At 67.3% G+C, this 56,629-nt stretch carries 55 protein-coding genes and 1 tRNA gene (1 of these 56 cut by a window edge); 25 read left to right on the plus strand and 31 right to left on the minus strand.

Features of this window, described 5'->3' with window-relative positions; genetic code table 11:
* Nucleotides 1-242: 242 nt before the first annotated feature.
* The 7 genes from N536_RS0106775 to N536_RS0106805 all read left to right on the plus strand — a co-directional run bounded on the left by N536_RS0106775 (nt 243) and on the right by N536_RS0106805 (nt 6,195).
* Nucleotides 243-1,034, plus strand: a complete 792-nt coding sequence (locus N536_RS0106775; protein ID WP_029112923.1) for an SDR family oxidoreductase — start codon at nt 243-245, stop codon at nt 1,032-1,034.
* Between the two features lie 11 nt (nt 1,035-1,045).
* The gene (locus tag N536_RS0106780) at nt 1,046-2,122 is read left to right on the plus strand and encodes a diacylglycerol kinase (RefSeq protein ID WP_029112924.1); all 1,077 of its coding nucleotides are present in this window, start codon (nt 1,046-1,048) and stop codon (nt 2,120-2,122) included.
* Nucleotides 2,123-2,165: 43 nt separating this feature from the next.
* Nucleotides 2,166-2,492, plus strand: coding sequence for a hypothetical protein (locus tag N536_RS37610; protein ID WP_051574299.1), 327 nt, complete (start codon nt 2,166-2,168; stop codon nt 2,490-2,492).
* Between the two features lie 40 nt (nt 2,493-2,532).
* On the plus strand, nt 2,533-2,742 hold the full coding sequence (locus N536_RS0106790) for a hypothetical protein (RefSeq protein WP_231514444.1): 210 nt from the start codon (nt 2,533-2,535) through the stop codon (nt 2,740-2,742).
* 76 nt (nt 2,743-2,818) lie between these two features.
* Complete coding sequence (locus N536_RS0106795) at nt 2,819-4,045, plus strand: Nramp family divalent metal transporter (protein WP_029112926.1); 1,227 nt, start codon at nt 2,819-2,821, stop codon at nt 4,043-4,045.
* Nucleotides 4,046-5,107 (plus strand): poly-gamma-glutamate hydrolase family protein, encoded by a 1,062-nt coding sequence (locus tag N536_RS0106800; RefSeq protein WP_029112927.1) that lies wholly within the window; start codon nt 4,046-4,048, stop codon nt 5,105-5,107.
* Nucleotides 5,107-6,195: a serine hydrolase gene (locus tag N536_RS0106805; RefSeq protein WP_036435714.1), complete on the plus strand. Its 1,089-nt coding sequence runs from the start codon at nt 5,107-5,109 to the stop codon at nt 6,193-6,195. The genes N536_RS0106800 and N536_RS0106805 overlap by 1 nt, the downstream gene beginning before the upstream one ends.
* A gap of 3 nt (nt 6,196-6,198) precedes the next feature.
* On the opposite strand, the gene N536_RS0106810 is transcribed toward N536_RS0106805, so the two are convergent.
* Genes N536_RS0106810 through N536_RS0106820 form a run of 3 tightly spaced genes read right to left on the minus strand, consistent with a single transcriptional unit; the run spans nt 6,199 to nt 10,308 of the window.
* Nucleotides 6,199-7,563: an APC family permease gene (locus N536_RS0106810; RefSeq protein WP_036435800.1), complete on the minus strand. Its 1,365-nt coding sequence runs from the start codon at nt 7,561-7,563 to the stop codon at nt 6,199-6,201.
* 11 nt (nt 7,564-7,574) lie between these two features.
* Nucleotides 7,575-9,191 (minus strand): amidohydrolase, encoded by a 1,617-nt coding sequence (locus tag N536_RS0106815; RefSeq protein ID WP_029112930.1) that lies wholly within the window; start codon nt 9,189-9,191, stop codon nt 7,575-7,577.
* A 10-nt stretch (nt 9,192-9,201) separates the two neighbouring features.
* Complete coding sequence (locus N536_RS0106820) at nt 9,202-10,308, minus strand: glutamate--cysteine ligase (RefSeq protein ID WP_029112931.1); 1,107 nt, start codon at nt 10,306-10,308, stop codon at nt 9,202-9,204.
* 166 nt (nt 10,309-10,474) lie between these two features.
* Here N536_RS0106820 and N536_RS0106825 point away from each other — a divergent pair, with 166 nt between their 5' ends.
* A complete protein-coding gene (locus tag N536_RS0106825) occupies nt 10,475-11,296 on the plus strand; it encodes an LLM class F420-dependent oxidoreductase (RefSeq protein ID WP_029112932.1) in 822 nt (273 codons plus the stop codon).
* A 29-nt stretch (nt 11,297-11,325) separates the two neighbouring features.
* A tRNA-Arg gene (locus tag N536_RS0106830) sits at nt 11,326-11,398 on the plus strand.
* Nucleotides 11,399-11,451: 53 nt separating this feature from the next.
* Here N536_RS0106830 and N536_RS0106835 read toward each other — a convergent pair.
* From N536_RS0106835 to N536_RS0106860, 6 genes are all read right to left on the minus strand, one after another.
* Complete coding sequence (locus tag N536_RS0106835; protein ID WP_029112933.1) at nt 11,452-12,030, minus strand: TetR/AcrR family transcriptional regulator; 579 nt, start codon at nt 12,028-12,030, stop codon at nt 11,452-11,454.
* Nucleotides 12,031-12,094: 64 nt separating this feature from the next.
* Nucleotides 12,095-12,556, minus strand: coding sequence for a cupin domain-containing protein (locus N536_RS0106840; protein ID WP_231514459.1), 462 nt, complete (start codon nt 12,554-12,556; stop codon nt 12,095-12,097).
* Nucleotides 12,557-12,654: 98 nt separating this feature from the next.
* Nucleotides 12,655-13,548 carry a TIGR03619 family F420-dependent LLM class oxidoreductase gene (locus tag N536_RS0106845; protein ID WP_029112935.1) on the minus strand — a complete coding sequence of 298 codons (894 nt, stop codon included), beginning with the start codon at nt 13,546-13,548 and terminating at the stop codon, nt 12,655-12,657.
* 34 nt (nt 13,549-13,582) lie between these two features.
* A complete protein-coding gene (locus tag N536_RS0106850; RefSeq protein ID WP_029112936.1) occupies nt 13,583-14,203 on the minus strand; it encodes an NADPH-dependent F420 reductase in 621 nt (206 codons plus the stop codon).
* Between the two features lie 29 nt (nt 14,204-14,232).
* Nucleotides 14,233-14,655, minus strand: coding sequence for a nuclear transport factor 2 family protein (locus N536_RS0106855; protein WP_029112937.1), 423 nt, complete (start codon nt 14,653-14,655; stop codon nt 14,233-14,235).
* A 30-nt stretch (nt 14,656-14,685) separates the two neighbouring features.
* Entirely contained in the window at nt 14,686-15,420 is a 735-nt protein-coding gene (locus tag N536_RS0106860) for an SDR family NAD(P)-dependent oxidoreductase (protein WP_029112938.1), read from the minus strand.
* A 128-nt stretch (nt 15,421-15,548) separates the two neighbouring features.
* Between N536_RS0106860 and N536_RS0106865 the strand changes: the two genes are divergently transcribed.
* Nucleotides 15,549-16,136: a TetR/AcrR family transcriptional regulator gene (locus N536_RS0106865; protein ID WP_029112939.1), complete on the plus strand. Its 588-nt coding sequence runs from the start codon at nt 15,549-15,551 to the stop codon at nt 16,134-16,136.
* Here the strand turns inward: N536_RS0106865 and N536_RS37615 are convergent.
* Nucleotides 16,131-19,463, minus strand: a complete 3,333-nt coding sequence (locus N536_RS37615) for an AAA family ATPase (protein WP_051574300.1) — start codon at nt 19,461-19,463, stop codon at nt 16,131-16,133. The two genes, N536_RS0106865 and N536_RS37615, sit on opposite strands and share 6 nt — an antisense overlap.
* Before the next feature lie 256 nt (nt 19,464-19,719).
* Between N536_RS37615 and N536_RS0106875 the strand changes: the two genes are divergently transcribed.
* The gene (locus N536_RS0106875) at nt 19,720-19,953 is read left to right on the plus strand and encodes a hypothetical protein (RefSeq protein ID WP_029112940.1); all 234 of its coding nucleotides are present in this window, start codon (nt 19,720-19,722) and stop codon (nt 19,951-19,953) included.
* Between the two features lie 62 nt (nt 19,954-20,015).
* Here N536_RS0106875 and kasB read toward each other — a convergent pair whose 3' ends face one another.
* The 3 genes from kasB to N536_RS37620 form a co-directional block, all read right to left on the minus strand.
* Nucleotides 20,016-21,269 (minus strand): 3-oxoacyl-ACP synthase KasB, encoded by a 1,254-nt coding sequence (gene kasB / locus N536_RS0106880; RefSeq protein ID WP_029112941.1) that lies wholly within the window; start codon nt 21,267-21,269, stop codon nt 20,016-20,018.
* Nucleotides 21,270-21,476: 207 nt separating this feature from the next.
* Nucleotides 21,477-23,063 carry a gamma-glutamyltransferase gene (gene ggt / locus N536_RS0106885; RefSeq protein ID WP_029112942.1) on the minus strand — a complete coding sequence of 529 codons (1,587 nt, stop codon included), beginning with the start codon at nt 23,061-23,063 and terminating at the stop codon, nt 21,477-21,479.
* A gap of 46 nt (nt 23,064-23,109) precedes the next feature.
* Nucleotides 23,110-23,367: a hypothetical protein gene (locus N536_RS37620; RefSeq protein ID WP_029112943.1), complete on the minus strand. Its 258-nt coding sequence runs from the start codon at nt 23,365-23,367 to the stop codon at nt 23,110-23,112.
* 139 nt (nt 23,368-23,506) lie between these two features.
* Here N536_RS37620 and N536_RS0106895 point away from each other — a divergent pair, with 139 nt between their 5' ends.
* On the plus strand, nt 23,507-23,962 hold the full coding sequence (locus N536_RS0106895) for a cupin domain-containing protein (RefSeq protein WP_029112944.1): 456 nt from the start codon (nt 23,507-23,509) through the stop codon (nt 23,960-23,962).
* A 157-nt stretch (nt 23,963-24,119) separates the two neighbouring features.
* On the plus strand, nt 24,120-25,295 hold the full coding sequence (locus N536_RS0106900) for a hypothetical protein (protein ID WP_029112945.1): 1,176 nt from the start codon (nt 24,120-24,122) through the stop codon (nt 25,293-25,295).
* Between the two features lie 55 nt (nt 25,296-25,350).
* Here the strand turns inward: N536_RS0106900 and N536_RS0106905 are convergent, their stop codons facing one another.
* The 3 genes from N536_RS0106905 to N536_RS0106915 all read right to left on the minus strand — a co-directional run bounded on the left by N536_RS0106905 (nt 25,351) and on the right by N536_RS0106915 (nt 27,822).
* Nucleotides 25,351-25,503, minus strand: coding sequence for a hypothetical protein (locus tag N536_RS0106905; protein ID WP_155948470.1), 153 nt, complete (start codon nt 25,501-25,503; stop codon nt 25,351-25,353).
* 103 nt (nt 25,504-25,606) lie between these two features.
* Nucleotides 25,607-26,362 (minus strand): IclR family transcriptional regulator, encoded by a 756-nt coding sequence (locus N536_RS0106910; RefSeq protein ID WP_029112947.1) that lies wholly within the window; start codon nt 26,360-26,362, stop codon nt 25,607-25,609.
* Nucleotides 26,359-27,822, minus strand: coding sequence for an APC family permease (locus N536_RS0106915; RefSeq protein ID WP_029112948.1), 1,464 nt, complete (start codon nt 27,820-27,822; stop codon nt 26,359-26,361). Before N536_RS0106915 ends, N536_RS0106910 begins: the two co-directional genes overlap by 4 nt.
* A 439-nt stretch (nt 27,823-28,261) precedes the next feature.
* On the opposite strand from N536_RS0106915, the gene N536_RS0106925 reads away from it, so the two are divergent.
* From N536_RS0106925 to N536_RS0106935, 3 genes are read left to right on the plus strand one after another with little or no spacing between them, the layout of a single operon-like run.
* The gene (locus tag N536_RS0106925; RefSeq protein WP_369798404.1) at nt 28,262-29,695 is read left to right on the plus strand and encodes an aldehyde dehydrogenase family protein; all 1,434 of its coding nucleotides are present in this window, start codon (nt 28,262-28,264) and stop codon (nt 29,693-29,695) included.
* A 31-nt stretch (nt 29,696-29,726) separates the two neighbouring features.
* Nucleotides 29,727-31,205 (plus strand): APC family permease, encoded by a 1,479-nt coding sequence (locus tag N536_RS0106930; RefSeq protein WP_029112950.1) that lies wholly within the window; start codon nt 29,727-29,729, stop codon nt 31,203-31,205.
* Nucleotides 31,202-33,145 carry a primary-amine oxidase gene (locus tag N536_RS0106935; protein ID WP_036435717.1) on the plus strand — a complete coding sequence of 648 codons (1,944 nt, stop codon included), beginning with the start codon at nt 31,202-31,204 and terminating at the stop codon, nt 33,143-33,145. The genes N536_RS0106930 and N536_RS0106935 overlap by 4 nt, the downstream gene beginning before the upstream one ends.
* Nucleotides 33,146-33,154: 9 nt before the next feature.
* Here N536_RS0106935 and N536_RS0106940 read toward each other — a convergent pair whose 3' ends face one another.
* Nucleotides 33,155-33,835 carry an ANTAR domain-containing protein gene (locus N536_RS0106940; protein WP_029112952.1) on the minus strand — a complete coding sequence of 227 codons (681 nt, stop codon included), beginning with the start codon at nt 33,833-33,835 and terminating at the stop codon, nt 33,155-33,157.
* 123 nt (nt 33,836-33,958) lie between these two features.
* Nucleotides 33,959-34,180, minus strand: coding sequence for a hypothetical protein (locus N536_RS0106945; protein ID WP_231514445.1), 222 nt, complete (start codon nt 34,178-34,180; stop codon nt 33,959-33,961).
* Between the two features lie 116 nt (nt 34,181-34,296).
* Between N536_RS0106945 and N536_RS0106950 the strand changes: the two genes are divergently transcribed.
* From N536_RS0106950 to N536_RS0106965, 4 genes are all read left to right on the plus strand, one after another.
* Nucleotides 34,297-35,511, plus strand: a complete 1,215-nt coding sequence (locus N536_RS0106950) for an acetyl-CoA acetyltransferase (RefSeq protein WP_036435719.1) — start codon at nt 34,297-34,299, stop codon at nt 35,509-35,511.
* Nucleotides 35,512-37,029 carry a carotenoid oxygenase family protein gene (locus N536_RS0106955; protein ID WP_029112955.1) on the plus strand — a complete coding sequence of 506 codons (1,518 nt, stop codon included), beginning with the start codon at nt 35,512-35,514 and terminating at the stop codon, nt 37,027-37,029.
* A gap of 33 nt (nt 37,030-37,062) precedes the next feature.
* Nucleotides 37,063-37,908, plus strand: coding sequence for a helix-turn-helix domain-containing protein (locus N536_RS0106960; RefSeq protein ID WP_036435806.1), 846 nt, complete (start codon nt 37,063-37,065; stop codon nt 37,906-37,908).
* A gap of 107 nt (nt 37,909-38,015) precedes the next feature.
* Nucleotides 38,016-38,465: an Hsp20/alpha crystallin family protein gene (locus N536_RS0106965; RefSeq protein ID WP_029112957.1), complete on the plus strand. Its 450-nt coding sequence runs from the start codon at nt 38,016-38,018 to the stop codon at nt 38,463-38,465.
* Between the two features lie 60 nt (nt 38,466-38,525).
* Here N536_RS0106965 and N536_RS0106970 read toward each other — a convergent pair whose 3' ends face one another.
* Nucleotides 38,526-39,116 (minus strand): GNAT family N-acetyltransferase, encoded by a 591-nt coding sequence (locus N536_RS0106970; protein WP_029112958.1) that lies wholly within the window; start codon nt 39,114-39,116, stop codon nt 38,526-38,528.
* A complete protein-coding gene (locus N536_RS0106975) occupies nt 39,113-39,547 on the minus strand; it encodes a hypothetical protein (protein ID WP_029112959.1) in 435 nt (144 codons plus the stop codon). Before N536_RS0106975 ends, N536_RS0106970 begins: the two co-directional genes overlap by 4 nt.
* Nucleotides 39,548-39,595: 48 nt before the next feature.
* Between N536_RS0106975 and N536_RS0106980 the strand changes: the two genes are divergently transcribed.
* Nucleotides 39,596-40,042 (plus strand): cupin domain-containing protein, encoded by a 447-nt coding sequence (locus N536_RS0106980; protein WP_029112960.1) that lies wholly within the window; start codon nt 39,596-39,598, stop codon nt 40,040-40,042.
* On the opposite strand, the gene N536_RS0106985 is transcribed toward N536_RS0106980, so the two are convergent.
* Nucleotides 40,032-40,760, minus strand: coding sequence for a 3-keto-5-aminohexanoate cleavage protein (locus N536_RS0106985; RefSeq protein ID WP_029112961.1), 729 nt, complete (start codon nt 40,758-40,760; stop codon nt 40,032-40,034). The two genes, N536_RS0106980 and N536_RS0106985, sit on opposite strands and share 11 nt — an antisense overlap.
* 51 nt (nt 40,761-40,811) lie before the next feature.
* Between N536_RS0106985 and N536_RS0106990 the strand changes: the two genes are divergently transcribed.
* Complete coding sequence (locus tag N536_RS0106990) at nt 40,812-42,503, plus strand: NAD-binding protein (protein ID WP_029112962.1); 1,692 nt, start codon at nt 40,812-40,814, stop codon at nt 42,501-42,503.
* Here the strand turns inward: N536_RS0106990 and N536_RS37625 are convergent.
* Nucleotides 42,500-43,213 carry a FadR/GntR family transcriptional regulator gene (locus tag N536_RS37625; RefSeq protein WP_051574301.1) on the minus strand — a complete coding sequence of 238 codons (714 nt, stop codon included), beginning with the start codon at nt 43,211-43,213 and terminating at the stop codon, nt 42,500-42,502. The two genes, N536_RS0106990 and N536_RS37625, sit on opposite strands and share 4 nt — an antisense overlap.
* Nucleotides 43,214-43,299: 86 nt before the next feature.
* Between N536_RS37625 and N536_RS0107000 the strand changes: the two genes are divergently transcribed.
* The 3 genes from N536_RS0107000 to N536_RS0107010 are packed head-to-tail and all read left to right on the plus strand — an operon-like array spanning nt 43,300 to nt 46,129.
* Nucleotides 43,300-44,055: a (Fe-S)-binding protein gene (locus tag N536_RS0107000; RefSeq protein ID WP_029112963.1), complete on the plus strand. Its 756-nt coding sequence runs from the start codon at nt 43,300-43,302 to the stop codon at nt 44,053-44,055.
* Nucleotides 44,052-45,515: a LutB/LldF family L-lactate oxidation iron-sulfur protein gene (locus N536_RS0107005; RefSeq protein ID WP_029112964.1), complete on the plus strand. Its 1,464-nt coding sequence runs from the start codon at nt 44,052-44,054 to the stop codon at nt 45,513-45,515. Before N536_RS0107000 ends, N536_RS0107005 begins: the two co-directional genes overlap by 4 nt.
* Complete coding sequence (locus tag N536_RS0107010) at nt 45,512-46,129, plus strand: lactate utilization protein C (RefSeq protein ID WP_029112965.1); 618 nt, start codon at nt 45,512-45,514, stop codon at nt 46,127-46,129. Before N536_RS0107005 ends, N536_RS0107010 begins: the two co-directional genes overlap by 4 nt.
* A gap of 63 nt (nt 46,130-46,192) precedes the next feature.
* On the opposite strand, the gene N536_RS0107015 is transcribed toward N536_RS0107010, so the two are convergent.
* The 9 genes from N536_RS0107015 to N536_RS0107055 form a co-directional block, all read right to left on the minus strand.
* Entirely contained in the window at nt 46,193-47,200 is a 1,008-nt protein-coding gene (locus N536_RS0107015; protein WP_029112966.1) for a LacI family DNA-binding transcriptional regulator, read from the minus strand.
* Nucleotides 47,201-47,202: 2 nt separating this feature from the next.
* Complete coding sequence (locus N536_RS0107020; RefSeq protein ID WP_029112967.1) at nt 47,203-48,636, minus strand: rhamnulokinase family protein; 1,434 nt, start codon at nt 48,634-48,636, stop codon at nt 47,203-47,205.
* Nucleotides 48,633-50,669, minus strand: a complete 2,037-nt coding sequence (locus N536_RS0107025; protein WP_029112968.1) for a bifunctional rhamnulose-1-phosphate aldolase/short-chain dehydrogenase — start codon at nt 50,667-50,669, stop codon at nt 48,633-48,635. Before N536_RS0107025 ends, N536_RS0107020 begins: the two co-directional genes overlap by 4 nt.
* 1 nt (nt 50,670) lies before the next feature.
* The gene (gene rhaI / locus N536_RS0107030; protein ID WP_029112969.1) at nt 50,671-51,834 is read right to left on the minus strand and encodes an L-rhamnose isomerase; all 1,164 of its coding nucleotides are present in this window, start codon (nt 51,832-51,834) and stop codon (nt 50,671-50,673) included.
* A complete protein-coding gene (locus N536_RS0107035; RefSeq protein WP_029112970.1) occupies nt 51,831-53,150 on the minus strand; it encodes an MFS transporter in 1,320 nt (439 codons plus the stop codon). Before N536_RS0107035 ends, rhaI begins: the two co-directional genes overlap by 4 nt.
* 19 nt (nt 53,151-53,169) lie before the next feature.
* The gene (locus tag N536_RS0107040; RefSeq protein ID WP_029112971.1) at nt 53,170-53,508 is read right to left on the minus strand and encodes an L-rhamnose mutarotase; all 339 of its coding nucleotides are present in this window, start codon (nt 53,506-53,508) and stop codon (nt 53,170-53,172) included.
* A 174-nt stretch (nt 53,509-53,682) separates the two neighbouring features.
* Nucleotides 53,683-54,123 carry an SRPBCC family protein gene (locus N536_RS0107045; protein WP_029112972.1) on the minus strand — a complete coding sequence of 147 codons (441 nt, stop codon included), beginning with the start codon at nt 54,121-54,123 and terminating at the stop codon, nt 53,683-53,685.
* Nucleotides 54,124-54,357, minus strand: a complete 234-nt coding sequence (locus N536_RS0107050) for an antitoxin (protein WP_029112973.1) — start codon at nt 54,355-54,357, stop codon at nt 54,124-54,126. It lies immediately after the preceding gene.
* 36 nt (nt 54,358-54,393) lie between these two features.
* A protein-coding gene (locus N536_RS0107055) for a cation-translocating P-type ATPase (protein WP_029112974.1) crosses the window boundary here: on the minus strand, nt 54,394-56,629 show its 3' portion. Its footprint extends 152 nt past the window's final position; 2,236 of the gene's 2,388 nt are visible here — the last part of the coding sequence; its start codon lies off the right edge, out of view; its stop codon occupies nt 54,394-54,396.

Here is a 56,629-nt window from a genome sequence, read left to right on the forward strand (position 1 = left end):
CGGGCATACAACCTGCCCACCGCCAACAACCGCTGCGCGGTCGCCGTCGACTCATCACGCGTCGCCTCACCCATCACCTCGATGAGCTCAAACTCCGGACCATCGAACACATGTGCGAGTCTACAGCGGCCCTCTGACAAGCAGAGGCGCAATTCGAAGGAAACTAGAACGTGTTCCAGAAATCGCTCACGGGAACCGCGCCTCCTTGTTACGGTGACGCCCGACGAGAGAAGAGGAACGACGTGATTCTGGACAGATTTCGGCTCGACGACCAAGTCGCGGTAGTGACGGGAGCGGGCCGCGGACTCGGCGCCGCGATGGCGCTGGCCTTCGCGGAAGCTGGTGCGGACGTGGTGATCGCGTCGCGCACGCAGTCCCAACTCGAGGACGTCGCCAGGCAGATCGAAGGCGTCGGCCGCAAAGCCCACATCGTGGTCGCCGACCTCGCCCACCCCGACGAGACCGAGAAGCTGGCGAGTGCCGCCATCGAGGCGTTCGGCAAACTAGACATCGTCGTGAACAACGTCGGCGGCACCATGCCGGCACCGTTGGTGAACACGTCGACCAAGGACCTGCGTGACGCGTTCACCTTCAACGTGTCCACCGCCCACGCGCTGACGGCCGCGGCGGTTCCGCTGATGCTGGAGCACTCGGGCGGCGGCAGCATCATCAACATCACGTCGACCATGGGCCGGGTCGCCGGCCGCGGATTCGTCGCCTACGGCACGGCGAAGGCGGCGCTGGCCCACTACACCCGGCTCGCCGCGCTCGACCTGTGCCCACGTATCCGCGTCAACGCGATCGCGCCCGGCTCGATCCTGACCTCGGCGCTCGAGATCGTCGCGTCCAACGACGATCTGCGCGATCCGATGGAGAAGGCCACCCCCATGCGCCGGCTCGGCGATCCGCTCGACATCGCCGCGGCCGCGGTGTATCTCGCGTCACCGGCGGGCAGCTACCTGACCGGCAAGACCCTCGAGGTCGACGGCGGCATCACCTTCCCCAACCTCGACCTACCCATCCCCGACCTGTGAGGAACTGAGTCATGCCAATCCGCGTCGCGCAAGTGGGCACCGGCAACGTCGGCGGCCACGCGCTGACCGAGCTGATCACCAACCCAGCCTTCGAGCTGACCGGTGTGTGGGTGTCGTCGGAGGCGAAGGCCGGCAAGGACGCCGCCGAACTCGTCGGGCTCGACACCCCGACCGGCATCATCGCCACCAACGACCTCGACGCCGTGCTGGCGACCGAGCCCGAGTGCGCGGTCTACACCGCGATGGCCGACAACCGGCTGATGGAGGCGCTCGAGGACTACCAACGCATCCTGGCCGCGGGCGTGAACGTCGTCGGCAGCGGCCCGGTGTTCCTGCAGTACCCGTGGCAGGTGATCCCCGAGGAGCTCATCGCGCCACTGCAGGACGCCGCGAAGGCCGGCCAGGCCAGCCTGTACGTCAACGGCATCGACCCCGGCTTCGCCAACGACCTGCTGCCGCTTGCGCTGGCGGGCACGTGTCAGAGCATCGAGCAGGTCCGTTGCATGGAGATCATCAACTACGACACCTACGACAGCGCCACCGTCATGTTCGACGTGATGGGCTTCGGCAAGTCGATGGACGACGTGCCGATGCTGCTGCAACCCGGCGTGCTCAGCATGGCCTGGGGTTCGGTGGTTCGTCAGCTCGCGGCCGGGTTGGGCCTCGAGCTGGACAAGGTCGCCGAGGAGTACGTCCGGGTGCCCGCGCCCGAGGACTTCGACATCGCGTCCGGCCACATCGCCAAGGGCACGACGGCGGCCATCCGCTTCGAAGTGCAGGGCATCGTCGACGGCAAGCCGGTCGTCGTGCTCGAACACGTGACGCGGCTGCGCGACGACATGTGCCCGGACTGGCCGCAGCCGGCGCAGGAGGGCGGCTCCTACCGGATCGAGGTCACCGGCGAACCCAACTACGCCATGGACCTCTGCCTGAGTAGCAGCAAGGGCGACCACAATCACGCGGGTCTCGTCGCGACGGCCGCACGGATCGTCAACGCCATCCCCGCCGTCGTCGCGGCAGAACCCGGAATCCGGACGACGCTCGACTTGCCCCTCATCACCGGCAATGGGCTGTACTCTGCGAGTTGACTGTGAATTTCGCAGCCAGACCAACACATAGAGGACGCTGCCGATGCGGACGACGACACGGTATTTCCTTCCCTTGATCGCATCGGCCGGAGCGGCGGGGGCACTCTTCCTCGCCCCGTTGGCATCCGCAGATCCCGGTGACTCCAATCTGCCCGCGTGCACGACGACGGGCGACGGCAGCACCTACACCGGAACCACCACCACCGAGTGCGCCACCCCGGGCAACGTTCAGATCAATGCCACCGCGCCCTCGGACCCCGACTACCTCTACCCGTGGGACGACGAGTTCTACGGCCCCGCCTTGATCATCGGCGGAGGCGACTACGGCCCCCACGGTGGTGGCGGCGGCGGCGGAGGCGGTCACCGCTAGCAGTTCCAGGCCCTAGGAGGCCGAAATGAAGGTTCTACCAATGGTTTTCGCTGTGGCCGGCGTCAGCGCGGCCGTCGCGATGGCGCCCGTCGCCGTAGCAGCTCCCGACTGCGTCAACACTGGCCCGATGACGACCCAGTGCCAGACTCCCGGACATTCCCAGATCGTCACGTCACCGCCCCAGATGAACAACGGCCCGTGGTACGGCTGGCCCTACGGCGGCGGCTTCGTCCTCGACCTCGGCTGGTAGCGCCGCCGTTGCTCCACTGACCAGGTTTCGGCTAACCTAACTTTTCTATTCGTAATGCCGGATAGAGAGTGGGTCGTTGATATCTGAAACCAAGGCGCCGACGAGCGCACCCTGGCTGCTGCTCGGGCCCGCCTTCGTCGCTGCCATCGCCTACGTCGACCCCGGCAACGTCGCGGCCAACGTCAGCGCCGGAGCCCAATACGGCTTCCTGCTCGTCTGGGTGATCCTGGTGGCCAACGTGATGGCCGGCCTGGTTCAGTACCTGTCGGCCAAGCTTGGCCTCGTCACCGGACGCACCCTGCCGGAATCGGTCGCCGACCACACCCGCACGCCCACCCGCATCGCCTTCTGGCTGCAGGCCGAATTGGTCGCGATGGCAACGGATCTCGCCGAAGTCGTCGGCGGAGCCATCGCGCTGTACCTGCTGTTCGACCTCCCCCTGCTGCTGGGTGGCGCGATCACCGGCGCCGTGTCACTGCTGCTGTTGGCCGTCCAGAACCGGCGCGGTCAACGCGTCTTCGAACGCGTCATCACCGGGCTGCTGCTCGTCATCGCGATCGGATTCCTGACGAGCCTGTTCGTGGCGCCGCCTGCGGCAGCCGACGTCGCGAAGGGTCTGATCCCCCACTTCGAGGGCGCCGAGAGCATCCTGCTCGCGACGGCGATGCTCGGCGCGACGGTCATGCCGCACGCCGTCTACCTGCACTCCGGGCTGGCCCGCGACCGGCACGGCCAGCCCGAGCCGGGGCATCACCGGCGCCGGATCCTGCGGATCACCCGCTACGACGTCGGCATCGCGATGCTCGTCGCCGGCGCGGTGAACCTGGCCATGCTGCTGGTCGCCGCGACCAACCTGCAGGGCATCGACGACACCGACTCCATCGAGGGCGCCTACAAGGCAGTGCAGGGTGCGCTCGGGCCGACGATCGCGTTGTTCTTCGCCGTCGGCCTGCTGGCATCGGGCCTGGCATCGACGTCGGTCGGCGCCTACGCCGGGGCCATGATCATGCAGGGCCTGCTGCGCCGCTCGTATCCGCTGCTACTGCGCCGCCTCGTCACGCTGATCCCGGCATTGGTCGTGCTCGCGATCGGTGTCGACCCCAGCCGCGCGCTGGTGTTGTCGCAGGTAGTGCTGTCCTTCGGCATACCGTTCGCGCTCATCCCGCTGGTGCGGCTGACCGCCAACCGGGAACTGATGGGCGTCGACGTCAACCACCGGGTCACCACCGTGCTCGGCTGGACGGTCGCGGGAATCATTAGTGTGCTCAACGTGGTGTTGATCTACCTGACCGTGACGGGCTGAATGCCCGCCTACTTCGCCTACGGCTCCAACCTGTGCACGACGCAGATGGCGCGGCGCTGCCCGGACGCGGCCGATCCCCGGCCCGCGACGCTCGCCGACCACGACTGGCTGATCAACGAACGCGGGGTGGCGACCGTCGAGCCGTTCGACGGATCCCAGGTGCACGGCGTGGTGTGGCAGGTCAGCGACCGCGACCTGGCCACGCTGGACAGCGCCGAAGGCGTCCCCGTGCGCTATCGCCGCGACCGGATGGTCGTACACACCGAGGACGGCCCGGCACCGGCATGGGTGTACATCGACCATCGCGTCGAGCCCGGCGCGCCACGGCCCGGCTATCTGGAGCGGATCATCGACGGCGCCGCGCACCATGGCTTACCGCACCGCTGGCTGGAATTCCTGAAGCGCTGGGACCCGGCGAACTGGCCACACCACCGGGATTCCACCAGTGCCGCTGCGCCGCAATCACTTTCGGAACTGCTCGCCCACCCCGGCGTGCTCGAGACCAGCACGCTGCGGTCGCGCTTCGGCTTCCTCGCGATCCACGGCGGCGGACTGGAGCAGATGACCGACGTGATCGCCGAGCGCGCCGCGCAGGCCGCCGACGCCTCGGTTTACGTGGTGCGCCATCCCGACCAGTACCCGCACCACCTGCCCTCGGCGGCGTACCGCGCAGAGGAGTCGGAGCGTCTCGCCGAATTCCTCGACCACGTCGACGTCGTGGTGTCGCTGCACGGCTACGGCCGCGTCGGTCGCAGCACCCAACTGCTCGCCGGTGGAGGCAACCGCGCGCTGGCCGCCCATCTGGCGCAACACGTCTCGGTGCGCGGCTACGAAGTGATCACCGACCTGGACGCCATCCCCCGCGAGTTGCGGGGCCTTCACCCGCAGAACCCGGTGAACCGGCCACGCGACGGCGGAACGCAGCTGGAGCTGACACCGCGGGTACGCGGAATCAGCCCGCGTAGCGGCATGGCCGGCGACGACGGCCTGTCCCCGGCCACCTCGGCGCTTGTCACGGGCCTCGTCGCGGCCGCGAATTCCTGGGAACTACGCTCGGCCTAGTGCGCGGGCTGGCTGTTCTCACGTTTCTGGTCCTACTCGGCTTCACGGCGGTGCCGGCGCAGGCCGCCCCAGCTGTCCTCGACGACGCTCTGACCCGTGCCGTCGCCGACGACCAGTTGCCCGGCGGGCTGGTCGTCGTCCGCGGCGCCGACGGGCTTAGCCGTCACACCGCAGGCTTCTCCGACGTCGACACCCGCGCCGGGTTCGCCCCGAACACGCACGTCCGCGTCGCGAGCATCACCAAGACCTTCGTTGCGGCCACCGTCCTGCAGCTCGTCGCCGAGGGCAAGGTCGACCTCGACGCGACGATCGACACCTACCTGCCGGGCCGCGTGCACGGTGAGGGCTTCGACGGCAGTGCCATCACGGTGCGCCAACTGCTGCGCCATCAGAGCGGCCTTCCGGAGTACTTCGATCCCGGCACCGAGATACCCACCGGACCCGTTGCGGCCGAACAACTTCTGGACGCGGCACTGGCGAGGCCCGCCCAGTTCCCGCCCGGCACCTCGTGGGAGTACACCAACACCAACTACGTCGTCGCCGGCCTGATCATCGAGGCGGTCACCGGTAGGCCCACGGTCGACGAGATCACCCGTCGCATCATCGCGCCACTGGGACTGACCGACACCTACTTCCCCGCGCCGGGCGACACCGCCCTGCGGACGCCGTTCGCGCACGGCTACGAACTGGAGGACGGCCGGCGCAAGGACGTCACCGCCTTCAACGCGTCGGCGGCCGGCATGAGCGGCTCACTGGTGTCGACCAACGAGGACACCACCGCGTTCATCACCGCACTGCTCGACGGCAGGGTCGTGCCGCCGGCGCAGCTGCGCCAAATGATGGACACCGTCGAACAACCCGACGCGCCCGGCTTCCGCTACGGACTGGGCTTGGCCAGCATCGAACTGCCCTGCGGCGTCACCGTGTGGGGACATGGCGGCGACATCGAGGGCTATCACAGCCTCATGGCGAAACCACTTGAGGGAGACGCCGTTTCAGTGACGTTCACCCAGAACCCGGCCGCGCAATCGCTCCTCGACGACCCGCGCGCCGCGGTACTCGACGCGCTCTACTGCCAGGCCTCCTGAGCGCTACCCCTCCAGCTCGAGCACGGGCGTGGGCCGCTGGAACCCGCGGGTCATGAAGAGCAGCCATGCGAATCCGATTGCCAGCCAGATCAATCCGACCCACAGCGTCAGCCAGGACAGGTTGAACCACAACCACACGGTCAGCGCGAAGCCGATCACCGGCAGGACGACGTTGTTCAGGACGTTCTTCTCGCCCTTGTCGATGTAGTAGTGCTTGACGACGGTGAGGTTGACGGCCGAGAAGGCCACCAGCGCACCGAAACTCACGATCGAGGCGAGGAAGCCCAGTTCGATCCAGAGCGCCGCGAGCGAGATCACCGACACCACCAGGATGGCGAACGTCGGCGTGGCGAAGCGTAGCGAGACGTGGCCGAACACCTTCCTGGGCAGGATGCCGTCGCGGCCCATCGCGTACAGGATCCGCGCCACCGAAGCCTGTGAGGTCAGCGCGGATCCGATACAGCCCGCGATGTACGCCGCGGTGAAGAACACGTTGAGGAACTGCCCACCCGCCGCCAGCATGACGTCCGTGGAACCCGCGTCGACGTCGGCGAACTGGTTCGACGGGAACACCAACTGGGAGACGTAGGACAGCCCGATGAACATCAGACCGCACGCCACGGTGGCGATCATGATCGCCTTGGGCACGCTGCGAGTGGGATCCTTCGCCTCCTCCGACAGCGTGGATACCGCGTCGAATCCGAGGAAGGACAGGCAGAGGATCGCGGCGCCCGCGAAGATCGGGCTCGCGCCGCTAACCGAACCGTCGCCGGTAAACGGCGCGACGAGGTTGACGCTGCCCGCCTTGGTGATCGTCACGAACGCCATCACCACGAGCACGACGATGAAGATCAGCTGCAGGGCCAGCAGCAGGAAGTTGGCTCGCGCCACCGACACGATGCCGACGATGTTGAGGATCGTCACCACGACCACTGCGATCAGGATCCACACCCACGGAGGTACGGCGGGGATGGCCGCGCTCATGTAGATGCCGATGACGAGGTAGTTGAGCATCGGCAGGAACAGATAGTCCAACAGCAGCGACCAGCCGGCCAGGAAGCCGATCGGCGCCCCGAACGACCTCTGGGTGTACGCATAGGTGGAGCCGGCCACCGGAAAGGCCGCCGACATCCTGGCGTAGGACCTCGCGGTGAACACCATCGCCGCCAGCGTCACCAAATACGCCACCGACAACCGGCCACCGGTCAGCTGGGTGACGATGCCGTAGGTGGTGAACACGGTCAGCGGAACCATGTAGACCATGCCGAACAACACCAACGACGGAACGCCGAGGACGCGTTTGAGGTGACCCTCGCCGTCGGCCGCGGCCGTGACCGGCACGGATGACTCAGCGGGCGTAGTGGACATCGCCACTCCTCTCAGTCGGCGGAATGAACTCGCCTGCCCCGCAGGAAGGTTCCGCGTACCACGATCCTGGGAACATCGAGCGCGGGCGTGGCTCGAGGATCGCGATCGAGCCACACCAGATCGGCACTTGCGCCGACGCCGATCGTGCCCCACGGCGCATCGGCTTGTCCGGCGAATGCCTGTTGCGACACCGCCGAGGTGTAAGCCGTCAGCGCCTGCTCCATGGTGATGATCTCCTCGGGCGTCCAGCCGCCCTCGGGGTCCCCTTCCGACGTGCGGCGGGACACCGCGACGGCGATGCCGTCCAACGGCGCACCGGAGGACACCGGCCAGTCCGACCCGAACGCCAGGCGTGCGCCGTCGTCGTGGAGGCTTCGCATCCGGTACTGCTTGTCGGACCGCTCGGCGCCGAGGCGCGGGACGGTGAGCACTGTCATCAGCGCATCCATCTGAGCCCACAACGGCTGCATGTTCGGGATCACGCCGAGTTCGGAGAACCGGTTCAGGTCGGCGTCGTCGACGAGCTGGACGTGCGCGATCACCGGGCGCCGGTCCCGAGGACCGTTGCGCTCGACGGCATAGGCGATGGCGTCGAGCGCCTGCCGCACCGCCGCGTCACCGATGGCGTGGATGTGGATCTGCAGCCCGAGCTCGTCGACGCGACGCGCGGCCTCGGCCAGACTGTCCCCCTCCCAGACCTGCATGCCGTGGTCGTGGAGGCCCGAGCAGTACGGCGCCAGCAGCGCGCCGGTCTCGTTCTCGACGACCCCGTCGGCGAAGAACTTGACGGTATTCGCGGTGAGAAACGGCGAACCCATCTCGTCGACCCGGCGGCGGGCCTGCACGAAATCGTCCAGCTGCGTGTCGAAGTGGCGCGGATCGGCGTACAACGCGAGGTTGAAGCGGACGCGCAACGCGTCGCGTTGGGCCGCCGTGAGGTAGGTGTCGACGTCGGCAGGCTCCACCCACGCGTCCTGCACCCACGTGACTCCCCGAGCCAGGTAGTAATCGGCCGCGGTGCCGAGCGCGGCGATCCGGACGTCTTCGTCGCGCGGGGGCATGACGGCAGTGACGAGGTCGACCGCGCCCCACTCACGCAGGGTGCCGAGCACGGAGCCGTCGTCGCGGTGCGGGATCTCGCCGAGCACCGGATCTGGCGTCTCGGGTGTGATGCCCGCCCGTTGCAGCGCAACGGAATTGCACCAGACCGTGTGGTAATCCCAGGCCCGCAACACCACCGGCCGGTCGGGTACGGCCTCGTCCAACCAGCGGGCGTCGAACAGGCCGCCTTCGGCCAGGCTTCCGTCGTAGGAGGCGCCGACGATCCACTCCTCGTCGGGGTTGTCCTTCGCGAAGCGCCGGACGGCCTCGACGATCTCCTCGACCGACGTGCACGGGCGCACCGCGGGTCCGACGGCCTCAAGTCCGCCCAGCAGCGGGTGGGCGTGCCCGTCGCCGAACGACGGCATCAGAAACCCGCCGTCGAGGTCGACTTCGGTAGCCTCGTCGTGCCCAAGGGCGTCGGCACCAAGGCCCGCGATGACGCCGTCGACGACCAGCACCGCATCGGTCGTCTGCTCCGATGTTCCCGTCCAAATGGTTCCGTTTCGGAAGACCGTCGCCGTCACCACGGGGAGGTTACGCGGATACCCCGTCCAAGGTGGCCTTCGCCGCTTCCTCGACGACGTCGGCGACATTCTCGCGCCGCTGCCAGGCCCGCCGTTGTCGCATGGCGCCGTTGCCCTCCGCCGCGATGCGCGCCAGTTCCTCGCGGACCATCTCGTCGTCGCCGACGGCCTTGAGCGCGGGCTGCACCCGGTCCACGAGGTTGCCGAGAAGCCGTCCCGCGGGCAGCGGCGCGTGGGTGTCGGCCAGGTCGATCGCGCGCCCCGCCAAACCGTCCCTGGCCGCCTTCCAGTACGCCGCCCGCAGCGCATGCGCCGTCAGGGGCAGCACCGGAGAACGGCTTTGCTCGTCCTCGAGTGCGGTCATCACGGCCGCACGCACCAGAGTGGCCAGCAGTACCGTCTCGGCGACGGTGGCCGGGACGTCGGCGACGCGCACCTCGATGGTCGGGTAGTTGGCCGAGGGGCGGACGTCCCAATAGACCATGCCGTCGTCGAGCATGGCGCCGGCGTCGCGCATCATCCGCACCACCGCGTCGTACTCGTCGACCGAATCGAAGTGCGGCGGTGGACCGGCGCTGGGCCACCGCGCCCACAACACGCTGCGCCAGCTCGCGTAGCCGGTGTCGGCGTTCCGGTACACCGCGGAGTTGGCCGTCAGCGCGAGCAGCGACGGAAGCCATGGCCGCAGCCGGTTGCTCACCCGGACCGCCAACTCGCGCGTCGGCACGGCGACGTGCACGTGACAACCACAGATGCCCTGCTCGTGGGCGATCATTCCGAACTTGTCGGCGATCTCGCGGTAGCGCGGCGTATCGGTGATCGGGAAGCTGTGCGGAACGGTCGGGGGAAGCGCCACGGCGAGCAGGCGGGCGCCGGCCTCGTCGGCCGCCTCCGAGGCGATGCGGCGCAGTCGGCTCACCTCGGCCCGAAGGTCGTCGCTCGAGGACATCACGCTCGACGTCGTCTCGATCTGACAGCTGGTCAGCTCGAGCTGCAAGTCGACGCCCTGCGCCTTGGCGCGCTCGGCGACGGCACGGTTCAACGGGACGGGCTCACCGCTGTCGGGATCGACGAGCAGGAACTCTTCCTCGACACCGATCGTGGGATGAGTGGCCATGGTCTGAAAAGTCGACCCGGCCCGCCGGAGTTGATCACGACGGGCCGGATCGGGGGTGAAAGCTCCTTTGCTGGCCGCGGGCGCGCTGCGCGACCCGGGGATGTCCATTCCCGGGCGGGAGTGGGTTCAAACATCACGGTTTGGCTGCCGCCCTAAGCTCGGGGCCATGGCCAAGGATTTTCGGTTCGGGTTCGGTCTGCACTCCGCCAGCCGGCGGTCGTCGGTTCAGGATTGGGCCCGCCGCGCGGAGGACATGGGCTATGACGTGCTGCACGTGCCCGATCACCTGGGCGCGCCCGCGCCGTTCCCGACGTTGATGACGGCGGCCGCGGCGACCGAGACGCTGCACGTCGGCACGTTCGTGCTCAACGCCGGGTTCTACAAGCCGGCGCTGCTGGCCCGCGACGTCGCCGCGATGCGCGACCTCACCGGCGGCCGGCTCGAGCTCGGCCTCGGCGCCGGGTACGTCGAGGAGGAGTTCGCGGCCGCCGAACTGCCCTTCCCCACGGCCAGACAGCGGGTGGACTATCTGCGGCACGTCACCGAGTACCTGCGCGAGCACGTGCCCGAGGTGCCGATCCTGATCGCGGGCAACGGCAACCGGCTGCTGACCATCGCCGCGGAGAAGGCGCAGATCATCGGGCTCACCGGCGGGGACCCGCAGGCCGACGGTGGCGACCCCCTCGCCGAGCGAATCTCGTTCGTGCGCAACGCCGCACCGGAACGCTTCGACGAACTCGAGCTCAACATCGCGATCACCGCGCTGCCCACCGACGACTCGGGCGTGCCCGACCTGTCCATCACGCGCCGGTTCCTGCCGGAGCTGACCGACGAGCAGCTGCTGCGGACGGCGGGCGTGCTGTCCGGGTCGACGAAGGACATCGCCGACGAGATCAGGCGCTACCGCGACACCTACGGGGTCACGTACATCATCGTGCAGCAGCCGCACGCGGAGGCGTTCGCGAAGGTCATCGCGGAGCTGCGTTGACCTGGTTCGGTAAGCTGCCACTCGTCCCCGCCCCCGTAGCTCAGGGGATAGAGCACGGCTCTCCTAAAGCCGGTGTCGCATGTTCGAATCATGCCGGGGGCACTTGGTCCGTTGCGTGATCAGCGACGGTTTGTCGATATCGCAGGTCGCAATGGTCACCTCGCCGTCCGGATGCCGCGCACGAAGATGCGCAACTGCCTACGCGCCGCCGTGGCCCAGTCCGGACCGTGCGGCAGCGGACTCCCGAGCAGCGTGCTGAACACGATCACGTCGATCGCGCGGACCGCGCCGTCAAGCGTCCCATCGGATTTGCCCTCACGGACGAAACCTTCCACGGCACGGGTAATACGGCGTTTGGCATCGACGGCGTCGTCGTCGGTGAGCGGCTTGACGCCGCGCAACGGCATGGCCACCAGCTCGTCGGACATCGCTAGGCATTCCTTCAGATAGGCCTCGATCGCATCGACACCCCTCATTCCCTCGGCCTTGATCCGCGCGAGTGTGTCCAGCAGCAGGTCGCAGCCACGCCGTTGGAGCGCGTCCAGCAGAGCGTCGCGGTCGGGGAAGTGACGGTAGAAGGTGCCGACGCCAACCCCGGCTGCGTCGGCGATCTCCTTCAGCGGCACTGACTGCCCGCGACGTGCGATCACCTCCGCCGCGGTGCGCAGGATCTTCTCTCTGTTCTCGACGGCGTCACGGCGTTCCACGCGGCGGCCGGTACTCTCGACGCGCATGGCTTCCAGTGTCACACAGGAATCGTCGTGTCCTCGTGACTGGGCCGTTGGCTTGGTCGGCCGACTATCGGGGCGGACCGAGAATCACTTGACCGTGTTCCTTTGCGCCTTCGGCCATCCGCTGTGGCGAGATGGTAAAGCCAGCGGGCCTGGGGGTTGCGCGGTCCCTGCCTGAGTAACGGAACATGCCTTCGATGCCTGCCGGAGTGTTGATCATCAGGAGGTCCGCTTTCGCGGACGTGATGCGGTATGCATGCGGAATGTTCTTGGGCAAGAACACTATTCCACCTTCAGCCATTTCCATTTCCTGATCGTCGTACCACACCAGCGCTGTCCCCTTGATGAGCATGAACACCTCGTCCTCCCGGGTGTGCATGTGATACGGCGGTGCCTCACCCCTGCTGAGGTCGAAGCGGCCGACCATCAGCTGGCCGTCGGTCGCCTTCCCGTCGAGCAACATGGCCAGCGTGCCACCGTCTAACCATTCGAGTTTTTGTTGCTGGTCGGGTTGCGCCAGGTACGCCATGCTCACGATCGATGCTCCCTCTGATCCGGAATAATACGTCCGTTTCAGCTTACGACGATGTGGCTAGGCGGGTGCCTGTGTTGTTGCTTGAAAGTGATTCAAGCCGCCCGACGATTACTCCATGTGGTGATCACCTGACCGGCGAACTCGAGCAGTTCCTCAAGGGTGGGGAACAGTGCGAAGGCATCCACGACCGCCTCGTCGACACCGTCGGCTGAGAAACGCTCGAGCCTGTCGACCACCGAGTCGACGGAGGTGCCGGGTTCGAGGTTGATCCGCATGGCCGTCTTCAGTGCGTCGGGATCGCGGCCGGCGTCCCGCGCCGCACCGCGCGCAATCGACCACAAGTGATCGAAATCCTGAAGACCCTCTACCCCAAGCCAGCCGGTGCCGATGCGGCCGACCCGGCGCATCGCGGCCTCACTCGCCCCGCCGATCCAGATGGGCGGACCTCCCACCTGGACCGGACGCAGGTCGGCATGGACCGCCGGCAGGGAGAAGAACTCGCTGTCCCAGGACACCGGGTTGGTCGTCCACCACTCGTGCAAGAACGCCAGCACGTCGTCGAGCATCTTCCCGCGCCGGCGCCAGTCCGCGCTGCGGGCGATGTCGTGTTCGTCCTTCATCCATCCCACTCCGACGCCGACGTCGAGGCGGCCGTCACTGAGCACGTCGAGGGTCGTCAGCAGCCGGGCCAGGTGAACCGGCTCGTAGTAGAACGTGCTGAGCGTGCTGGCGTTCAGCCGCACCCGCCTGGTCGCCGCCGCGGCGACCGTCCACAACAGCACCGGATCGAGGTAGCGGGTCATCTGCGGCGGGTACGGCTGCTCCTTGCCCGGGTAGGTGCTGTGCATGTCCACGGGCGTGACGAGGCGGTCGCCAACCCACAGCGTGTCGTAACCAAGGTCCTCGAGTCCTCGGCAGAACGCGCTCAGGCCAACGGCGCTGCTGATCGCAGGCCCGACGATGGGTATGACGAAACCAAGCCTCATCACGCGAATCCTCCTGTTTTGTCGCGCCTTTCGGTCACGCGGCCTTGACGGCGAGAGAGAAGCTCAAGTCCCCCACGCCATGTTGAGCCAGGCCCACCGACAACAGACCCGCACCCTCCAGCCAATGCGCCATGTTCAGGTCGCCGGTGTCCTGCGGGCGCAGTCCGAGGCTCTCGATGAACGCCGACAGGCTCGCCTTGGCCTGCGCGTCGTCACCTGCGATGAACACGTCCAGCGGACCACCCGCGGCCAGGACGTCGCGGAACAGGGTGTTGAACGCCTTCACGACGTGGGCGCTTGCTGGGGCGGCCTTGGCGACCAACTGCGCGTTGGAGGTGTCGTGAGGAACGGCGAGCCCGTCGACGCTGGGGGTGAAGGGGTTGGTGATGTCGACGATGATCTTGCCGGCCAGCGCGTCCCCGAACTCGCTGACGGCCGGCACGGCGCCATCGAAAAGCACTGCGAGGATGACGATGTCGCCGGCCGGGGTGGCGCCCCACGTTCCGACCGTGGCGCCGTTGCCGAGCGAGCTGGCAATGGCTGCGGCCTTCGCCGCGTCGCGACCGATGATCTCGACGGCGTTGCCGCCCTTGACGGCAAGGCCGCCGATGGCGCTGGCCATGTTGCCCGAACCGATGATGCTGATGCTGCTCATGATGTGTTCTCTTTCGCTTGTTGTGTCGACTACTGCGTGGGCGTGAGGAGTTCCCAGGGCTTCATGCCGAGGAGATCCGCGAGGCGCCTTTGCATTTGGACGCCGGACGGCAGCGTGCGCCACCAGATGGTTACCTCGGCGATCTTGCCGTCCGCGTCGAGCCTGATGTAGTCCATGCCGTTGACCACGGTGTCGTCGATCTGCAGCCGGAAGTGCGCGGCGTGGTGCGTCTCGCCGCTGAGAACCTCCTTGTAGGTGAGTTCGGTCGCCACCGTGCCGACCCCTCGCATGGCTTCCAGCACCGCCTCGCGGCCGGTGATTGGGTCGTCGCCGAGCGGGCCGTACATCACCACGTCCTCGGCGAGGATTCCGGAAAGGGCGTCTTTGTCGCCGCCGTGCATGTAATCGACGAACGCCTGCACCGTGTCGCGGTGCGGGGCGAAGGTGCTCATGGTTGCTCCTAATGTGTTGTCGTCGCTCACTTAGATCACCGTGGTGCCGCCGTCGACAACCAGTTCCTGGCCGTTGACGTAGCTCGAGTCATCGGATGCGAGAAACAGTGCGGCCGAAGCGATCTCATCGGGTTGGCCCATCGTCCGCCGCGGAATGACGGACTCGAACATCGCCTTCATCTCGTCGTCCATCACCGCTTCCAACATCGGCGAGGAAACCTGGCCGGGGGTCAGCACGTTCACGCGGATCTTGCGGTCCCGCAACTCGGACACCCACACGCGTGCGTAGGCGGGCAGCACGGCCTTGCTTCCGGCGTACACGCTCCAATTCGGGTAGCCCCGCAGTGATGCGTTCGATCCGGTCATGAAGATCGAGCCGCCATCGTTGAACAGCGGCAGCGCCTTCTGAACGGTGAAGAGGGTGCCGCGCGCGTTCAGCCAGAAGGCGTCGTGGAAGTCCTCCTCGGTGATCTCACCGAGCTTGTTCTGCGCTCCGATCCCCGCGCTGGCCCACAACACGTCGATCGCACCCTTTTCCTGCTTGACCGTGTCGAACAACCTGTCCAGATCGTCGAGGTCGGCCGAATCACCTTGCACGCCAGTCACATTCCGACCGATCTGTTCGACGGCCTCGTCCAGCGCGTCCTTTCGTCGTCCCGAGATGAAGACGTGAGCTCCCTCGTCGACGAACAACTTGGCACCGGCCAGCGCCATCCCACTCGTCGCGCCGGTGATCACCGCGACCTTGCCATCGAGCTTTCCCATGATCTCTCCATTCATTCGTTGGCGCCGGTGTTATGTACACCGATCCGCGTACTTAACGTATCGGGTGCCCACACAGGGCGCAAGTTTTATGCACACCGATCCGTACCAAACTGCGCTAAGCTGGGTCTATGACGGAGTTGGAGAAGGGCCCGCGAGGCCTGCGCCGCGGCAGGGGCGCACGGGAGCGCATCATCGCCGCGTCACGACAACTGTTTCGCGATCAAGGCATCAACAGCACCGGCCTGGATCAGCTCTGCGCGGTGGCCCAGGTGTCCAAGCGCACCTTCTACCAGCACTTCACCGGCAAGGATGAACTGATCGCCGAACACCTACGCCGATTCGACCCCGACGTCCTGCCCGAGGTGTTCGACCGCACCGACCTCACCCCCCGCGAGCGGCTCCTCGCCGCCTTCGACATCCAATCGCCCTTGTGCCCGTTCATCGCAGCGTCCGTCGAACTCCACGACCCGGACCATCCGGCACGCGTACAGGCACGCGACTACAAGACGGCGTTTGCCGCGCGGTTCACCGAAACCGCCCGCGAGGCCGGCGCCACCGACCCCGAACAGCTCGGCGAACAACTGGCGCTGCTCTTGGATGGCGCCTCGGCCCGCAGCCGAGTCCTCAACTCCGACACGTTCGCCACCGCGGCCGCCATTGCCGCCGTCCTCGTCGACAACGCGGTCCCCGCGGAAGCGGTGACGAGCTCCTCATGACAACTGCTTGAGAACCGCCTGCGCATCAAGAAGGTCGGCGGTGTCGTGCCCCTCGGTGAACCAGTCGTAGATGGGCGAAAGTAACTGGCGGACGTCATCAATCCGGTTGTCCTCCAGCCATATTCGTGCCATGCTCGTCGCCGCGCGCAGCTCCCACGACTTCGCCTGCTGGTCGCGGGCCACCGCGAGGGCCTGCTCGAAGCAACGCTGCGCTCCGGCCCGGTCCGGGCCGTCCTGCCGAAGCAACAGCTCACCGCGGATGCGGTGTACCTCGGCCAGGTAGAGCCGTTCGTCGTTGCGCTGCACCCATTCCAGCGCCTCGTCGAGCGCACTGAAGCCCTCCTGAAACTGTCCGCTGATCCCGTAGGCGTCCGCGACGACCGCAAGAAACCACGGCCACACGGCACCCATCCGAAATGCCCGACGACGGTCCATCGCCTCAACGATGTCGGCGATGCCGGCTGTCACGTCACCGAGCTGGACGCGGGCCCACCCCCGGGGCAGCAGACACCACAGCGCCAGGGGAAGCGCCCCGCTTGCAGTGGAGATCTCTAGCGCCACCTCGGCTTTGGCCTTCGCGGGTTCGGGCTCCCGTCGAAGTTGAGCAAGTTGTGCGGAGAAGAGAAGCACGATGCTGACGCTGTAGGGATGCTGAAGTTCTTCTGCGTGTGCCAGCGTCGCATCCATCGCCTCGCACGCTTGCGAGGGATAGCCGAGAACCCAATTGGCGAGGGCATGCAGGTATCCGCAGACGATTCCCGGATTCTGGTTATAGGCGGCGATACCCGTGCGGTGCTGCTCGGGGTCGTAGAAATCCAGGCCTTTGCGACTGTGTTCGCGCACTTCGACGACGTCGCCCTGCCACCAAGCGACGTAGGCCAGCATCCAATGCGCCGCGGCCAACGCGAGCGCATCTTGGTGGGGTTCGGCGAGTTCCAGAAACTCCTCAGCCAAGGCTCGAGCCTCGCGCATCTGCCCGCGCAGGATCTTGCCGTAGGCCATTCCGCACAGTGCGGGGAATTGCGCCGCTGCGTCGCCCAGGTTCCGTGCCAGCTCAAGGGCGCGGGCGTGGATGTGCTCCACCGCGTGCGGACCGACCACAACGTTCATTGCGGGGGCCAACACCTGCAGAAGTGACAACTCGCGCGCGTCACGCTGGGTTGTATCCGGCAGCTCGCCAAGGAGGTCGAGTCCACGGTTCGCATGGTTGGCGGCCTCTTGGCTGGCATGGCGCTGAATCGCTCGTCTGGCGGCGGCGAGCCAGTAGGGCACGGCCTGGTCTATCAGCCCCGCCTCGGTGTAGTGGCGCGCCAGCACCTCGGGTTGGGTTTCGACGAGGTCGTTGAAGTCCGATTCCAAGGTGGCAGCTATCCGCTGGTGGTGTTGCTGTCGTGTGCTCTTGAGCAGTGACTGGTACGCCGCATCTTGAATGAGTGCGTGCTTGAAGCGGTACGTCGCGCCGGGTGGCGCTCCAGTCTGATGCAGAAACTCGGCGGCGACGAGCTGCGCAAGGCCATCCTGCACGAGGTGCTCGCCCCACGGCGAGACGGCTTGCAGCAGGGAGTACGAGAACTCGCGACCGATCGCCGCCGCGAGTTGCGCCAATCCCTTGATCGTCGAAAGGCGGTCGAGTCGGGCCATCAGCGAGTCGTGCAGGGTGTTCGGAATGGCCAGCGGCGGTAGCGGCCCGGCCAATTCGTATCGGCCGCGCTTCTCCTCGAGCAGCCCCGACTCGAGGAGTGTCTTGGTGAGTTCCTCGATGAACAGTGGCACGCCGTCGGTCCGCGTCACCATGTCGGCCACGATCTCGTCGGGCAGGGTCTTCCCTCCGGCCACCCGACGAATCAGTTCCGTCGCGTCGGTCTTCGTCAGCCGCGCGAGGTCGACCTCGGTGACGTTGGGATTGCCGGTCCACGGGCTGCGGAATTCCGGCCGGCAGGTGAGCACCGCGAGGATGCGCGCCTCGTGGATCTGCTCGATCAGCTGTGTCAGAAACTCCACCGTGGTCGGGTCCATCCAGTGCAGGTCCTCGACGACGAACAGCACCGGTTGGATTACGGCTCTGCGATGAAGAATCGAGGAAAGCGCCAGCATCGTCTGCTGCTTCTGCTGGTCTGGCGGCAGGTCCGGGAAGTCCTGCCCGTCAGGCGGAATGGACAGCAGGGAACACAGGTGAGGCAGGTCATCCCCCAGGGGAAGGCCGCTTTCGGCAAAGAACGTCTCCAGTTTGCGCAGCTTGTCGGCGGACGACTCCTGGCGCTCGAAGTGCAGGACCACCCTCTCGAACAGATCGATGAACGGGTAGAACGCAGTGTCCTGGTGATACGGCGACGCTTGGCACGGTGTGAGCCACGCCTGATCGTCGACGGCATGTTCGGTCAGCGCATGCACCAGCCTCGATTTGCCGATGCCCGCCTCGCCGGTGACGAGGACGACGTGCCCACGACCGTTCGAGGCCGCTGCCCAGCATTCTTCGAGCAGGCGGACTTCGGCGTCGCGACCCACGAGCGGGGTGAGCCCGGTAGCGCCGACTGCCTCCAGTCGCGTGCGGGCGCTGCTCTCGCGAAGAACCTGGTAGAGCTCCAGCGGTGTTGCGACGCCTTTGAGGGGCGGCGTGCCGAGCGACCGACAGGTGAAGTAGCCGCCGACGAGCTGATGGGTCAACGGCCCGATCACCAGGCTGTTGGGTGCCGCGACGCCCTCCAGCCGGGCTGCGATGTTGGGCGTGTCACCCAGTGCCATCAATTCGTGCCTGCCCTCACCGACCACCTCGCCGACGACCACGAGTCCGGTGTGGCAGCCCAGTCGAACGGCCAGCTCCACGCCGTGCTTTTCACGTAGGTCGGCGTTGAGTGCCTCGATGGCACCGACGATGCCCAGCCCGGCCCGGACCGCCCGCTGGGCGTCGTCCTCGTGGGCGCGGGGATAGCCGAAGAAGACGAGCAGGCCATCGCCGAGGTATTGGGCGATGTGGCCGTCGAAGTGCTCGATCACCTTGCCGCAGGTGTCGTAGTAGGCGCGCATCACCTCGCGCAGATCCTCGGGATCGAGCTGTCGGGACAGCGGCGTCGAGTCCACCAAGTCGCAGAACAGCACCGTCAGCTGGCGTCGCTCTGCGTCGTCCGGATCCGGATCGGCTCGAATCGTCCACACCAGACCCCGCCCGTCGTCGCTGACGTGGTCGGCGTGGGCGTACTGCAACTCGGCGCGCAATGCGTCCAATCGGTCGTCGTCGAGACCGAAGTGCTCCTTGAGGGCGCGGTGCGATACCCGGCCGCGCGCCTGGAGCAGCGCGACCACTTCATCGAGCACTGCATAGAAGTCCATGACCGTCCCCCGCCAGACATGTCAATGGTGCAGCAGTAACCGGCGATATCTAGCGGAATGGGCAAACGTTGTAGCCCGGTGTGAGCCCCGCCACAAACGGGTAAACTCTTTGCTAGAGGGGTCTCGAGGGGGTCGTGAGATGGAACGACGTCCAGCACAGGGCGCCAATCCACCTTCCTAACATCGCACAGCGCTGCGTTGCCAAACCTGCACGATGCGGTTCGGTAAACGCAGTCGGGACGCACAGGAGGTCACGATGAAACTGAAGAAGATCGCCGCAACCGCATTGGCGGCCGGGGCACTGGGATTCGGGGCGCTCGCCGGGGCCAGTCCCGCCAGCGCCGATGACTGGAACCCGTTCATCCCGTTCCCCTGGCCATCACCCGGGCAAATAAGCCAGCTGCCATTCGTGCCCCCGCCGGGGCAGATCAGCCAGCTGCCGTTCGTTCCGCCGCCCGGGCACTGGAACAAACCATGGAAGTGGTTCTGATCGGGCGAACGTAACGACGCCGCGGCGGTTGCCTTGCGCTGCAAGGCAACCGCCTTGCGGGGTCAGTATCTGCCGAAGGCCAATGCGACGTTGTGCCCGCCGAATCCGAACGAATTGCTCACGGCGTACCGGTAATTGCCGGGCGCGCAGTCGCCGGCCACGACATCGAGGTCGATCTCGGGGTCGAGGTCGGCGAGATTCAACGTCGGCGGGATGACGCCGTCGCGCAACGCCATCACGGTCAGGATGGCCTCGACTGCGCCGACCGCCCCGACCGAATGGCCCAGCGCCGCCTTGGGTGCGTAGACCGCCGGCCGGTGGCTGCCCATCGCGTTGTTGATGGCCTTCCCTTCGGCCACGTCGCCAACGGTGGTACCCGTCGCATGGGCGTTGACGTGATCGATGTCGGTGGGCACCAACCCGGCGAGCTCCATCGCCTGTGTCATCGCGTGTCCGGCCTCTTCGCCGCTGGGGTCCGGCGCCACGATGTGGTAGCCGTCCGAGGTGATGCCCGCACCCATCACTCGGCCGACGATGTTCGCGCCACGGGCCTTGGCGTGCTCCTCGGTCTCGATCACCATGAGCGCGCCCGCCTCGCCGAACACGAAGCCATTGCGGTTCTTGTCGAACGGACGGCACGCGCCGGCCGGGTCGTCGTTGGTGGTGGACAACACGATGCGCATCGCGGCGAAGGCCGCGATGGGCACGGCCTCGATCTTCGTCTCCACGCCGCCGCAGATCGCCATGTCGGCGCGGCCGAGCACGATGCTCTGCCACGCGTGGGCGATGGCCTCGGCGCCGGATGCGCACGCCGACACCGGGGTAAAGACACCGGCCTTGGCGTGGCGTTCCAGCCCGACGGCGGCTGACGCGGCGTTGGGCATGTACTTCTGCACACCCAGCGGGTACACCGCCCTGGTGCCGCGTGCCCGGATGTCGTCGTAGCCGTAAACCAGTTCCTCGGTGGAGCCCATCCCGGTGCCGATGGACACCATCAGCCGCCTCGGATCGACATCGGGAGATCCGGCGTCCGCCCACACCCGTCGGCCCAGAATCGTGGACATCTTCCCCAGATACGACAGCCGACGCAGCTCTATCCGCGTGAGCTCGTGATCGAAGTCCTCGAGGAGGTGGCCGCCGATGCGGACGGGAAGGTCGAACTGCTCGACGAACGGATCCTCCAGCTGATGGATGCCACTTTGCCCGTCTAACAGCTTCTTCCACGTATTCTCGGCGTCGGTGGCCAGGGCGGTCGTCATCGCCATTCCCGTGACGACCACGTCTGGAAATCCGTTGCCCGTCGACAGGTTCGTCATGGCGAAGCCCCCTGTTCCGCGCGCTCCCCGCCGCATCTCAGGCCGTCAAGTTTAGGCGCAGCAGCCGAGCCGGGCTGAGAAACGGCCGTTGAGCTTTCGTCGCGACGAGCCGCTACCGGCCGCGAAACGCACCGCACTCGGAGTATCAGCCGCGAAACGAAGTATTGGCACAGGTGACGGTTGAAAGTCATTGCGCCACAGGCGGCACTAGAAGCCGACGGCCTGCCCGTCGCGGCGCGGGTCGCTGGCCCCGAGATAGCCGTCGGGCAGCCGCCAGATCGCCTGGCAACTGCCGAATTGGTTGTAATCGTCGACCACGACGAGATCGTGTCCGCGCCGGCGGAGCTCGTCGACCGTCGCCTGCGGGAAGCCGTCCTCGACGCTCACCTTCATGCCGTGAATCCAGCGGAACCGCGGTCCGTCGCACGCCGCCTGCGGGTTCTGGCCGTAGTCGGCGATGCGCACCACCAGCTGCATGTGCCCTTGGGGTTGCATGGTGCCGCCCATCACCCCGAAGCTCATCACCGGTGCGCCGTCCTTGGTCAGGAAGCCAGGAACGATGGTGTGGTACGGGCGTTTTCGTGGCCCGACCACGTTGGGGTGACCCGGCGTGGCACTGAACTCGGTGCCGCGATTCTGCAACGAGATCCCGGTGCCCGGCACCACGACGCCGGATCCGAAGCCGTAGTAATTGGACTGGATCATCGACACCATCATTCCGGCGGCATCGGCGGCCGTGAGATACACCGTGCCGCCCGTCGGCGGCCTGCCCGCCACGACCGGGGTGGCGCGCTGCGGGTCGATCAGCGTCGACCGTTGTCTCAGGTAGTCGGCGTCCAGCAGGTGTTCCGGCGGCACAGGCATGTGGTCGATGTCGGCGACGTAGGCCAGTGCATCGGCGAAGGCCAGCTTGATCGCCTCGAGCTGTAGGTGCACGCTGTCCGCCGAATCCACTGGGAGCGACGACATGTCGAAGTGCTGGAGGATCCCGAGTGCGATCAACGCGACGATTCCCTGACCGTTGGGTGGGATCTCGTGCAGCGTGTAGCCGCGGTAGTCGATGCTGATCGGGTCGACCCAGTCGACGCGGTGCGCGGCCAAGTCGGACGCCAGCATGGCACCGCCGTTCGCCGTCGAGTGCGCCTCCATGGCGACTGCGAGCTCGCCGCGATAGAAGGCCTCGCCGCCCGTCGCCGCGATCGACTCCAGCGTCGCCGCATGCGCGGGAAGGCGGAACCGCTCGCCCGCGGCCGGCGCCCGACCATCGGGAAGGAAGGCTTCCGCGAAGCCGGGTTGCGACCGCAACTCCGGCACCTGCGCGGCCCACTGCCCAGCAACCGTCGGGGAGACGAGAAACCCGTCGCGGCCGTAGCCGATCGCCGGCTCGAAGAGCCGGGCGAACGGCAGCCTGCCGAACCGGGCGTGCAGTTCGGTCCACGCCGACACCGCCCCCGGCACGGTGACGGAGTTCCAGCCGCGTACGGGAATCCGCTCGCCCCGGAAGTACTCCGGCGTCCACGCTGCAGGCGACCGCCCCGAGGCGTTCAACCCGTGCAGCTTCTCGCCGTCCCAGACGATGGCGAAGGCATCCGAGCCGATGCCGTTCGACACCGGCTCGACGAGGGTGAGCGTGATCGCGGCGGCGAGGGCCGCGTCGACCGCGCTCCCCCCGTCGGCCAGCATCGCCAGACCGGCCTGGGCGGCGAGCGGCTGCGACGTGCAAACCACGTTGCGTGCCAGCACGGGCTTGCGGGGCCAGGCGTAGGGCAGCTCCCAGGAGAACGGAACGGTCACCGGCGCCATCCTAGAAGCCGGGCCTCCCGCTCACCGGCGGCAGCGATTAGCGGTACCACCCCCATGGCCAGCCGTGCCAGCCGCGATAGCCATGCCAACCGCGGTCTCCGTAGTAGTAGCCGCCACTGTGATACCCGCCGTAGTACCCGCCGCCGTAACGGGCCTGCACGACGTGCCCGTCCATGGCGGCCACTGCAGGCTGCGCCGGAGCGGGATCGGCCATGGCCGACGGTGCAACGGCGATGGCGACCGCAGCAGCGCCCGCCGCCAACGCCGGCGTGATGTACTTCAAACCAATTCGCATGGTGCTACTCCTCTTTCGGGGACGGTCTGTCCTCACCTCTCCAGGGTTGCGCCGCACCGCGATCATGGCCTCACCGCTGGGACCCATTCGCACCCCCCACTAGCTGCAATGGCACCACCGATCGGCGTACCGTCGAACCATGGCCAACCGGGACGAATTCCACCCAGACTTGACGTCCACAGCTGCCGATCGGATCCACACCCGCGTGCACCACGTGAAGAGTTCGGAGCTCAGCACCGGCACCGCCCAGACCGAGGGCATGCAACGATTCGCCGCGATCAGCGGCGCCACGGTCGGTTCGGAGAAGCTCTGGATGGGCGAAACCCACGTTTCGCCGAACACGATGTCGGACAACCATCACCATGGCGAGTCGGAAACCGCGATCTTCGTCCGAGATGGTCACCCGCAGTTCGTGTTTCACGACGGCGTCGAGGAAGTCCGCATCGCCGCCGCGCCGGGCGACTACGTCTTCGTCCCGCCCTACGTGCCGCACCGGGAAGAGAACCCGGATCCCGACCATCCGGCCGTGGTCGTGATTGCGCGCAGTACCCAGGAGGCAATCGTGGTCAATCTGCCAGAGTTGTACGCACTCTGATTCTGACGTGGGCTCTTTCGCCGTAGCCAAACAGCGGACCTCGTAGGGCAAATGGGCACTTACGGCTAGGTTAATTGTTGCCGCTGCACCTTCTGCCTGGACTGACGCACGCGTACATTTCGCCTTCGTCCCCACTTTCTGACTTTGAGGCGGCTCCATGCATTTCTCCGTTGGCAAACCAATCCTGGCCATGGTGTCGGTGGCCTGTATCGCCGTGCCCGCCGGCACACTGGACGCCACCGCGGCAGCGTCGACGGGCTCGACCGTTCAGATTGCGGCGGCGGCGCCGCTTGCCGTCGGTGCGGAACCGTCGCTCCTGGACATCCTGTCCTTCCCGTACCACAACGCCTACGGCATCGCCGTCGGCGTCGGCACCGCAGCCAATGCGGGGCTGCAGCTGGCCCTGCTGCCGGTCTCGATCGTCAGCTTCGTGGCGGTGAACAAGACCGACCTGATCCCGGCGTACATCCAGACGGTGCAGAAGAACCTCGCCAACGCGATTCCCGGCATCATCAAGGCCATCCAGACCGAGGTCGCCTATGACCAGAATCTGTTCGGGCAGTTGGGTGGCGGCAGCGCAACGCAACTCGCGTTGAAGTCCGACCCCACCGTGACCGCTGCTGCCGACGTGACGAGCAGTCAGCTGCTGAACCTGTTGACGTTCCCGGTGCACAACGCCTATGGACTCGCGGTCGGGTTCGGCACGGCCGCCAACGCGGTGCTTCAGCTGGCCCTGCTGCCGGTCTCGATCGCCAGCTTCGTCGCGGTCAACAAGACCGACCAGATTCCGGCCTACATCCAGACGGTGCAGAAGAATCTCGCCAACGCGATACCGACCATCATCAAGGCCGTGCAGACCGAGGTCGACTACGACCGAAACCTGTTCGGCCAGTTGGGGTCCGTCGCCACCGCCACCACCAGCAGTACGCAACTGAGCTTGACGTCCGCCGCCGAACCGCGTTCGTCGGCAACCGAGATCGAGGCGAAGGCAACGAGTACCGAGCCGGCGGCGGCCGAACCCGTCGGCGACAAGGACGTCGAGAAGACGGGCACTACGCCAAAGTCGAAGGCCAGCACGCTGGAGAAGCTGCCTACCGAAACCCCCGAGAAGTCCGGTAGCACGCCCAAGCCCGTCGAGGAACCCAGCACCGAGGGCACCAAGGCCGCCGACGACGAAGCGACCAAGGGGACCGTCGAGGCCAAGCCCACGACTCCGCACACCACGGCCAACACCACGGCCAACACCACCAAGGTGGAACCGGCCACACCGAAGGCGGCCGAATCGGACAAGGGCGAGTCCGAAGGCTCTGACAGCAGTGACTCGGCCAAGTAGCCACTGACGTACGGCAGGTGTTCGGCCCCCTCCCACCGGGAGGGGGCCGAACTCGTCACGGCACGGTCGACTGCACCAGCGATGGGCTGGAAGTGCCTGGTCCGGGCTCGGCGGGCGCCGCCCAGCAGAGGGCGCCGATGCCGATCAGGCTGGCGACCAGGACGCCAAGGATCAGTCCGGGGCGGGTCACGTCGTCTGGGTAGTTCATCGGTTCTCCTGGCGTGCGGCCGCCCGAACGGGCGGCGTTCACTAGCTAGGAGTCGCGAGGCGCCTCGATTCGCACACTTTTTCGCGCACGAGTTTCCGGCCGCCTACGCCAGTAGCGGCGAGAGCGTCGACGCCAGAGCCTGCAAATGCTCCACCTGCTTGGCGATCAGGTGTTGGTGGTCGACGTGACCGGTCAGGGCGACCGCGGCCACCAGGGTCCCATGCGGAGCCCGCACCGGGACCGCCAGACAGACCGAATCCTCGCTCAGCTCGCCGACCTGTGTCGCATAACCCTGTCCGGCAACCAGATCGAGGTGGCTGCGCAGGTCGCTCTTCGTGACGATGGTGCGCGACGTGATCGCACGCATCGTCGCCACCGCGACGGTGGCATCGGGGTCCGCCTTCTCCGCCAGGAGCAGCTTCCCGACCGCACTGGCGTACAGGTGGGCGTTCACGACCGTGACGTCGACGGGTGGCGGATACTCCGGATCGGTGTCGGCGGCTCGAACCTGGGTGTTGGTGTAGTAGAAGAGTTGGACCCCGAACCGGACGGAGAGCCGCATCTCGGCGATCGCGTTTCGCGCAGCGGTGCAGACGACCGGCTGGACCGCTGCATCGACCAGTGCCGAAACCTTTTGCCCCAGAGCAAATCCGGACAGGTCAGGCAGCCGGACCAGATAGCCTTCCCCGACCAGGATCGTCAGCAGTCGATACACCGTCGCGGACGGCATCGCAAGACTGGCGGCGATGTCCTTGGCCGTGACGCCCTGGCCATTGCGGGCTACGGCATCGAGCACGCGCAACGCGCTTTCTACGGCCTTGGGCTGGCGTCCGGACAGTGCGTTCTCGCCAGGGTTCACCGGCGCACCTCCCACGGCCGGTATGCACCGAGAAGGTCGTCCGCGACGGGCTCGTCGTAAACGCCCATCCGGCCGAGCAGACCGCGATCGCGTCGAGCTCGAATCGCGAAGGTGACCATGCCAATGGCAAGCCATCCCACGTAGATGCACGTCGCTGCCCCGGCAAGGTAGGTGTGCGACAGCGCCGCCCACCCGACCAGGACCACGAGGGCGCCGGACACCGATACGCCCACGATCACCGGCATCCGGGAGAGTTCACCGATGCGGCGAAGGAATGCAGGGGCAGCGACGGCGACCAGAATGTAGGCGATGACGTATCCGTGCGCTGACACCGCCAGCAGCCCAAGCATCGCGTCTCTGCTCGACCCCGTGGCGACGAGAGCCGCAACGGGTGCCGCCACGATCACCGGCATCGCGAGGCACAAGGCGAAGTGCGGGGTGTGAAAGCGTTCGTGCGTTCGACCGAGGACACGCGGCAGCACGCCCTCGCGTCCCATCGCAAACAACGTTCGGGACAGCGCCGTCGTCGACCCGATGACGCAGGCAAACCAGGACGCCGTGATGCCCAATTCCATGAGGATCGACAGCACCGATGCCCCGGTGCCCGCCGAATCAGACAGTGACAGAACGAGAACGAACGAGTTGCCCGTGCCACCAACGGTGCCGGGAAGTTGAAGCGCCGCGGCAAGGACGTACAGCGCACCGACCGCTATCGGCGTCCACCTGATCGCCCGCGTGACCGCGACGAGCGGGTTGCGGGCCTCCCGCGCAACGGTGCCCGCGCTTTCGAACCCGACGAACGACGTGATCGCGATCAGTAGACCGAACCCGATCGCGGAGCCGGTGGCTGGTCCGTCCGGCTCGGGCGTCACCCCGCCACCGGTCACCGAGGCCTGCACGAACGCGACGATCAACACCGCGGTAGCGGCGACGATCGCGAACAGCTCGATCGCCAGCGACACCCTGGCGGACAACTGGATGCCACGCACCATGAACGCCAAGGCGAGCAGCCCGACGGCAGCGGCAAGGAGCGACGTCGACGGAGTCCCACCGGTCAGACCGAGCCTGCCGGCCAAGGCGCCCAGGTAGCTTGCCGCACCGAGCACGCTGGCCATTGCCGCGGCGGCGTATCCGATGACCAACGACCAGCCCGCACCGAACCCGGGGGCGGCACCGAGGCCCTTGACCACGTAGCTGTACAACCCGCTCACCGCGACCATCCGCGAGGTGAACTGTCCGATGCAGTAACCCACCGCCGTCATGAGCAGCGCGGCGGCGAAGAAGACGGCGATGGTCGCGCGGCCTGCCTCCGGCATGACGAGCGCGGGCAACGTCACCATGACCGCCGACGGCGCGACGGCCGATACGGATTGACCGAGCACCTGAACGAACGTCAACTGCGCCCGCCGCAGGCCGGCCACCGGTGAGGTGGTCCTGATCTCGTGCTTCTGGCCGGCCAACCGATCACCTCACATCCCGCGGGTCGCTAGCGTAATCCCACGACGGCTGACGGTATCGAAGTTCGAACCGTTCGAGTGACGTTCGGACGTTAAGTTCCGAGGGTTTTCAAATGAGAATTCACGTCCCCCTCCGACTGTCACTCCACCGGTTACGCCGCGCGCGACGGCGTGGGCAGCGGTGATGCCGCCATCCAAATGAGAATGCCGGCTTCGATCTCGAATGAGAATGCGAGGCAAGGAAATTCCCAATCGAATTTCGCGGTGACGCAGGCCACGCGCAGCGTTATCGTCAGATCCGAGCATACCGGAGCGACCCGATATCCACTTCGAACACATTCTGCCAGAACCATTTTCATACGAAGGTGAGACCGTCGTGACTGCAACACTGCCGTGGACCCTTGAGAAGAAGGTCGTCGACTTCATCTCCCGGCCGAAGAAGATGCTGATCGGCGGCAACTGGGTCGATGCCGCCTCGGGCAAGGCGTTCGACACCGTCGACCCCGCGACCGGCCAGGTGATCACCACGGTCCCGCACGGAGCACCAGAAGACGTCGACCGCGCCGTCGCCGCGGCCCGTACCGCTTTCGAAGACGGGCCGTGGCGCACGATCACACCCGCTGCGCGCCAACGCATCCTGTGGGCCATCGGTCAGGGAATCCTCGACCATGCCGACGAGTTCGCGCAGCTCGAATCCATCGACAACGGCAAGTCGGTTGCGGTCGCCCGCGCGGTCGACGTCGTGTGGTCCGCCGAGATCTTCTTCTACTACGCCGGTTGGGCCACGAAGATCGAAGGCCGCACCATCCCGGTATCCGTCCCGTGGGCACCCGGTGGCCAGTTCCACGCCTACACCCTGCGGGAGCCCGTCGGCGTATGCGCGCAGATCATCCCGTGGAACTTCCCACTCGTGATGGCCGCCTTCAAGCTCGCACCAGCCCTGACCTGCGGCAACACCATGATCTTGAAGCCAGCAGAGCAGACGCCGCTGTCGGCGCTGCTGCTCGCCGAGATCATCGCCGACGCCGGGGTCCCGGATGGAGTCGTCAACGTCGTGACCGGGTTCGCCGACGTGGGCGCCGCGCTGTCGACGCACGACGACGTGGACAAGGTCGCGTTCACCGGGTCGACCGAGGTCGGCAAGAAGATCGTGCACGCGGCTGCCGGCAATCTGAAGAAGGTCTCGCTCGAGCTCGGCGGCAAGAGTCCCCAGGTCGTATTCGCCGACGCGGACCTGGAAGCCGCCATCCCCGGCGTCGCCGGCGGCTTCCTCTTCAACCACGGTCAGGCTTGCACGGCAGGCACGCGTCTCCTCGTCGAAGACAGCGTCTTCGACGAATTCACCCAAGGAGTCGCGGATTTCGCGAAGAGCCGCAAGATCGGACCCGGCCTCGACCCGTCCAACGACATCGGCCCGTTGATCTCCGAGGAACAACTCAACAAGGTCACCGGGTATCTCGACGCCGGCATCGCCGACGGTGCCCGCGCACTGTCCGGTGGCGGCCGCCACGGTGACACCGGCTTCTACGTCGAGCCCACCCTCCTCGTCGACGTCGAGTCCGACTTCAGCGTGTACCAGGAGGAGATCTTCGGACCCGTCGCCGTCGCGGTGCCGTTCAACCGCGAGAAGGGCGTTCGCGCCGCGGCCAACGACACCCCGTTCGGCCTCGCCGCCAGCGTGTGGACGCGGGACATTTCCCGTGCCCATCAGATCGCCGCGCAGATCAAGGCGGGCACGGTGTGGATCAACTGCCACAACGCATTCGACTCCGCGTTGCCGTTCGGCGGATACAAGCAGTCCGGCTGGGGACGCGAGCTCGGAGAGGGCGCCATCAGCGAGTACACCCAGTCCAAGTCCATCAACATCGCGCTCTAGACCTCCCCATCCCCTTCCCGAAGGAACGCACATGACTACGCAGACCACCCCCGGCGCCCCGGATGTCGGCGCCGAACCGTCGCACCGCCTGGCAGGCAAGCTCGGCCCCGCCGCCATCGTGTTCATGGTGGTGGCCGCGGCCGCGCCGTTGACGGTCATCGCCGGCACCGTGCCCCTCGGCATCTCGGCGGGCAACGGCGCGGCGTTCCCCGCGTCCTACCTCGTCTGCACGGTCATCCTGCTGTTCTTCGCCGTCGGATTCACCGCCATGGCCAAGCACATCCCTGGTGCCGGTGCCTTCTACACCTACGTCACCCAGGGGCTCGGCAGGCATTCCGGACTCGGTGCGGCATTCCTCGCCCTGCTGTCCTACACCGCCGTGCAAGGGGCGGTATACGGCTACATCGGCGCGGCCGTCAACGACTTCGTCACCTCGCACGGTGGTCCCGAACTGCCTTGGTACGCCTGGGCATTGGCCGTGATGGTCGTGGTCGCGGTGCTGGGATACCGGCACATCGACCTGTCAGGCAAGGTCCTCGGCGTCCTGCTGGTGTGCGAGGTCGGCATCGTGCTCGTCATCGACGCGGCCGTCGTGATCAAGGGCGGTGGCGAGGCCGGCCTGTCCACCACGATGTTCAATCCGGGCCAATTCTTCTCTGGCGCACCGGGAATCGCGCTCATCTTCGCCGTCGCCGGGTACATCGGGTTCGAAGCCACCGCGGTGTTCCGCGACGAAGCGCGGGACCCGTCCCGCACCATCCCGCGAGCGACGTACCTGGCGCTGCTGATCATCGGCGGCTTCTACGCACTGTCGAGCTGGGCGCTGGTCAGCGCATGGGGTGACGAGGGCGCCGTCGCGCTGGCCACCGAGAACCCCGAGGGCATGATCACCGAGACCGCCACGAAGTACGTTGGGACCGCGGCCGGTGACCTCGTGCAGATCTTCCTCATCACCAGCCTCTTCGCAGCGCTGCTGAGCTTCCACAACGTGCTGGCCCGCTACATCTTCTCGCTCGGAAACAGCAATGCGCTGCCGGCATTGGTCGGGCGCTCGCACGCCAAGCACTCCTCACCCCACATCGCCTCGACCGTGCAGACCGTGTCGGCACTGGTTCTGGTCGCGGCAGCGGCGTTCGCCGGGCTGGACCCGGTGACTCAGGTGTTCGCCTGGTTCGCCGGTGTGTCGTCGGTGGGCATCGTCGCACTGATGGTGTTGACGTCCATCGCGGTACTGGTGTTCTTCCGTCGCTCGGACTGCGAGACGAGCCGGTGGAAGACCGTCATCGCACCCAGCATCGGGCTGGTCGGTCTTGCGGTGCTGTTGTACATGACCGTCATCAACCTGCCGCTGCTGGTGGGCGGTTCGACCACATTGGCCTACATCATCGGCGTCGTCCTGCTGGGCACCTTCGCGGGCGGAGTCGCCGTCGCACTGCTTCGTCCCCACGCGGCCCGGCCCGAGCAACACACAGCGTCCACCCCCACCCTCGACAAGGAGTCGGCACGATGACCATCACCGCACACGGCGCTTCGACGCAGACCACCCCTGATTTGAACGTCGCTCCCGCCCATCCACTTTCGACGCTCACCGCCGACGAGGTCGCGGCCGCCCGTGCCGTCATCGACGAGGCCGGCTTGATCGGCGAGGACACCCGGTTCGTGTTCGTCGGCCTGCAAGAGCCCAGCAAGTCGACCGTCCAGCGCTTCGTCACGGGCGATCCGGTCGAGCGCCGCGTTCGGGTGATCCTGCTCGATCGCGCCTCCGGCGCCGGTGACGATCTGATCGTCTCGGTCACCAGCCGCGAGATCGTCAGCGCCACCCGGGTGGACTCCACCACCGACGGGCACGTCCCGATTCTCGACGAGGAGTTCGAGGACATCGAAGGATTCCTGCTCGAGAGCGCCGACTGGCTCGCCGCGATGAGCCGGCGGGGCATCGACCCGGCCAAGGTACGCGCTGTTCCGTTGTCCGCGGGCGTGTTCGGGCACGAAGGCGAGGTCGGGCACCGCATGGTGCGTGTCCTGGCGTTCTTCCAGGACGACGAAGCGGATCTGCCATGGGCACACCCGATCGACGGCGTGGTGGCCTACGTGAACCTCACCGAGCGCCGCGTCACGACGGTGATCGACGACGTCGAGCTGAAGGTCCCTGCGCAGCGCGGCGAGTGGAACGCCGCCCCCCACGCGTCCGCCGAGCGCACCGACCTCAAGCCCATCGAGATCACTCAGCCGGAAGGGGCGAGCTTCACCGTCGACGGCAACGAAATCACCTGGGCGGATTGGCAATTCCGGTTCGGCTTCGACGTGCGCGAGGGGTTGACCCTGCACCAACTTTCCATCGCCGACCGTCCGGTGATCTACCGTGCATCGATCGCGGAGATGGTGGTGCCGTACGCCGACCCGTCGCCGGTGCGCTACTGGCAGAACTACTTCGACCAGGGCGAGTACCTGTTCGGCCGCTACACCAACTCCCTCGAACTGGGCTGCGACTGCCTGGGTGAGATCCAGTACTTCGACGCGGTGATCGCCGACGAGCAGGGCCACCCCCGGGTGATGAAGAACGCGATCTGCCTGCACGAGGAGGACTACGGCGTGCTGTGGAAGCACACCGACATGTTCAACGGCATGGCGGAGACGCGTCGGTCGCGTCGACTCGTCATTTCCTTCTTCCTGACCATCGGGAACTACGACTACGGGTTCTACTGGTACCTGTATCTCGACGGCACCATCGAATTGGAGGCCAAGGCCACCGGCATCGTGTTCACCTCTGCCTACCGCGGCCAGGACGGGTTCGCCACCGAAATGGCGCCGGGACTCGGCGCACCGTTCCACCAGCACCTGTTCTCGGCGCGGCTGGACATGGCGGTCGACGGCAACGTCAACATCGTGGAGGAAGTCGACGCCGTCCCCGAGCCGATGGGGCCGAACAACCCCTGGGGCAACGCGTTTCGCTGCCAGAAGACCAAGCTCACGTCCGAGTCCACCGCCAAGCGGATCGCGGACAATCTCAAGGCCCGGGTGTGGCACATCACCAACCCGACCAAGCAGAACTACCTCGGCCAGAACGTCGGCTACGCGCTTCATCCCGAAGGTCAGCCGGTTCTGCTCGCCGATCCGTCGAGCTCGATAGCGGCACGGGCGGCATTCGCCACCAAGCACCTGTGGGTGACCCAGTACGACGAGACGCAACGTTATTCAGCGGGCGACTTCGTCAATCAGCACCCGGGGCAGGCCGGGTTGCCGGCGTTCACCGCCGGTGACCGCAGCGTCGACGGGGAGGACATCGTCGTGTGGCACACCTTCGGGCTGACGCACTTCCCACGTCCCGAGGACTGGCCGGTGATGCCCGTGGACTACGCCGGGTTCAAGCTCAAGCCGGTGGGATTCTTCGACCGCAACCCCGCCCTGAACGTCGCGCCCACCTCGTCGGGACACTGCTGTCCGGAGTGACCGCGATGCTCACGTCCCCCGGGTGTCGATGACCTTCTGCGCGACGTCGATGAGCTTGGTGTTGGTGTCCTGTGACAGCTGGCGCAGCATGGAGAAGGCACGCACGTCGTCGATGCCGAACCGCTCCATGATGATGCCCTTGGCCTGGCCGATCCTGTCACGCGTCGACAATGCCGACTGGAGCTGATCGCCTTCCCGGCTGGCCAGGATCGCGGCCGCCGCGTGCGCTGCCAGCACCATGCCGACGGTGTCAGCCTCGGTATCCCACGCGTGGGGCTCGAACCCGAACAGGTTCAGCGCCCCGGCCGTGCGTTCGGCGGTGTACAGCTTGAACGACAAACCGCTGCGCACCCCCAGCGCGGCGACGGCAGGCGAGTACGTCGGCCAGCGCTCCTCGTGGCTGAAGTCGTTGGTCCGCACCACGATTTCGTCCAGCGCCGCCTCGACGCACGGTCCCTCGAGTGAGGACATCTGCAGCTTGTCCAGCTGGTACATCAGGTCCGACGTGGGCGCCACGGTTTCGAAGGTGTTGTTCTTCCCGACGAGCAGGATGCCGGCGAGGTCCACACCCGGAATCAGCATCTTGGCGGCCGCCGTGACGTCGGCGAGTACGTCATTGACACTGCGCAACGCGATGGACCGAGCCAGCTCCGCCATGCGGAGAGCAAGATCGTGGTTCTGCGTTGTCATAACTGCATGATCCCCCGTTTGTGGCACCGGTATGCGGGAAATGCTCGTGCATAGGTGCGCTTGGCGGTGCACATCCAAGCGCGCCTAGGTCTTGCCGGTTCAGAATAGAGCCGGTAAGGCCGTTCACGCCGCGACGGTGATGTCGACGGACAGCCAGTCGCTGATGGCGTGCACCTTGGGCCAGTCGCCGGCGCACGTCGCGCGGGCCAGGTCCTCGGTCATCGGGCTGTGTACCCCGAGTTCGGCGAGCCACTCGGATACCGTGGCCGCAATGCGTTGACCCGGTACCCGCGCCGCGCGCCTGGCGTGCAGCCGGTCGACGATGTCGTAGGTCGTCGTTCTCATATCCGGTGTCCTTCTCATACAGGTGAGAGGTAGGACGGGCCCGCGGTCCGACACTTTTTTGCACGAGTTTTCCGAGATTTCTTCAGTCACTCTGTTAGTTGAAGTACCGTGCAGTGATGGGTGGCTCGAACGTGTGGATCCTCGGCGGCTTCCAGAGCGACTTCGCGCGGAATCTGACGCGCGAGAACCTCGACTTCGCGGACCTCACGGCCGACGTCGTGACGGCCACGCTGGAGGCGGCCAAGATCGACGCCGCCGACATCGGCGTCGTCCACGTCGGCAACGCGTTCGGTGAGATGTTCGCAGCTCAGGGGCACCTTGGAGCCATGCCTGCCAGCGTGGTCGACGGCCTGTGGAACACGCCGTCCGCGCGGCACGAGGCGGCCTGCGCCTCCGGAAGCGTCGCCGTCCTGGCCGCAATCGCGGACCTTCGCTCCGGCGCGTACGACACCGCCCTCGTCGTCGGCATCGAGTTGGAGAAGACAGTGCCGGGCGACACCGCCGCCCAGCATCTCGGAGCTGCCGCCTGGGCAGGGCACGAAGGCCAGGACGCCAAGTTCGTCTGGCCCTACATGTTCGACCGGGTCGCCGACGAGTACGACCGCCGCTACGGCATCGACGACGCGCATCTGCGGGCCATCGCGCAACTGAACTTCGCCAATGCCCGGGCCAACCCCAACGCCCAGACCCGCGCCTGGACCGTCCCGGACCCCCTGACCGACGACGACGCCACCAACCCCCTCGTCGAAGGGCGACTGCGCCGGTTCGACTGCAGCCAGATGACCGACGGCGGCGCGGCCCTCGTCCTGGTCGGCGATGACTACCTGCGCGAGCATCCCGGCGCGCGGCCGATCGGGCGCATCGAGGGCTGGGGGCACCGGACCGTCGGCCTGGGCCTGCAGCAGAAACTGGACCGCTCGACCGACGACCCGTACGTAATGCCGCACGTGCGACGGGCCGTGCTCGACGCGTTCGAGCGCGCCCGGGTCTCGCTGGGTGATCTCGACGGCTTCGAGGTGCACGACTGCTTCACCCCGAGCGAGTACCTCGCGATCGACCACATCGGACTGACTGGGCCCGGCGAATCGTGGAAGGCCATCGAGAACGGCGAGATCGCGATCGGCGGCCGGCTGCCGGTCAACCCCAGTGGCGGGCTGATCGGTGGCGGCCATCCCGTCGGCGCCACCGGGGTCCGCATGCTCCTCGACGCCGCCAAACAAGTCAGCGGAACCGCGGGCGGGTACCAGGTCGACGGGGCGCGCACATTCGGCACGCTCAACTTCGGCGGCAGCACGGCAACGACGGTCAGCTTCGTCGTGACGGAGGCGTAGATGCATACCGAGATCGTGGGCAAGTTCCTGTCGACGCTGCCCGACGACGACGACCACCCCTACCGCACCCGGCCGTGGCGCCCGCAGACCACCGAGTGGGACGCCGACGACCTGACCGTCGTCGCCGGCGAGATCCCCACCGACCTGGACGGCGTCTACCTGCGCAACACCGAGAACCCGTTGCACCCTGCGCTCAAGGCGTACCACCCGTTCGACGGTGACGGCATGATCCACGTCGTCGGCTTCCGCGACGGAAAGGCCTTCTACCGCAACAGGTTCATCCGCACCGACGGATTCGCCGCGGAGAACGAAGCGGGCGGCCCATTGTGGCCGGGGCTGGCCGAACCCGTCGAGTTGGCGCGCCGCGACTACGGCTGGGGCGCACGGACGTTGATGAAGGACGCCTCGTCGACCGACGTGACCGTGCATCGCGGCACCGCGCTGACGAGCTTCTACCAGTGCGGCGATCTCTACCGCGTCGACCCGTACTCGGGTGCCACGCTCGGCAAGCAGGACTGGGGCGGGGCCTTCCCGTTCGACTGGGGCGTCTCCGCGCACCCCAAGGTCGATGACCGCACCGGGGAACTGTTGTTCTTCAACTACGGCAAGCAGGCGCCCTTCATGCACTTCGGCGTCGTCGACGCGAACAACGAACTGGTGCACTACGTCGACGTGCCACTGCCCGGTCCGCGCCTGCCGCACGACATGGCGTTCACCGAGAACTACGTGATACTCAACGACTTTCCGTTGTTCTGGCAGCCGGAATACCTGGAGCGCAACGCCCACGTCGCGCGATTCCACCGCGACATGCCCTCGCGCTTCGCGGTCGTTCCGCGGCGCGGCGGCGCGGGCGAGATCCGGTGGTTCGAAGCCGACCCCACCTACGTGCTGCACTTCACCAACGCCTACGAGGACGGCGACGAGATCGTGCTCGACGGGTTCTTCCAGGGCGACCCCGAACCGGCCGACAACGGCATGGGCAACAAGTGGCAACGGGCCTTCCGGTTTCTGGCCCTCGACCGGATGCAGGCCCGATTGCACCGCTGGCGCTTCAACCTCGTCACGGGCGGGGTGCGCGAGGAGCAATTGTCCGACAGCATCACCGAATTCGGGATGATCAACGCGGCGTATGCCGGCGGCGCCTACCGCTACGCGTATGCCGCGACGGGCAAGCCCGGGTGGTTCCTGTTCGACGGTCTGGTCAAGCACGACTTGAAGACCGGTACCGAGGAACGCTTCGGGTTCGGCGACGGCGTCTACGGCAGCGAGACGGCGATGGCGCCGCGGCTGGGCAGTCGTGGTGAGGACGACGGGTATCTCGTCACCATCACCACCGACATGAACGACGACGCGTCGTATGCGTTGGTGTTCGACGCCGCCCGGGTCGGCGACGGTCCGGTGTGCAAACTGGCTCTGCCGGAACGGGTTTCCAGCGGCACGCATTCGACCTGGGCACCCGGCTCGGAGCTGCGGCGCTGGCGCACGACGGACTCGGCCGCCGAGGCGATCGGGCTGTAGGTGAGCGGGGCCGAGGTCAATGCGGTCGGCCGGATGCTCGGCCTGCTTGGCGACGAATGGACGCTGCTGATCACCCAGCAGGCGCTGCTCGGCGTCACTCGCTACGCCGACTTCGCTGCCCGCCTGCCGATCTCGCATGCGACGCTCACCAACCGGCTGGCCGCGATGACCGGCGACGGGCTGCTGGTCCGCCGCAGCTATCAGGCCAGACCGCCGCGGCACGAATACCTCCTCACGCCGCGCGGCCGGTCACTGTGGCCGGTGTTCACGTCGATCTGGAACTGGGAACGCCGCTGGGTGCCCGAGCACGTCGACCGTCTGCCCGCGATGCACCACGTCACGTGCGGGGCCGACTTCACACCGCTCGTGACCTGCCTCGCTTGCACCGAACCCGTGACCGAGAAGGACGTCCAGGCGACGTGGGGACCCAGCGGCTCTTGGGCGCGGTCCATGCCGGTGGAATCGACCAGGCGGCGGTCCACCTCCGGTGCCCGCGGCCCGTTTCCGCAGACCATGAACATCCTCGGCAACCGATGGGGATTCGCGTTGCTGGTCGCGGCGTTCGTCGGCACGTCCCGGTTCGGTGACTTCGCCAGCCAGCTGGGCGCGCCACCGGGCTCGCTCACCGACCGCCTGCAGATCTTCGTCGCGGGCGGCGTGCTGGAGTCGAGGAGTGGCCAGTATCTGCTGACCGAGAAGGGCCGTGCGGTGTTTCCGATACTGATCACCGCGCTGCAGTGGGCGCAGCGGTGGTTCAGCGCGCCGGAAGGCCCAGCCGTGCTGCTCCGGCACACGGTGTGCGGCAACCCCTTCCACGCCGTGCTCGCCTGCGATCAGTGCGCGGAGAAGCTCGCCGGATCAGCCATCGAAACGCGATGAACCGGTCTGGCACTCTCCGCATGAGAGTGCTAAATTTTGAAGTGCACAGTGATTGGCTGCCCGCCAGGGTGGCGGGCTTCTGACTCGACAAAGGGAGGTGCATTGCTGTGCTTCGTTTTGATCCGTTCAGTGACCTTGACGTGTTGACCCGGGGCTTGCTGAATGGCCAGACCGGATCACAACGCAGTCCACGGTTCATGCCCATGGACCTGCTCAAGGTCGACGACCACTACGTCCTGACCGCCGATCTCCCCGGTGTCGACCCGGGCTCGGTCGAAATCGACGTCGACAACGGCACGCTGACCATTTCCGCTCACCGCACCGCCCGCGGTGAGGACTCGGTGCAGTGGTTGGCCAACGAGCGCTTCTTCGGCAAGTACCGCAGGCAGTTGTCGCTCGGTGACGGCATCGACGCCTCCGCGATTTCGGCGACCTACGACAACGGCGTCCTCACCGTGACGATCCCGCTCGCGGAGCAGGCCAAGCCGCGCAAGATCGAGATCGCCCACGGCGGAACGCAGAAGTCGATCGAGCCGACGACCGTCGATTCCGAGTAACGACACGTGGACCGGTGGCGGCCTGCGCCGTCACCGGTCCAGCCGTCACCGGTCCAGCCGTCACCGGTCCAGCCGGAACCGCAAGTGGTTGCGCACCGCGGGCCACTCCACGTCGAGGATCGAATACACGACCGTGTCGCGCCGCGACCCGTCGGGCAGCAGCTGGTGGCTGCGCAACACGCCGTCCAGCTTGGCACCAAGACGTTCGATGGCTGTGCGGCTGGTCGTATTGAAGAAGTGCGTCCTGAATTCGACGGCGACGCAATCCAATTCGTCGAAGGCGTGGCTGAGCATCAGCAGCTTTGCCTCGGTGTTGACCCCGGTGCGCCGGGCCGATCCGGCGAACCAGGTGGCACCAATCTCGAGCCGCCGGTTCGGCGGGTCGACGTTGAGATAGCTCGACGATCCGACGACGCGACCGTCCAACGCACGGGCGACGAACGTCAGGCCGGTGTCGGGATGCTGCGCGGCCAGCCGCAGATCGACCCACTCCCGAGCGGTGTGAGGAGACGGCGCGCTGGTGAACCACAGGGCGCCGACGTTCCCGTCGGCCGAGGCTTCGGCGATTTCGGTGACGTGATCGGTGCGCAACGGCTCGAGCGCCACCCAGCGCTGCCCGGTCAGCACGACCGGTTCAACGAAGCCGGTCATGCGCGTCGACCCGCGTCGGACCATGCCGCGACCATCGCCAGCACGGACCCAACGACGGCGACGACGACGGCCACGCCCCCCACGTACCAGCCGTATCCCGCTGCGATGGGCGCCGCGACGTACAACCGGAAGTACCACCACGCGAGCACCGTCAACAGAACCGAAATCGACAGGGCCGCAGTCGAAGCAATCCGAGCGGACAAGCCGCGGGCAGCCATCGCCGCCGCCACGATCAAGGCCGACGACAACAGCACGATCAGTTGTCCGACTCCGAAGCCCGGCGGAGGCACGGGAATCTGTCCGACCTTCCCACCGATGGCGTTGGCCCGGCCACCGCCGTCGGCGCTCGTCGTCAACCACGGCAGCCACGCGCTGACCAGCAGGACCAGCGCGCACAGCACGACGAACCATGCGGGGCGCAGCCGAGACATGCGTCGAGACTATCGGGTTGAGGGGTCTGCGCGACGTAGGCTGAACCCATGACGGAGCTTCCCGGCTGGGCTCGCACACTGAACCTGGCACCGCATCCGGAGGGCGGTTGGTTCCGGGAGACGTGGCGCAGCGAGTTGACGGTCGCCCAGTCCGCCCTGCCGCCCGACTACACCGGTCCGCGCAACGCGGGGACGGCCATCCTGTTCCTGCTCATGCCCGGTCAGCAGTCGGCGTGGCACACCGTGCGCAGTGCCGAATTGTGGTTCTACCACCGAGGTAGCCCGTTGCAGTTGGAGGTCGGGCCCGAACAGGAGTCGGCCACAACGCTTTTGCTCGGCAGCGACATCGACGCGGGACAGTGCCCGCAGGCACTGGTACCGCCGGGACACTGGCAGCGGGCCCGCCCGCGAGACGACGAACCGACACTGGTGAGTTGTGTCGTGGTGCCCGGCTTCGACTTTGCCGACTTCGCGTTGGCTGCCCCTACCGATTGAACAGGCTCACCGCCGCCGAAACCAGCGCCGCATTGTCGGGCGCGACGGATCCGTCGGGAAGTTTGAGCGTGTCCTCCATGCCGATGCGCATCTGCAGGCCGCGGGTACCGGCGTGTTCCAGTAGGGGCCAACAACTCTCGTCGAGCCCGTGCAGTAGCACCGGGGCCGGCGAGCCGACGGCGAGGACCCGTTCGACCATGTCGTCGGCGACGGCGACGTCCGCGTCGGGCCCCAGCTCGATCATCGCCCGCATGCAGTGCTGCGCGAGGTCGGAGCGCGCCCACGACGCGACGGCTTCGGCGTGAAACAGACCGACCTCCACTCCGAGCCCCTTGTCCAGCAGCAGATGAGCGAGTTCCTCCGATCCCGGTTCGTGCCAGTTGAGCGACGCGAAGTCGGGCAGCACCGTCCAGGCGTCGACCGCGCGCAGCCGGGCATCGGCGTCGGGTAGCGCCCAAAACCCCGTCGTCACCCCCAGCGGTAGGCCGGGCACGGCGATGCGGACGGCCGCCACCGCGGCATCGACCGCGTCGCTCAGCAGCGAGTCGACGCCGTCGGCGGTCTTGGGGTGCATGTGCACCGCCTGAGCACCGGCCTGGTGAGCCTGGAGCGCCGCGGCGGCCAGTTGATCGGGCGTGACCGGCAGATTCGGATGCTGATCGGGGGTGCGCGCTCCGTTGATGCACGCCTTGACGTAGATGTTGGGACTGGTCGGCATGCACCCATCTTCGTCCCTCGTGGCGAAGGTTTCCGAAGTAGCGTGCTGCAGATGCAGGGGCACATCATCGTCTGTGGGGACGATCCGTTGGGATTGCGGATCATCGACGAGCTGCAGACCGCCGGCACCGACGTCACGATCGTCGACGGCGCCGAGCGGCTGGCGGATGCCGGCGTGACGAGCGCGACGGCCGTGATCTGCGCCGATGACGACGACGCCCTCAACCTCGAGGTGGCCCTGTTGGCCAGGCAACTGAATCCGACGGTTCGGGTGGTGGCCCGGCTGGCCAACGACGTGCTGCGGGAAGCGATGGCGGAGGGCAACGGGCCCGGCGCCATCCTCGACGTCGCCGATCTCGCGGCACCGTCGGTGGTGGAAGCGCTGTTGTCGCGCACCACCCACACGATCTCGGCCGCGGGCATCGAATTCGTCGTCTCCGGCACGCCAGCGCCCCGTGACGCCACTCTTCGCGAACTGTTCGGCGATCTCGCACCCGTTGCGGTCATCCGCGGCGAGCACTCGACGACGCCGGGTGAGGTGGTGGCCTGTCCTGGCCGCGACCTGACGGTCCAGGCCGGCGACTGGACGGCGATGATCGGTACCGCCGACGAGCTCGCTGCGCAGGGAATCGCAGTCGCGAAACCGAGCGCCAGGAAACACGTTCGGCGCTCGCTGCTGCGCAGGATGCTCAACGGGCTGCGGGCGCTGCGCGAGGACATCAACCCGCTGTTCTACCGCGCCCTCGGCGCCTCGATGACCCTGCTGGTCGGGGCGACCGTGCTGCTGCGCTACGCCTATCGGCACCCGCCGGGCATGGGCTGGATCGACGCGCTGTACTTCAGCACCGAGACGATCGCCACCGTCGGGTACGGCGACTTCAGCTTCATGGAACAGCCGACGTGGCTACGGATCTGGGGCATCGCACTCATGTTCGCCGGCGTCACCACCACGGCGATCCTGGTGGCGTTCATCGCCGATCTGCTGCTGTCGCGACGCATCGCGCAGTCCGCGGGGCGGCGACGCGTGCGCGACCTCCAACACCACGTCATCGTCGTCGGCCTCGGCTCGTTCGGCATTCGGGTGGTCAGCGACCTGAAGGCCGCCGGTTACGACGTGGCGGTCATCGAACGGGACGACGACAACCGCTACCTGTCTTCAGCGGCCCAACTGGACGTCCCGGTGATCTTCGGCGACGCCACGCTGCGGCAGACGCTGGCGTCGGCCCGCATCGACGAAGCGCGCGCGGTGGCGGTGCTGACGCAGGACGACACCGTCAACATCGAGACCGGGATCGTCCTGCACGAGATGTTGGTACCCCACGGGACGCCGCACGTCGACCGGCCCGAAGTGCCGGTGGTATTGCGGGTTTACGACCGGGCGCTGGGAGCCGCGGTGGCGCACCGGTTCCACTTCGGATTCGTGCGCTCCACAGTGGAATTGGCGACCCCGTGGTTCATCGGCGCCGCGATGGGGTTGCAGGTGTTCGGCACGTTCTCGGTGGGGCAAAGCTCGTTCATGGTCGGTGGCGTGCGGGTGCAACCGGGCAGCGAACTGGATGGGATGCGCATGGTCGAGCTGTCCACCCAGACCCGCGTCATCGCGATCACCACGGCGGGCGAACCGCCCCGCCTGCATCCGCGCCGCGACACACGACTGACGGCGGGCGATACCGCCTACCTGGTCGGGCCGTACCGGGAACTGCTGGACACGCTGCGCAAGGGGCAACGGCTGCCCGTCGCCTAGGACTGCCGCCCCGCCGGAAACTCATCGCCGTGCATCAGATCGAAGTATCCGCGGATGTGCGCCTGGACGAGTTCGGCTGCCTTCGCGCCGTGCCCGCGCCGCACGGCGACGAGGATGCCGCGGTGCTCGCTGCGCAGTCCGGTCGCGACCGTGGGCCAATCGTCGAGCAGAGGCACGCCGGCCATCACGTAGCCGTGGATCGAGTCGCGCAACGCGCCCATCATGGCCTCCACCACCAGGTTGCCCGCCAGGCCGACCATCGCGACGTGGAAGGCGGCGTCGAGCAGGAGGAACGCCTCGGGCTCGAGCGCCTGGTCGTCCATGGCGTCGAGGAGGTTCTGCACGTCTGTTAGGTCGGGGCGCGGTGACCGCTGGGCGGCCTGGGCCAGTGCCCAGGTCTCCAAGAGGATCCGGGTATCGACGAGGTCCGGAATGGGCAGGTGCCTGGTCGCCACGTGCAGGCGCAGCGCCGATCCGAGCGAGGTGGTCGGGTCGGCGACGACGATCGCGCCGGATTCCGGGCCGGAGCCCACCGAGGTGCGGACGACGCCCATCGCCTCGAGGACGCGCATCGCCTCGCGCACCGAGGAGCGGCCCACGGAGAGATCCTCGGCCAGGACGCGCTCCCCGGGCAGCCGGTCACCCACCGCCAGCGCCCCGTCGGACAGGCTCTGCTCGATCCATTCCAGGACCAGCTCGTGCGCGCGCATGGGTGAACAATAGCGACCGATGGTGGTGTGGTCGGACCACACGACGTACTGTGGTCAGACCACAGCCCGCAATTCCCGGAGTACCCATGCGTATCGCCCTGTTCGCGACCTGCCTGGCCGACGCGATGTTTCCGCAGGCGGCCATAGCCACCGTCAACCTCCTCGAACGTCTCGGCCACGAGGTCGTCTTCCCCGACGGGCAGACCTGTTGCGGCCAAATGCACGTCAACACCGGATATCTCAGCGAGGCAACCGGTCTGGTCTGTCACCACGTCGACGTGTTCGAACGGTCGGGGTGCGACGTGGTGGTCGCGCCGTCGGGGTCGTGCGTCGGCTCGGTGCGCCACCAGCACGCGATGGTCGCCCGTCGCGCGGGTGACGAGAAGCTCGCGGCGCGCGCCGAACGGATCGCCGCGCGCACGTACGAGCTGTCCGAACTGCTGATCGACGTCCTCGACGTCCGCGACGTGGGTGCCTACTACCCACACCGCGTCACCTACCACCCGACGTGTCATTCGCTGCGGATGCTGCGCGTCGGCGACAAACCCCTTGAGCTGCTGCGCCAGGTGCGCGGGATGACACTCGTCGAGTTGCCCGCCGCCGACACCTGTTGCGGCTTCGGGGGCACCTTCGCGATCAAGAACTCCGACACCTCGACCGCCATGCTCGCCGACAAGATGGCCAACGTCATCGAGACCGGCGCCGAGGTGTGCAGCGCCGGTGACTCGTCATGCCTGATGCACATCGGCGGTGGGCTGAGCCGCATCCGGTCCGGGGTGCGCACCGTGCACCTCGCCGAGATCTTGGCCTCCACCGACGACGCTCCGGTGGCCGCGCGGTGAGTACCTTCCTCGGCACGCCCGGTACCGGCAACCTGCGTGGCGACGAGTCGTTTCCGCGGGCCGCGCGCACGGCGTTGCGCAACACTCAGATGCGCCGCAACGTCGGCCACGCGACGCGCACCATCCGCGCCAAACGCCTTACCGCCGTTGGCGAATGCACGGACTGGGAAGAACTGCGGGCCGCCGGTAGCGCGCTGAAGGCCGACGTGATGGCCCGGCTGCCGGAACTGCTGGAGCAGCTCGAGCGCAACGTCACCGCCCGCGGCGGCGTCGTGCACTGGGCCCGTGACGCCGACGAGGCGAACCGGATCATCACCGGGCTGATCCGCGATGCGGGCGCCGACGAGGTGGTGAAGGTCAAGTCGATGGCCACGCAGGAGATCGGGCTCAACGAGCACCTCGAAGCCGAGGGCATCGCGGCCGTCGAGACCGATCTCGCCGAGCTGATCGTGCAACTCGGACACGACAAGCCCAGCCACATCCTGGTCCCCGCGATCCACCGCAACCGCGCCGAGATCCGCGAGATCTTCCTTCGCGAAATGCCCGACGCCGGTGAGCTGACCGACGAGCCGCGCGTGCTGGCGATGGCCGCCCGTACGCACCTGCGCCGAAAGTTCCTGTCCGCCAAGGTCGCGATCAGCGGCGCGAACTTCGGTGTCGCGGAGACCGGGACGCTGGCGGTGGTGGAGTCCGAGGGCAACGGCCGGATGTGCCTGACCCTGCCGCGAACGCTGATCACGGTGATGGGCATCGAGAAGGTGGTGCCGACCTTCCGCGACCTCGAGGTGTTCATGCAACTGCTGCCGCGCTCGTCGACGGCAGAGCGGATGAACCCGTACACCTCGATGTGGTCCGGGGTGCATCCCGGCGACGGACCGCAGGAATTCCACCTCGTCTTGCTCGACAACGGCCGCACCGCGGTCCTCGGCGACGAGGTGGGACGCGCTGCGCTGCACTGCATTCGGTGCAGTGCCTGCCTGAACGTGTGCCCGGTGTACGAACGCACCGGCGGGCACGCCTACGGCTCGGTCTACCCAGGACCCATCGGTGCGATTCTGTCGCCGCAACTCACCGGGACGACCGGCCACGACGATCCGAACGCCTCACTCCCGTACGCGTCGTCGCTGTGCGGCGCGTGTTTCGACGCCTGCCCGGTACGCATCGACATCCCGTCCATCCTGGTGCATCTGCGGGGGAAGCAGGTGGACTCCGAACGCGGCGGGTTGCCGAGCGGTCAGGACGTCGCGATGAAGACGGCGGCGTGGGCCATGGCATCGCCGCGGCGCTTCGCCCTCGCCGAGAAGGCGCTGTCGGCGGGCCGCGCGGTCTCGAACTCCGATCACCGCATCACGATGTTGCCGTGGCCGGGGTCAAAGTGGACCGCCAGCCGCGACGTGCCGGAACCGCCGAAGGAGACGTTCCGGCAGTGGTGGACGCGGACCCACGGAGGTACGCAATGAACGCGAAAGCCGTGATGCTGGACCGGATCCGGTCGGCGCTGGCGTCCGCACCGCCCGACCCGGTCGTGGTGCCGCGGGACTACGAGCGCTCGCCGCTGCGGGGACGTGGTGACGTCGACCGGTTTGCCGAGACCGTCGACGACTACCGCGCTCAGGTGTTGCGGGTCGAGGCCTCTGCGATCGCCGCGACCGTGCTGTCGTTGGTGCCGTCTGGCGGTCGCGTCGTGGTGCCCGCCGACCTACCCCCGGAGTGGGTGGCCGGCGCCGACGTGCTGGTCGACGAACCCGGCGCACCGCTGCCGGTCGACCGCCTGGACGCCGTCGATGCCGTCGTGACGGGCTGCGCGGTCGGCATCGCCGTCACCGGCACCATCGTGCTGGATTGCGGTGTCGCGCAGGGGCGTCGGGCGTTGACCCTGGTACCCGACCATCACATCTGCGTGGTCTTCACCGATCAGATCGTCGACACCGTGCCGCAGGGATTCGCCGCGCTCGACCCGGCGCGACCGCTGACCTTCATCTCCGGGCCGAGCGCCACCAGCGACATCGAACTCAACCGCGTCGAGGGCGTGCACGGCCCGCGGACTCTCGACGTGCTGATCGTCGAGCGTTAGGCCAAATCCCCGCGCCGAGTGTGCGCATGTGTGCGAATAAATCGCGAAACATCGCACATATCTTCACTTTCGAGGCGCCGTGGATGCCCTAACGACTAGCTCGGGCTGGAACACCACGTGCTCGGGGACGTGACCGTCCGAGTCGTCGGCGGCGGCGACCAGCAGGTCGATCGCCGTCGCGCCGATGGCCGCCGTGGGTTGGCGCACCGAGCTGAGCGGGACTACAGCCGAGGAGGCGAAGGCGATGTCGTCGTACCCGATCAGCGCGATGTCGTCGGGCACCCGCACCGTCTCACCACCACTCAGGGTGAGCGCCTGCAGCACGCCGATCGCGAGAAGATCGTTGGCGCAGAACACCGCGTCCGGCCGGTCGCGGGGCGCCCGCTCGCGCAGCCGCTCCCCTGCTGCCCGGCCCTCGAGCACCGTCAGCGCTGGCGTCTCGATCACCTCGAGGTGGGCGCCCGCCACTTCCGCGATGGCGTCCCGGGCCCCTTGGAGGCGGTCGTCGACCTGCCGCAGCCCCGCGGGCCCGCCGGCGAAGGCGATCCTGCGGCGCCCGGTGGCCAGCAGGTGGCCGACGGCCAGCCGGCCACCCGCGGCGTCGTCGACCGCGACGGAGTCGAACGACGTGCCGCGCCCGTCCCTGTCGACAAGGACGACGGGTGTCCCCCGGCCGCGCAGCATCGAGAGCCTGCTCAGGTCGTCACCGATCGGCGACACCAGTAGCCCGAACACCCGTTGTTCATCGAAGGCGTCGATGTAGGCGCGTTCGCGTCGAGCGTCCTCGTCGCTGGTGCTCAGCAGCAGCGTCAGGTCGTGGTCAGCGGCCCGGTGCTCGGCGGCCCTGGCGACGTCGGTGAAGAAGGGGTTGCCGACGTCGAGCACCACCAGCCCGACGCTGCGGGACCGGCCTGCCTTGAGTTGGCGGGCGGCGTCGTTGCGGACGAATCCGAGCTCGTCGATCGCGGCATGCACCCTGGCCACGGTTGCGGGTGCCACCTTGTCGGGCGAGTTGAGCACGTTGGACACCGTGCCGACGGAGACGGCGGCTGTCGCCGCCACCTCCCGCATGCTCACCACGACACCATTGCACCAGACGGTAGATAGCGGATGGGCGGAAACCGGTTGGCGACCAGTGCCCGCAGGGATTCCAGGTCCCCACTGACGAGTTGGCGGGCGCGGGCGGTCAGCAGCACGTTGCCGACGGCGGTGGCCTCCACGGGTCCGGCCAGTAGCGGGAGGCCGAGCCGGTCGGCGGTCAGTTGGCACAGCAGCTCGTTCTGCGATCCGCCGCCGACGATGTGCACCATCCGAACGTCGACGCCGGACAGTTCGGCGGCGACCGACACGGCCGACGCGAACGCCACCGCCAGGCTCTCGACGATGGCCCGGACCATGGCGGCGCGGCCCTGCGGCGCGGGCAGGCCCCGCTCGCGGTACCAGGATGCGATGCGCCCCGGCATGTCCCCCGGCGGTAGGAACCGCGGATCGTCGGTGTCGAATACTTGCGTAGGTGGGGGCAGCGTGGCCGCCTCGTGCAGCAGCTGGGTGAGTTCGGCGGGGACGCCGTCGCGTTCGTACTGACGCATCGTCTCGCTGAGCAGCCAGGTGCCCATGACGTTGCGCAGGAAGCGAATCCGGCCCTCCACGCCGACTTCGTTGGTGAAGTTGGCGTCGCGGCTGGCGTCGGTGACCACGGGCGCCGCGAGCTCGAGACCCACCAAACCCCAGGTGCCACAGGAGATGTAGGCCGCCCGATCCGGCTGCATCGGGATGGCCGCCACCGCGGAGGCAGTGTCGTGCGAGGCCACGGACACCACTTCGACGTGGTCGCCGAGACCGAGCCCTGGCAGAGCCGGGCCGAGCGTGCTGCCCGGTTCGACGATGTCGCAGAACAACGTTTCGGGGATGCCAAGCCGGCGCATCAGGTCGCGATCCCAGGCGCCGTCGACGCCCAGTAGCGCGGTGGTGGATGCGTTCGTCCGCTCCGCGGCCAGTCGACCGGTCAGCCAGTAGTTGACGAGGTCGGGCACCAGCAGCAGCCGGTCGGCTTGATCGAGCAGCCCGTCGGCCTTCTCGGCAGCGAGCTGGTAGACGGTGTTGAAGGGAAGGAACTGGATACCGTTGCGCCGGTATAGCTCAGCGGCGCCGACCTCGGCGTGCACCAGGTCGACGCCCATCGCGGTGCGGGCATCCCGGTAGTGGTGTGGCTGGCCGAGCAGCCTGCCGTCGCGCAACAACCCGTAGTCGACGGCCCACGAGTCGACACCGATGCCGACGAGATCGTCCGACTGCTTCGCCGCGGCCGACAGCCCCGACCGAATCTGCGAGTACAAGCCGGGCAGGTTCCAGTGCATTGCGTGGCGGGTGCCGTTCCACAGCTCCACCGGATCGTTGGGAAACCGTGCTACCGCGCGCATCTCGAAGTGCCGTGGCCCGACGTCGGCGAGCATGACCCGGCCGCTGGTGGCGCCGAGGTCGACTGCCGCGACTTGCCCGACGCTCATCGCAAGAAGGCGGCGGCCACACCCGCGTCGACCGGGACGTGCAACCCGGTGGTGTGCGAGAAGTCCGACGTGCACAGTGCGAACGCGGCATTGGCGACGTGCTCGGGCAGCACCTCGCGCTTGAGCAGGGTGCGCTGTGCGTAGTACTGACCGAGGTCCTCTTCGGCCACCCCGTAGACCGCCGCCCGCTTGGCGCCCCAGCCGCCGGCGAAGATGCCCGACCCGCGGACCACGCCGTCGGGGTTGATGCCGTTGACCTTGATGCCGTGTTCGCCGAGTTCGGCTGCGAGCAGCCGGACCTGGTGTGCCTGATCGGCTTTCGTCGCGGAGTAGGCGATGTTGTTGGGTCCGGCGAACACCGAGTTCTTCGAAGAGATGTAGATGATGTCGCCGCCGAGGCCCTGGTCGATCAGGGCCCGTGCGGCGGCCTTCGACACCAGGAACGAGCCGCGCGCCATGACGTTGTGTTGCAGGTCCCAGTCCGCGGCGGTGGTGTCCAGCAACGACTTCGACAGCGACAGTCCGGCGTTGTTGACCACGATGTCGATGCCGCCGAACGCCAGTACGGTTGCGTCGATGGCCGCCTGCACTGCCGTTTCGTCGGTGACGTCGGCGGTGATGCCGAACGCCACGTCGCTGCTGCCGATTTCTTCCGCTGCAGTCCTTGCCTTTTCGGCGTCCAAGTCCGCGATCACCACGCAGGCGCCCTCGGCGGCAAGCCGGGTGGCGATGGCCTTGCCGATGCCCGACGCCGCTCCGGTCACGAGCGCGATCCTGGTGGCCAGCGGTTTGGGCTTGGGCATCCGTGCGAGTTTGGCTTCCTCAAGTGCCCAGTACTCGATGCGGAACTTCTCCGACTCGTCGATGGGCGCATACGTCGAGATCGCCTCGGCGCCGCGCATCACGTTGATGGCGTTGAGGTAGAACTCGCCGGCCACCCGGGCGGTCTGCTTGTCCTTGCCGTAGCTGAACATTCCGACGCCGGGGATCAGCACGATGGCGGGGTCGCCTCCGCGAATGGCGGGGCTGTCGGGGGTGGCGTGCCGGTCGTAGTACGCCTGGTAGTCGGCGCGGTAGGCCTGGTGCAGTTCGGCCAGCCGGGTGCGGCAGTCCTCGATCGACGCGTCGGCGGGCAGATCCAACACCATCGGCTTGACCTTGGTGCGCAGGAAGTGGTCGGGGCAGCTGGTGCCCAGCGCGGCAAGCCTGGGATGCTCACTGGCGCCGAGGAATTCGAGCACCCGCGGGTCGTCGGTGAAGTGGCCGACCTGCGGCCTGTCGGCCGAAGCCAGACCACGGATGAACGGTGCAAGCGCGGCGGCCTTGGCGCGGCGCTCGGCATCCGGCAGCGGGCCGTAACCGGTCATCGGCGTCCCGAACGGATACGCGCGTCCGTTCTCGGCGATGTACCGCTCGGCGGTCTCGATGATCTCGAGCGACCGCGCCTCCGCCTCTGCCGAGGTGTCTCCCCAGGCGGTGATGCCGTGGCCGCCGAGGATCGTGCCGATGGCCTGCGGGTTCTGCCGCTTGATCTCGGCGATGTCCAGCCCCAGTTGAAAGCCGGGCCGACGCCACGGCACCCACACCACGCGGTCGCCGAAGATCTGCTTGGTCAGTGCTTCGCCGTCGGCGGCAGTGGCAAGCGCGATGCCGGAATCGGGGTGCAGATGGTCGACGTGGGCGGCGTCGACCAAGCCATGCATGGCGGTATCGATCGACGGTGCCGCACCGCCGCGACCGTGCAGGCAGTAGTCGAACGCGGTGACCATCTCGTCTTCGCGGTCCACGCCGGGATAGACGTCGACGAGCGCGCGCATCCGGTCCAGCCGCAACACGGCCAGCCCGTTCTCGGTCAGCGTGCCGAGGTCGCCACCGGAACCCTTGACCCACAACAGTTCCACCGGCTTGCCGGTGGCGGGGTCGATCTCGCTGCCCTTGGCCGAGGTGTTGCCGCCTGCGTAGTTGGTGTTCTTGGGATCGGAGCCCAGCCGGTTCGAGCGGGCCAGCAGTTCGGTGACGGTGCCGTTGGTCATGTCATGCTCCCCACGATGATTGGGTGCCGCCGATGCGTTCGGCATTGATGGTCTCCTGGTAACCCGATGCGGCGAAGGCGGCCATCGGGTCGGCGGGCAGTCCGCGGTCGGTCCGCCACTCGGCGAGCGCGGGACGGACGTCGGTGTAGAACGCGTCCATCACGATGCCGTTGGCGCCCAGCACGTCCCCGATTTCCTGCGCGGCCGCCAGCGCGTCGACGTCGACGAGCAGTGCCCGCGCGGTCATCTCCTGCACGTTGAGGACCGAACGGATCTGGCCCGGGATCTTCTCCTCGACGTTGTGGCATTGGTCGAGCATCAGCGCCAGACCCGAGCCGGGCTCCAGTCCGCCGCCGCGGATGACTTCCACCATGATGCGGAACAACTGGAACGGGTCGGCGGCACCGACGATGAGGTCATCGTCGGCGTAGAAGCGGGAGTTGAAGTCGAACGAGCCGAGCTTTCCCAGCCGGAGCAGCTGGGCCACGATGAACTCGATGTTGGTGCCCGGCGCGTGGTGGCCGGTATCCAGGCAGACCGTGGCCCGCTCACCCAGTGCGCTCACGTGCGCGAACGCCGTGCCCCAGTCCGGCACGTCGGTCATGTACATCGCCGGTTCGAAGAACTTGTACTCCAACACCATTCGCCGGCCCTCGCCGATGTGCTGGTAGATCGTCGCCAGCGAGTCGGCCAGCCGGTCCTGGCGTCCGCGGATGTCGCCCTGGCCCGGGTAGTTGGTGCCGTCGGCCAGCCAGATCTTGAGGTCGCGCGAACCCGTCTCCTCCATGATCTCGATACAGGCGAGGTGGTGGTCGATGGCCTTCTGCCGCACCGTCTTATCGGTGTGGGTGAGGCTGCCGAACTTGTAGTCGTCGTCCTGGAAGGTGTTGGAGTTGATGGTGCCCAGCGCGACACCGTGCTCTGCCGCGTAGGCGCCGAGGGCGGCGTAGTCGTCGACCGCGTCCCACGGAATGTGCAGCGCGACAGTGGGAGCGAGGCCGGTCAGCCGGTGCACCATGGCGGCGTCGGCGATCTTCTCGCGAACGCTGCGCGGTGTGCCCGGCGAGCCGAACACCTTGAACCGGGTGCCCGAGTTGCCGAAGGCCCACGACGGCAGTTCGATGGCGAGGTTGTCGAATACCGGTCCGGCGAAGTCCGCCGTCATCGCGACACCGCCTCGGTCGTGACCGTCGTCTCCTCGACGGGTGCGCCGTAGCGCTCGACCTCGATCTGCTTGAGCGTCTTGCCCTGCGTGCGCGGTGCCCAGATGGCGCCGATCACCAGCGCGACCGTCAGCAGGCCGACGAGCAGCAGGCCGACCCCGGTCAGCCCCGTGACCGCCAGCAGCGTCGGGAAGAAATAGCTGAGCAGGCCGGTGACGGTCCGCACGACGAAGAACATCACGCCCTGCGCGCTGGCCCGGTAGGGCGTGGCGAACAGCTCGCTGGCCCAGAGGCTGTAGAACGCTTGGGCGCCAATGCCCGACGAGATGCCCCACAGCACGGCGAACACGAGCATCGTCGGCATGCCGCTGTCGGTGAAGGCGACCAACACGATCCAGCCGATGATGCCCAGCGCGGCGCCGCCGACGTAGAGCAGCCGCTGCGACACCCGATCGGCGAACTTCATGAAGCCGAAGTAGGTGGCCGCGACGGTGCATCCCCACACCAGCACCTGCAGCAGATTCTGCTGAACGGCGCTGTGCAGACCCGCGGCGTCGTACACCCGCGGCATGAAGATGCCGGCCTGACCGGCGACGGTATTCCAGAACAGGTAGATGCCGCCAAGGAACAGCAGCGCGGCGATGTTGACCTTGCGGGAGAACAGTCCGCGGATGCCCCGTACGCCGACGGCGGATGCGACGGAAGCGGTTTCGTGCTGTCCCTCGTCCTGCCAGATCTGCGACTCGGCAAGGCCCTGTCGGATCCACCACACGACGCCGGCGACCACGAACAGGTGCAGGAAGATCAGCCGGGACCCGAACAGGCCGAGCGGGGCGAGCGCGGCGGCGAGGGCGAACCCGATCAGCGGGCCCGTCGACCAGGCCAGCTGCGCGGTGCCGACGTGCTTGGCGCGCTGCACCGACGGAGCCTGCTCGGCGATGTAGGTCCACGAGGCCGGCACCCCGGCGCCGACCGCGATGCCGGTGACGATGAACGCGATCAGCAGCATGGTGAAGTTCAGCGCGAACGCGGCGATCAGCACGCCGACCATGTAGACCAGCAGGTCGTAGGTGTAGATCGCCTTGCGGCCGAAGCGGTCGCACAGCGGACCGCCGAGGACCGCGCCGATGGCTGCACCGAATGCGTTGGCGGACAAGGCCGCGAGCAGACCGACGGCGAAGTTGCTGATGCCGAACGCGTCCTGCCAGAAGCCGAGGCTGGTGGCGATTGCGATGATGGATCCGGCCTCGATGTAGTTGGACATCGCGACCGAGATCGTTGCCTTCCAGCCGGTGGTGGAGCGGGCTCCTACGCGCATCTTCATGGGTCCTCGGTTCTCAGGGTAGGTGGAAGTACTCGGTGAGTCGGTGCATGGCCTGATCGGGGGTGCGGCCACGAGGCGCTTCGAAGTAGTCGGCCATCGTGGCCTGCCACTTCGCATTGATCTCGGTGGCCGCCATCCGGGCGTTCGCCGCGGCGAAGTCGTCGGTTTCGAGGTAGCCGACCACCAGGCCGTCCTGGGGTTCGACGAACAACGAGTAGTTCGCCCAACCGGCGTCGCGCAGTGCGTCGAGCATCTCCGGCCACACCGTCTCGTGTGCCTGCAGGTAGTCCTGCGCGCGGTCCGGCTTGAGCCGCAGCAGGAAGCAGACCCGCTCTGCGCTGATGGACGGCATGTGCCCGCCTTCGTGTTTTGAAACGTTTCAATTCGTGACAGCGCTCACATTAAACAGAAGGCGTGGGGCGGGTCAAGTGGCGGCGTGCCCGCACCTTCCCCGCGAGCAGACATAAATGTCCGCCAAAACCGCCGTTTAGGGGGACATCTATGTCTGCTCGCGCGGAGAAGGGCGCTACGCGAAGACGGCCTTGAACTTCTCCAGCGACTGGCGGATGTCACCCTTCAGCGCGCCCGCGACGACCATGCCGATCGGGCCGAACAGCGCCGGACCACCCAGATGCACGTCGAACGTCACCGTGGAGCCCGTCGGGTCGGCGTCAGCCGGCTTGATCTTGCCGATCAACTTGACCTTCACGCCGCCCTTGCCGTCGCCGTTAAGCGTCATCGCATGCGGGGGCTTCCAGTTCACGATGGTCCATCTGATCAGGTTGGGCATGCCCTTGACCTCGACGATCGAGACCAGCTGGGTGCCCTTCTCCAGCGTTTCGGGCAGCTTGCTGCGCCACACCCGGTGGATGCTCAGCCACTCGCCGTAGCGCGACAGATCGGACGCGGCGGCCCATGCTTTCTCCGGCGACAGGGGAACGTCGACGGAAACCGACAGCTTCGCCATTTACGAGACGGGCGGGCCCGCGGGCGGAGCGGGCGGGGTCGGAGGCGGCGTCTGCGGGGTGCCGGCCGCATGGTCCCTTGCGGCCTTCTTCGCCGCGTCCTGCACCTTGTCGACGTGCTGGGCGTACTTGCCCTGCGTCTTCTTGTCGACGAGATCGCCGGCCTTGTCGATCGCGGTGTCCACCTTGTCGGCGTTCTTCGACACCAAGTTCTTCACTTTGTCGAGAAATCCCATGAGCCCACCCTAACCAAGGACGAATCGTGCGATTCGTCAGTCCGAGGGCTCCCGCCACAAGCGGCGGCGTTCGCCCAGCATCGCGCCCTGCACCCACCAGGTCACCTCGATCAGCGCCGCGGCGACGATCCCCAAACCGAGCGCCATCGCCGTCAGCGCGGCGTTGCTCGGGTCGAGCATGAACTGCTCGCGCGCCAGCGGGATCGAGAAGATCACCACGTAGGCCAGCGCGGAGATGGCGACCAGTGCGATCCGCCACCACTCGTAAGGACGGGCCACCACGGCGAGCACCCACAGGGCGCTCACCAGCAGCGTGATCAGGGCGGCCGTCGACGCCTGGGTTTGTTCCGTCGTGGTGGCCGCCCGGCCTTCGTACGCCAGCAGATACGAGCCGAACGTCGCGGCGCCGACCACCAAACCGGACGGCAGTGCCGACGTCATCACCCGCCGCACGAAACCCGAATGCGCCCGCTCCCTGTTGGGCGCGAGCGACAACACGAACGCCGGGATGCCGATGGTGAACCACGCCGCGATCGTCACGTGAATGGGCTGGAACGGGAACAACAACGGGTCGGTGCCGAAGAACTTCGACGACAGCCCGGCCAGACCCACCAGCACGGCGAGCAGCACCGAGTACACCGTCTTGGTGAGAAAGAGGTTCGAGACCCGCTCGATGTTGCCGATCACGCGCCGCCCCTCACCGACGACGTACGGCAGGGTGGCGAACTTGTTGTCCAACAACACGATCTGCGCCACCGCACGCGACGCGGAGCTGCCCGACCCCATCGCCACCCCGATGTCGGCGTCCTTCAGCGCCAGCACGTCGTTGACGCCGTCGCCCGTCATGGCCACGGTATGGCCGCGGGACTGCAGGGCGTGCACCATGGCCCGCTTCTGATCGGGCCGCACCCGGCCGAAGGTGGTGTACTCCTCGAGCGCGTCGGCCAATTCTTCAGCGCCGGTCGGCAACTGGCGCGCGTCCATCGCCTCGCCGTGCAGCCCAAGGGTTCCCGCGACCGCGCCGACCGACACAGCGTTGTCGCCGGAGATCACCTTGACGGTGACTTTCTGGGAGGCGAAGTAGTCCAACGTATCCCGAGCGTCGGGACGCACCCGTTGTTCGAGCACCACCAGCGCTACCGGCGTGACGACGCCCGGCGCGTCGGGTGCGTCGACGGGCCGGTCCGATGAGCCCAGCAGCAGCACCCGCAGCCCCAGTGCGCCGATCTGCTCTGCCTGCTCGGCCTCCGGTGAGGTCGGATCGAGCAGCACGTCGGGAGCGCCGATCACCCAGTTGCCGTGCTCACCGTAGGAGGCGCCGCTCCACTTGGTCGACGACTTGAACGGCGCCGTCGCGGTGGCCGTCCAACCCGGCGGAGAGCAATAGGCCTCGGCGATCGCCTGCATGCTGGCGTTCGGGCGGCTGTCGTCGGCGGCGAGCGAGGCAAGCACGTCGGCGCAGTCATCCGCGGTCAGGGCCTTCAAATCGCTGACCCGCATGCCGTTCTCGGTCAGAGTGCCGGTCTTGTCGGCGCAGACGACGTCGACCCGCGCCAGGCCCTCGATCGCGGGCAGTTCCTGCACCAGGCACTGCCGTCGCCCGAGCCGAATCACCCCGACGGCGAACGCAATCGACGTCATCAGGACCAAGCCCTCAGGCACCATCGGAACCAGCGCGCCGACCATGGCGAGCACCGACCGACGCCATCCCGCGTCCGTGGTGAACAGCTGCGTGTAGATGGTGAGCAGCCCCGCGGGGACAAGCAGGTAGGTGATGAACTGGAGGATCTTGTTGATGCCGCTGCGCAATTCGGAGCGCACCAGGGTGAACTTGCTGGCCTCCTCGGCGAGTTTCGTGGCATAGGCCTCGCGGCCCACCTTGGTGGCGCGGTAGGCCCCGCTGCCGGCGACCACGAAGCTGCCCGACATCACCTTGTCGCCGGCGTCCTTCGCGATGGGGTCGGCCTCGCCGGTGAGCAGCGACTCGTCGACCTCGAGGTTGGTTTCCTCGAGGAGGTCGCCGTCGACCACGATCTGGTCACCGGGGCCCAGCTCGATGACGTCGTCGAGCACCACCTCGTCAGGTGGTCGCTCGCCGGTGCCGGACTGCCTGCGCACGACGGGTCGGGCCTGGCCGACGATCGCGAGCTTGTCCAAGGTCTGCTTGGCGCGCAGCTCCTGGATGATGCCGATCGCACTGTTGGCGATGATCAGCAGCCCGAACAGTCCGTTGATCAAGGAGCCGGTGGTCAGCACGATGATCAGCAGAACG

Source organism: Mycobacterium sp. URHB0044, assembly GCF_000620625.1.
GTDB lineage: Bacteria > Actinomycetota > Actinomycetes > Mycobacteriales > Mycobacteriaceae > Mycobacterium.

Coding starts and splice junctions, on each gene's coding strand:
- N536_RS0106780 (WP_029112924.1), top strand. CDS start 1,046: ATGCCAATCCGCGTCGCGCAAGTGGGCACCGGCAACGTCGGCGGCCAC.
- N536_RS37610 (WP_051574299.1), top strand. CDS start 2,166: ATGCGGACGACGACACGGTATTTCCTTCCCTTGATCGCATCGGCCGGA.
- N536_RS0106790 (WP_231514444.1), top strand. CDS start 2,533: ATGGTTTTCGCTGTGGCCGGCGTCAGCGCGGCCGTCGCGATGGCGCCC.
- N536_RS0106800 (WP_029112927.1), top strand. CDS start 4,046: ATGCCCGCCTACTTCGCCTACGGCTCCAACCTGTGCACGACGCAGATG.
- N536_RS0106810 (WP_036435800.1), bottom strand. CDS start 7,563: ATGTCCACTACGCCCGCTGAGTCATCCGTGCCGGTCACGGCCGCGGCC.
- N536_RS0106820 (WP_029112931.1), bottom strand. CDS start 10,308: ATGGCCACTCATCCCACGATCGGTGTCGAGGAAGAGTTCCTGCTCGTC.
- N536_RS0106825 (WP_029112932.1), top strand. CDS start 10,475: ATGGCCAAGGATTTTCGGTTCGGGTTCGGTCTGCACTCCGCCAGCCGG.
- N536_RS0106835 (WP_029112933.1), bottom strand. CDS start 12,030: ATGCGCGTCGAGAGTACCGGCCGCCGCGTGGAACGCCGTGACGCCGTC.
- N536_RS0106840 (WP_231514459.1), bottom strand. CDS start 12,556: ATGGCGTACCTGGCGCAACCCGACCAGCAACAAAAACTCGAATGGTTA.
- N536_RS0106845 (WP_029112935.1), bottom strand. CDS start 13,548: ATGAGGCTTGGTTTCGTCATACCCATCGTCGGGCCTGCGATCAGCAGC.
- N536_RS0106850 (WP_029112936.1), bottom strand. CDS start 14,203: ATGAGCAGCATCAGCATCATCGGTTCGGGCAACATGGCCAGCGCCATC.
- N536_RS0106855 (WP_029112937.1), bottom strand. CDS start 14,655: ATGAGCACCTTCGCCCCGCACCGCGACACGGTGCAGGCGTTCGTCGAT.
- N536_RS0106860 (WP_029112938.1), bottom strand. CDS start 15,420: ATGGGAAAGCTCGATGGCAAGGTCGCGGTGATCACCGGCGCGACGAGT.
- N536_RS0106865 (WP_029112939.1), top strand. CDS start 15,549: ATGACGGAGTTGGAGAAGGGCCCGCGAGGCCTGCGCCGCGGCAGGGGC.
- N536_RS37615 (WP_051574300.1), bottom strand. CDS start 19,463: ATGGACTTCTATGCAGTGCTCGATGAAGTGGTCGCGCTGCTCCAGGCG.
- N536_RS0106875 (WP_029112940.1), top strand. CDS start 19,720: ATGAAACTGAAGAAGATCGCCGCAACCGCATTGGCGGCCGGGGCACTG.
- kasB (WP_029112941.1), bottom strand. CDS start 21,269: ATGACGAACCTGTCGACGGGCAACGGATTTCCAGACGTGGTCGTCACG.
- N536_RS37620 (WP_029112943.1), bottom strand. CDS start 23,367: ATGCGAATTGGTTTGAAGTACATCACGCCGGCGTTGGCGGCGGGCGCT.
- N536_RS0106895 (WP_029112944.1), top strand. CDS start 23,507: ATGGCCAACCGGGACGAATTCCACCCAGACTTGACGTCCACAGCTGCC.
- N536_RS0106900 (WP_029112945.1), top strand. CDS start 24,120: ATGCATTTCTCCGTTGGCAAACCAATCCTGGCCATGGTGTCGGTGGCC.
- N536_RS0106905 (WP_155948470.1), bottom strand. CDS start 25,503: ATGAACTACCCAGACGACGTGACCCGCCCCGGACTGATCCTTGGCGTC.
- N536_RS0106925 (WP_369798404.1), top strand. CDS start 28,262: ATGCTGATCGGCGGCAACTGGGTCGATGCCGCCTCGGGCAAGGCGTTC.
- N536_RS0106930 (WP_029112950.1), top strand. CDS start 29,727: ATGACTACGCAGACCACCCCCGGCGCCCCGGATGTCGGCGCCGAACCG.
- N536_RS0106935 (WP_036435717.1), top strand. CDS start 31,202: ATGACCATCACCGCACACGGCGCTTCGACGCAGACCACCCCTGATTTG.
- N536_RS0106940 (WP_029112952.1), bottom strand. CDS start 33,835: ATGACAACGCAGAACCACGATCTTGCTCTCCGCATGGCGGAGCTGGCT.
- N536_RS0106945 (WP_231514445.1), bottom strand. CDS start 34,180: ATGAGAACGACGACCTACGACATCGTCGACCGGCTGCACGCCAGGCGC.
- N536_RS0106950 (WP_036435719.1), top strand. CDS start 34,297: ATGGGTGGCTCGAACGTGTGGATCCTCGGCGGCTTCCAGAGCGACTTC.
- N536_RS0106955 (WP_029112955.1), top strand. CDS start 35,512: ATGCATACCGAGATCGTGGGCAAGTTCCTGTCGACGCTGCCCGACGAC.
- N536_RS0106960 (WP_036435806.1), top strand. CDS start 37,063: ATGCTCGGCCTGCTTGGCGACGAATGGACGCTGCTGATCACCCAGCAG.
- N536_RS0106970 (WP_029112958.1), bottom strand. CDS start 39,116: ATGACCGGCTTCGTTGAACCGGTCGTGCTGACCGGGCAGCGCTGGGTG.
- N536_RS0106975 (WP_029112959.1), bottom strand. CDS start 39,547: ATGTCTCGGCTGCGCCCCGCATGGTTCGTCGTGCTGTGCGCGCTGGTC.
- N536_RS0106980 (WP_029112960.1), top strand. CDS start 39,596: ATGACGGAGCTTCCCGGCTGGGCTCGCACACTGAACCTGGCACCGCAT.
- N536_RS0106985 (WP_029112961.1), bottom strand. CDS start 40,760: ATGCCGACCAGTCCCAACATCTACGTCAAGGCGTGCATCAACGGAGCG.
- N536_RS0106990 (WP_029112962.1), top strand. CDS start 40,812: ATGCAGGGGCACATCATCGTCTGTGGGGACGATCCGTTGGGATTGCGG.
- N536_RS37625 (WP_051574301.1), bottom strand. CDS start 43,213: ATGCGCGCGCACGAGCTGGTCCTGGAATGGATCGAGCAGAGCCTGTCC.
- N536_RS0107000 (WP_029112963.1), top strand. CDS start 43,300: ATGCGTATCGCCCTGTTCGCGACCTGCCTGGCCGACGCGATGTTTCCG.
- N536_RS0107010 (WP_029112965.1), top strand. CDS start 45,512: ATGAACGCGAAAGCCGTGATGCTGGACCGGATCCGGTCGGCGCTGGCG.
- N536_RS0107015 (WP_029112966.1), bottom strand. CDS start 47,200: ATGCGGGAGGTGGCGGCGACAGCCGCCGTCTCCGTCGGCACGGTGTCC.
- N536_RS0107020 (WP_029112967.1), bottom strand. CDS start 48,636: ATGAGCGTCGGGCAAGTCGCGGCAGTCGACCTCGGCGCCACCAGCGGC.
- N536_RS0107025 (WP_029112968.1), bottom strand. CDS start 50,669: ATGACCAACGGCACCGTCACCGAACTGCTGGCCCGCTCGAACCGGCTG.
- rhaI (WP_029112969.1), bottom strand. CDS start 51,834: ATGACGGCGGACTTCGCCGGACCGGTATTCGACAACCTCGCCATCGAA.
- N536_RS0107035 (WP_029112970.1), bottom strand. CDS start 53,150: ATGCGCGTAGGAGCCCGCTCCACCACCGGCTGGAAGGCAACGATCTCG.
- N536_RS0107040 (WP_029112971.1), bottom strand. CDS start 53,508: ATGCCGTCCATCAGCGCAGAGCGGGTCTGCTTCCTGCTGCGGCTCAAG.
- N536_RS0107045 (WP_029112972.1), bottom strand. CDS start 54,123: ATGGCGAAGCTGTCGGTTTCCGTCGACGTTCCCCTGTCGCCGGAGAAA.
- N536_RS0107050 (WP_029112973.1), bottom strand. CDS start 54,357: ATGGGATTTCTCGACAAAGTGAAGAACTTGGTGTCGAAGAACGCCGAC.